We start from the raw sequence: 57671 nt of genomic DNA, 5'->3' as shown, positions 1-57671 counted from the left end.
TGTAGATAAACTTATTGATATGGGGGCAAAAATTATTCTGTGTGATCCTCACAGAGCAACGATTATCGGACATGACTTTAAATCTACTCTTAAAGCCACTACAATGGTATCACCCGATATTAGAGCAGGAATTTCGTTGTTAATTGCTGCTTTAAGCGCGAAAGGCACATCTACTATTCAAAATATTGAACAAATCGATCGAGGTTACGAAAATATTGATGAGCGTTTAAGAGCAATTGGTGCCAGGATCACAAGAACTGCGTAAGTTGAAAATAGGGTTTCTCGACTCGTAGCATTTCTCTCAGTACTATGTTCTGGTAGTACATGAAATACTTTCAAAACGTTTAGAACCATAAGCTATGAAAAAGGATTATGTAGCTTCTTAATTTGTTTTATATTCAGATGGCTATATCTAGGCGTAGCTTATTTGTTTGTTGTAAAGGGTATGGTGAAATAAAATGTAGAGCCTTTGTCTTTGATACTTTCTAACCAGATTTCACCGTTGAGCATTTCAACATAAGCTCTGGCTATTGATAACCCGATTCCTGCACCCTCTAGTGCATAACGATTCTCGATATCTGCTTGTACAAAGCGCTCAAATATTACTTTTTGTCTGTCTTCTTCTATCCCTAAACCAGTATCTTTTACATAAAATGTCAAGGTCTGATCGTTTCTATAATATCCAAATGCGATACTTCCATCTGTAGTATACTTAATCGCATTTTTTACCAGGTTGGTTAGTATAGCGTTAAATTTCTCTTTATCGGTAACAATATTCGCTTCTTCTTCAGGTAAACCATTCTCTACCGTTAAGCTCAATCCTTTTTTATCGGTTTCGGGTTTAAAAAAATGATATAAGTATGTTGTTTGTTCATTAATATTCAACTCGTTTAAAAATATAGTCACTTGATTGGCTTCGATTTTCGAGATATCGATGATGTCTTTAATGATATTCAACATTCTTGCCCCGCTTTCTTTAATTAAATCAAGGTATAGCTGTTGTTCATCACCTGTTAGTTTAGGTTCTTTCAATAGTTCTGCCAGTCCGAGTATCCCATTCATTGGTGTTCGAATCTCATGGCTCATATTCGTAAGAAAGGCAGATTTTAAACGATCGCTTTCTTCGGCTTTTTCCTTTAGCTTGTTTAATTCTATTTCATATAATTTGATGTCGGTAATATCGGTAATAGTGCCCACGTAGCCAATAACTCGATTTTTATCATCGTATTCTGGTATGGCCTGCCCCAGAACCCATGTAATAGAGCCGTCTGGTTTCATAAACCTATACTCGGCATCAGAATCTCTTTTTTGGGATGAATCTTCGTACCATCCTGCTTTCAGTTTATCTCTGTCTTCAGGATGCACAGCTTCTAGCCAACCATCGAGTAGTGCTTCTTCCTGGGTTAGTCCTGATATCGAGCACCATTTGGGGTTTACAAACGTTGTTTTACCATCGGCTCGAGTCATAAAAATTCCGACGGGTACAAGATTCGTAAGTGTATGATATCTACTTTCTGTAAGTTGTATTGCTTTTTCGGCTACTTCAAACTTTTGCCTGTAGGTTAAAGAATGGTAAACGTCTTTAAAAGTAAGATAATCGGTTTTAAATTCTTCTTTTTCAACAAATTTGAGATACAATGTAAAGAGTACACTATAAAATGCTGCCATAAAAATCTTTGAAACAAGCCCCGAGTACATGACTTTGACAATATCATTAAAAAACCAAAATGCCCCAAACGAAAAACAAATGGCATCAAAACTCAATATAATAATCATAGTAATGAGAATTTTAAAAAACAGCATTTTAATGTGTTTTGATATAAATTCAAAAACAAAAATTATTAGAATAGATTCAATGTAAAGCAAACCGGTACCTGCAAAAAGAACAAAGATATTGGTATAGAAAAATTCGGTAGAAACATCAAAGGGATTGTAACTATAAGCTCCTTCAATATTGATGCGAAACGAGTACAAAAGAAAACACAAAACCAGATTAGCAACAACTAGCGCATATATTAATTTTCTGGTAGTACTGGCATCTTCTTTAATATAGATTAGCAAAATGGTAAACATAGTTGCAGAAAACAAAATTGTAGAACCCGGAGATACAATTAAGGTTTCAGAAATTTCAAAATATATGGTGCTCGCCAAAAACACCTGTACAAATTGAAATAAACCAAGAGAGGCAAAAAGCAAACCATTTCCCATTACCGTACGAAGACGGAATAAAACTAGAATGAGTGATCCTACTATTAATCCTTGAAAAAGAAAAATCGATATTTGATGATAATTAATGCTATCCATATAACTTCAATAGGAAACAGGATCATTTGTTAGAAGTCTCGCCAAGCAGACTTTTACTATTAGTTTTTATTTTTTGCTTTCTAAAGCTACGAACAAAAGTTAACATTTGATCGTATTATTTATGAATTGATTAAAATTTGATGTTTATGGTTGAGTTCTTCTGAATAGTTTTTAGGGTATGACAAGCTTAAACTTGCTCTTTTGTTTTTATTAAACTATTCGTACATAAAAGGTAGTGATTGCAAATTTTGTAGTTTACAATAATATTTTGTTTTTTCGCTATGAACTGGTTTAAACATTCTTAGTACTTTGGAAGACTTAAAGAAAAAAATACGATCCTACACATATATTAGTGATGCTGATATGGAGTTTGGTCTTCAATTTTACAAGAAACAGGTCTTTAAGAAAGGTTCTTTTTTACTTCAGCCCGGTCAATATATCGATAGTTTCTATTTTATGAAAAAAGGCTGTGTATCATATTACACTATAGAACAAGGTAATATCCAAGTCATGGAATTTTTTACTGAAGGCTATTTTTTTACAGATTTATATGCTTACATCGAAGATATCCAGTCGCAAAGTTATTTAAAGGCGTTAGAAGATGTAGTGGTCTTTACCATTTCAAAGTCTGATGTGCAAAAGGCATTTGATCACTCTCATCAATTAGAACGTTTTGGTAGGTTGTCGATGCAACGAACTTTTGTTATTAATTTTCAGCGTATTAATCAATTAAAGCATCTTTCGAATCAAGAACGATATCTAGAATTATTAAAAAAACGACCTACACTTTTTCAGCGAGTACCTCAATATCTTATCGCTTCTTATTTAGGAGTTACACCGGTTGGACTTTCAAAAATCAGAAAACGGCTTAGTACGTCATAATCTACGCTATACATAGTACCCTGCCTCGTAGAGTCTCCTGATTTTGAGGGCTCCCGCTAGTGTTTCACTAGTGTGCTACGCAATGCTATGTCGATGCTATGATTGGTTGTACTTGGTATCCCATCCCTCATAATAAAGCTTCAATACATAATCTGCATTAAAAAGTTAAGAGTTTCTAAAAATTACTATTTATTAAACTCGTTTAATAAGAATTTGTCAAATTATCACGTAATTTATTAAAACATTATAAGTCAGTGCTATCACATCAATCCTAAAAAGCCTTCTATCATGGCAAATGAATATATAGATTTAGACACGCTTAAATATTTCCTTTACGATGTACACCAACTTGGTAACGTATTAAATGCAGACAGATTTAAAGATCATGATGTACAATCTTTAGATATGTTTTTGGATGCGGTTAAAGAATTTTCAGACAGAGAGTTGTTTCCTTACATAAAAGAAATGGATGAGCAGCCTGCATATCACAAAGACGGTAAAGTATATGTACACCCACAAGTAGCGGTAATGATGAGAAAAGGAGGTGAAATGGGGTTAATTGCGGGTACTTTTGATACCGATATTGGCGGGCTACAATTGCCTATGATGATGTACACCGCATCAGCATTTATTCAGGATGCTGCTAATAATCATTTGCCGGGTTATGTCGGGTTAACATTAGGATCGGCAGAGTTAATTGTACATTTTGCGAATACAACGTTACGAGATACTTACGTTCCTAAAATGCTTTCTGGAGAATGGGGGGGCACCATGTGTTTAACCGAACCGCAGGCAGGAAGTTCTTTGTCAGACATTGTAACTAAAGCAGTGCCTACAGATGACGAATATTATACAATTACCGGGCAAAAGATTTTTATTTCTGGCGGGGATCATGAATATGCAGATAACTTCGTACATCTGGTACTGGCCCGAATTGAAGGAGCACCAGCTGGAACCAAAGGTATTTCGCTCTTTGTAGTACCCAAAAAACGACCAGACACGATAGGGAATTTGACTACTAATGATGTTACCACGGTAGCCGATTTTCAGAAAGTCGGACAAAGGGGATATTGTACCACACATCTCGGTTTTGGCGACTCTGGTGATTGTAGAGGTTGGCTTGTGGGAGAAGCAAACCAAGGGCTCAAGTATATGTTCTTAATGATGAATGGTGCTCGAATTGCTGTAGGTAGAGGTGCGGCTGCGATTGCTACCGCAGCATATCATGCTTCGTTACAATATGCAAATGAGCGTCCGCAAGGTCGTAAGCTTGCCAGCGATGGTAAAAAAAACCTGGAACAAAATCAAACCTTGATTATAAAACATCCTGATGTTCGACGAATGCTATACCAGCAAAAAGTAGTTGCAGAGGGATCATTAAGCTTGGTTCTTTTGGCTTCTAAATATTATGATCTTAAAGAAACCTTAACCGATAAAGCCGAAAAAAATAAATACGCACTTTTATTAGAGTTAATCATCCCGATGGTTAAAACATATCCTTCAGAAATGGGCATACAATCTGTGTCAAATGGTTTGCAAGTGCTTGGTGGTTACGGATTTTGCTCAGACTTTATACTTCAACAATACTACAGGGATATCCGCATTTTTTCTATTTATGAAGGTACTACTGGTATTCAGTCTCAGGATCTCTTGGGTAGAAAATTACTATTAGAAAATGGAAAGGCTTTAGAACTCCTTACTTATGAAATAACACAAACTATTGAAGAAGCTTCGAAGTTTAGTGAACTGCAAAAATATGCTGTGGCCTTAGGCGAAAAACTAAAATTAGCGCAAAAAGTAATTAAATTTTTGTTGCAATATGCCAAAAAAGGAGATTTTGAGCGCTTTTTGGCAGATGCTACCCCTTTTATGGAGTTTTTGAGTACGATCACCATGGCTTGGATTTGGTTAGATATAGCTACGCACTCAAAAAATTGTACTGTAGGCGGACAAATGAAATATGCCGAAGATTTTTATGAAAGTAAAATTCACGCTATGAAATTTTTCTATACCTATGAATTACCTAAAACTGCAGGTCTAGCCGAAATTTTGATGAACGAAGAAGTGCTTACTATTGCAAGTGAGAAAGAAGTACGTCTATAGCAGTAGATACTAAGTATATCATCAATTTATAAATTAACGAATGAATAGTATAAAACAGGCATTTGATCTTAAAGGTAAGGTAGCTGTTATTACCGGCTCGAGTAAAGGAATCGGCAAGGCCATTGCGCAAGGTGTGGCAGAGCATGGCGCCAAAGTAGTGATTAGTAGTAGAAATCAGGAAGCTGTAGATAAGGTAGTAAGCGAGTTTAAGGGTGAAGGACTAGAGGCTATCGGAATTTCTTGCCATATCGGAAAACACGAACAACGTCAACATCTGGTAAATGAAACCATAGCAACTTATGGCGGAATTGATATTTTGATTAATAATGCCGCTATTAATCCGGTTTATGGTCCTATTGAAGATGCAGAAGAAACTGTTTTTGATAAAATTATGGATGTCAATGTTAAAGCACCCTGGATGTTATCCAATCTGGTATTGCCTTCAATGAAAAAAAGAAACGGAGGAAGTATCATTAATATTGCATCTGTAGAAGCGTTGCATCCGGGAGCTGGATTAGGATTGTACAGTACCAGTAAGGCCGCATTACTGATGTTAACAAAAAATCAGGCAAAAGAATGGGGGCAATACGGTATCAGAGCCAACGTTGTGTGCCCAGGTTTGATAAAAACAAAATTTAGTGCAGCTTTATGGAAGAATGAAAAACTGCTTCAGAAAATGGAAAAAACATTACCTAGTGCTCGTATGGGAATGCCTGATGAAATCGCTGGACTTGTTTGCCTTTTGTCGTCTGATGCCGGGGCGTATATGACAGGGAGTGTTTATAATGCTGACGGAGGGTATATGATTGCGGGGTAGCAATGCATATCAGGGTATTACAATTAATATGAATATCCGTAATCAATCATATCGCACTGTCTCCTCGAGAGCAGTCGAGTGGTTAGTAAATCCAACTAGCTCTACATTAGGTCTCGACTGCGCTCGACCAGACGTTAATGTTAATTTTATGATGTATAGCGGATATTCAATTAAATCAAAACGCTAAACACAAATACCAAATGTTTCACTAACCAATGAATTTTAGCTACTCAGACAAAACGAACTCACTTCGAGAAAAACTGAATATCTTTTTTGAAGAACACATCCTGCCCGTAGAAAAAGAAGTGAATGCTTTTCATTACCATTCAGAGAATAGATGGAAGCAATGGCCAGGATTCGAAGATCTAAAAGAAAAAGCCAAAACCGAAGGCTTATGGAATCTTTTTTTACCCAACAGTTATGGAAAGTTAAGTCCAGGGTTAACAAATCTTGAATACGCACCTTTAGCAGAAATTATGGGTCGGGTATTATGGTCTTCAGAAGTGTTTAATTGCAATGCTCCCGATACCGGAAACATGGAGGTTTTAGCCAAGTACGGCTCAAAGCACCAACAAAAACAATGGTTAGCTCCACTGATGCGCGGAGAAATACGTTCTGCTTTCTTGATGACAGAACCTCAAGTGGCCTCTTCAGACGCTACCAATATCGAAACATCTATAACCCCAGAAGGTGATCAATACATCATCAACGGTCGTAAATGGTGGTCTTCTGGTGGGATGAACCCGAATTGCAAAGTGGCAATAGTAATGGGTAAAACGAACCCGAAGGCGCATCGGCATCAACAGCAAAGTATGATTTTGGTACCCATGAGTACTCCCGGACTAAAAATTATAAGGCCACTCTCGGTTTTTGGTTTTTATGACTCTCCCGAGGGGCATGCAGAAATCGTGCTAGAAAATGTGCGAGTGCCCAAAGAAAATTTAATTCTTGGCGAAGGAAGAGGTTTTGAAATTGCTCAAGGTCGTTTAGGCCCCGGTCGTATTCATCATTGCATGCGTCTAATCGGAATGGCGCAAAGATCACTTGAGCTCATGTCTCAAAGAGCTTCAGAACGTATAGCTTTTGGTAAAACATTCAAAGATTTCAGTAGCATTCGGCAAGAAATAGCCAAATCCCAATGCGAAATCGAGCAAGCCAGATTATTAACACTTTCCGCAGCAGATAAAATGGATAAACAAGGAAACAAAATTTCAAAAGATGCAATTGCTATGATCAAAATTATAGCTCCTAATATGGCACTGCGCGTTATTGATAGAGCAATTCAAATTCATGGAGGAAAAGGAGTAGGACAGGATACGCCTTTGGCACATTTTTTTGTAGCGGCAAGAATGTTACGTCTGGCAGATGGACCCGACGAGGTGCACATGTATCAACTTGGAAAAAGTATTATAAAAAAGTATGATAAGAAAGAGTTTTAAAGAAATATACTACCATGCAAAAAGTACGCAAAGGCGAAGAGCTTAATGAAAAAGCATTAAAACAATTCTTGCAGGATGAACATCTAATACAAAGCGATCAAAGTAATTTAGAAATAGAACAATTTACCCACGGATATTCTAATCTTACGTATTTATTACGCATTGAAAATAAAGAATATGTCCTAAGAAGACCTCCTTTTGGAGCTATTAAAAGAGGACACGACATGGATAGAGAATTTAAAGTGCAGTCTACCATCTATAGTGCATTTCCTAAAGTGCCTAAAATGTATGCTTTTACAGAAGACAAAACTATCTTAGGATGTCCTTTTTATATTATGGAGAAGATAGAAGGCATTATTTTAAACACCAAAGAAGCACAAAAAAGAAATATTTCTACTCCTGAATTTAAGACTATTGCAGATTCGTGGTTAACGACTTTTGTTGAATTACACACTATAGACTATGCATCGATAGGATTATCTGATTTAGGAAAGCCTGATGGATATGTCGAACGCCAGGTTATGAATTGGGGAAAACAATATAGGAACGCAGCTACAGAAGATGTACCTGTAGCCACCAAAGTTATGCGATGGATGCAGGATAATTATCCGAAACAATATAGATATAGTCTTGTACATAATGATTTTAAATATGATAATATAGTTTTTAAAGATAATAACTGGAATGAAGTCGTTGCGGTATTAGATTGGGAGATGGCTACGCTAGGTGATCCTTTGATGGACTTGGGTACTTCTTTGGGGTATTGGACAATGCAAAACGATCATCCTTTGGTACAACAGGGAATTCCTTCACCCACGAGCATGCCCGGAAATCCGGGACGAAGCGATATTGTAGAATTATATGCACAAAAAAGTGGAAGAACCGTAGATCATCTGGTATTCTATTATGCTTTCGGACTATTTAAAATAGCTGTAATTGCACAACAGATTTATTACAGATTTAATAAAGGTTTGACGACTGATCCGCGATTTGCCAATTTGAATGCTGCATCAGCACTACTATGCAATTTAGCCTGGCAGGCCATACAAAATAAAAGAATTGATTAATACTAATTAGGTAATGAATTATTTAACTTCTTCATATTTTCTCGATTATGAGTCTGATGAAATTCAGCAGCTCATACAAGAATTCAATACTAATGAATTAGCGGTCACAGATAAGGCTGTGGGTCTATATTACAAGATAAGAGACCAATGGAAATATGATCCTTATACTATTTATTTAACTAAAGAAGGATATAAAGCCAGTAAAATTGTACAGAGACCCTATGGACATTGTGTGGATAAGGCAATTTTACTGGTAGCAAGTTTACGAGCATTACAAATACCGGCGAGAATACATCTGGCAAAAGTGAAAAACCATATTGCTGTCGAGAAATTGGTTGAAAAGTTCGGAACTAATGAATTGACTCCACACGGGATGGTCGATATTTATCTTCATGGAAAGTGGATTAAGGTGTCTCCGGCGTTTAATCGATCCTTATGTGATAAATGTAATGTAGCACCGTTAGAATTTGATGGTGAACATGATGCTACATTTCAGCAATTTGATAGCGCAGGAAACATTTTTATGGAATATTTAGAAGATTACGGGCATTTTGAAGATGTTCCGTTCGACTTTATGATTCAAAATATGAAAACACACTATCCTGATCTGGTTCATCTGTCTCAGCAATCAGGAATTGTTAAAATAGTGTAGCCACATAACTTTGGCGTAAGCATATGGAATTGGATACAGAATAATTTTATTTCAAGATAAACTCAACGTATGTAAATCTTGATAATCAAGTAAAAATAGGAAATGAAAAAATGATGGAAACATTTATTGAAATAACTTCAGATCAATTTCAGGAATTTAATAAGGTCGCAATTAATGGTCCTTTTCAAATGATTAATTTTTTGAAATTTAAAGATAAAGTCGAAGCAACCGGAAGTACAGGTGCTGATACTTATGATACGTATATGAAGGCCGTTCTTCCGTTTTTTAAGATGTCGAAGGCCAAGGTGATCTATCTGGGGACGCCTATGCTTACACTTATAGGCCCTAATGATCGACTAGAATGGGATAAAATTCTAATTGTTGAATACGCGAGTAAAGAAAATTTCATACAAATGATTACTTCAGAAGGATATCCGGCTAAGCTACGCAATGAAGCGCTGATCGATTCGAGATTAATTTTGAGTATAACCTAAAAAAATATAACGAGTATATGCAAGTAAAAAATAAAATAGTGGTAGTGACAGGCGCAGGCTCTGGAATTGGTGCAGCAACTGCAAAACATTTTGCAAAACTTCAAGCCAAAGTGGTAGTTTCAGATAGAAAAGAAGAGAAAGCTCAAAAAATAGCTAATGAGATTAAAGAAGCTAATGGAGAGGCTATGGTTATTACAGCCGATGTTACGCAGTTTAATGAAGTCGAAAATCTTATTCAAAAAACAGTTGCTCACTACGGTTGTCTTGATGTTATAGTGAATAATGCGGGGATAGGGCCCAAAACTATGGCAAGAACTGCTGATTATACACTGGAAGATTGGGATAGTGTAATAGCAGTAAATCAAACAGGAGTGTTTTATTGTATGAAGATAGCTATTAAGCAAATGCTAAAGCAAAAAGGAGGTACAGTTATTAATATTGCATCTTTGGCGGGTTTAAAAGCGTCTATGAATAACCTTTCGTATTGTGCCAGTAAATTTGCCGTAGTGGGGATGACAAAATCGGCAGCATTAGAGTATGCAACCAAAAATATACGAATTAATGCAGTTTGCCCAGGGTATACAGAATCTGCCCTGTTGGATAAATTACTTGCAGTTCGACCTGATATGGACGAGCTTTTAAAAAGTGTAATTCCTATGAAACGATACGGCTTAGCCGAAGAAATTGCCGAAGCCGTAGTCTGGCTAGCTTCTGATACTACAAAATTTATTACCGGTCAAACCATCACATTGGATGGAGGTACCTCATTATAACTATTCACTTAAGAAATAAAAGAACATAAAATGATAAATAAGCAACTTATATTTAAAAAGCGTCCGGTAGGACTTCCGTCTGCAGATACATGGGAACTACAATCAAATACAATTCCTGATCTTGCACAAGGCGAAGTATTAATTCAACAGCACTATATTTCTTTAGATCCGGCAATGCGTGGTTGGATGAACGAAGGAAAATCTTACATAGAACCCGTACAAATCGATGAGGTAATGAGAGCAGGCTCGGTAGGTAAAGTCATAAAAACCAATAATCATCCTAAATTTAAAGATGGAGATTATGTAACGGGCTGGGGTGGAGTACAGCAATATGTTATAACCAATGGTAGCAATTGGTATAAGGTTGATCCTAATTTGGCTTCTTTACCACAATATATTGGTACTTTGGGAATGCCCGGGATGACTGCCTATTTCGGTATTTTGGAGGTAGGGAAAATTAAGGAAGGGGATATTGTTTTGGTTTCTGGTGCTGCTGGTGCTGTGGGAAGTATAGTTGGGCAAATAGCTAAAATCAAGGGATGTAAAGTTATCGGTATAGCTGGGGGTAGCAAAAAATGTAACTATATAGTAGATGAGTTAGGCTTTGATGGAGCTATAGATTATAAATCTGAGAATATAGTAGAGGCGCTAAAACGAGAATGTCCAAAGGGTATCGACGTATATTTTGATAATGTGGGCGGAGAAATCCTGGATGCAGCCCTTGCAAGATTGCGTTTGCATGCTCGAATAGTAATTTGCGGAGCTATTTCACAATACAATAATAAAAAAGCTGTGAATGGGCCAAGTAATTATTTGTCACTTTTGGTTAATCGCGCCTCTATGCAAGGAATGGTAGTGTTAGATTACGCCAAAGATTATAGTAAAGCAGCCAAAGAAATGGGAGGTTGGATTGCGCAAGGAAAACTGAAGAGCAAAGAAGACATTTATGACGGGATAGAAAATTTTCACGAAACATTTTTAAGGTTATTTTCTGGTGATAAGATGGGGAAATTAGTTCTTAAAGTGATAGAAGAATAACAAGTCAATATAAGTTCATTGTTAAACCCGGTTTATGCAGTATATTCTTTGGGCTCAAAACGTAAATAAATAGCTGTAATCAATCATATAGCACTGCCTCCTCGAGTGCAGTCGATAGGTTAGTAAATCTAACAAGCTTAAAATCAGGTCTCGACCGCGATCGACCAGATATTAAAGGTAATTTTATGATGTATAGTAGATGTTCAATACACGTAATAACTCTAAAACTCATTAGCTAAAATATGAAAGCGATAATCTGTAAGCAATTTGGTCCTCCCTCATCATTAATGTTTGAAGATGTAAAAAGTCCGAAACCCAATGAAAAAGAAGTCCTGGTACAAGTAAAGGCCTGTGGAGTTAATTTTCCTGATACCTTAATCATACAGGGATTATATCAATTTAAACCCGAATTACCGTTTACTCCGGGTAGTGATATCGCCGGAGTTGTTAAAGAAGTAGGAAGCAAAATCAGTCATGTAAAACCTGGTGATGAGGTATTTGGCTTCGTAACGCATGGTGGTTATGCTGAAGAAGTAGCCATTCCCGGAAATTCGTGTTTTTTAATACCAAAAGGTATGAAATTTCCTGTTGCAGCGTCTTTTATGATGGCTTACGGTACTTCATACTACGCGCTCAAAGATAGAGGCCAGCTTAAAAAGGATGATACACTTGTAGTGTTGGGAGCTTCTGGCGGAGTAGGTTTGGCAGCCGTCGAACTTGGTAAGTTAATGGGAGCCAGAGTCATCGCTGTAGCCTCTTCTACAGAAAAATTAGAGCTCTGTAGAGCTTACGGTGCAGACGTAGTCATCAATTACGACACCGAGGATCTGAAATCCAGAATTAAAGAAGTAACCCACGGCAAAGGAGCAAACGTAGTTTTTGATCCCGTAGGAGGTCGATATGCAGAACCTGCTATTCGTGGATTGGCATGGGAAGGACGCTATCTCGTTGTTGGTTTTGCAGCAGGTACTATTCCTAAAATTCCTTTAAATTTAACATTGCTCAAAGGAAGTGCTATCGTAGGTGTTTTTTGGGGAAGTTTCGCCATGAAAACACCAGATAAAAACATGCAAAACACTCTAGAACTAATGAAATGGTATACAACAGGAAAGCTAAAACCACACATTCATCGAGTATATCCATTAGCTGAAGCTCATAACGCTTTAGAAGATATGATGAATAGAAAAGTTAAAGGGAAAGCTGTGATTGAATGTTCTTAACACTCATATCGTCGCAGGGTGCCATCATTTTATAAAGAAGGCAGTCTTAAATTTCCCTTTGAAGGAAGGTATAAATGTGTGTAATTTACCTTTTATCAGCAAAGAATGAGACATACACTCTGTCGCATCGACGGTAACGCTACCATATTATTTAAAAACAGAAGTGTATTTGTAGTATAATTAATAACATAGATAAATGAGACTAAAAGATAAAATTGCAATCGTAACAGGTGGTGCTCGTGGTATAGGAAAAGCAGTTGCCACCTTGTTTGCCAAAGAAGGAGCCAAAGTTATCATCTGGGATCTGCTGAATGAAGGAACTGAAACCAAAACATCAATACTCGATAACGGGGGTAAAGCAGAATTTACAAAGATCTCGGTTACCGATAAAGAAGCCATCAAAGCCGAAGCCCAACGAATTTATAAAACATATGGTAAAATTGATATTCTAATCAATAATGCAGGAATTACCAAAGATCGAACGTTACACAAGATGAGTGAAGAAGAGTGGGATGCTGTGATTGAGGTAAACCTGAAAGGTGTGTTTTTATGTACGCAGGAAATTTCTAAATACATGAAAGAAGCGCAATATGGACGAATTGTATCTGCCGCTTCAAATGTAGGATTACGTGGTAATTTCGGACAAACTAATTATTCGGCTACAAAGGCAGCGGTAATTGCAATGTCTAAAACATGGACTATGGAATTAGGGAAATACGGAATTACGGCAAACGCTCTAGCTCCGGGATTTACACTTACTGAAATGACCGAGCAAATTCCAGAAGAACACATTGCGGGTATCAAAGCACAAATACCACTTCAAAAAGCAGCGACACCTATGGATATAGCTTATGGATATTTGTATCTGGCTTCTGATGAAGCATCCTTCGTTTCCGGAATATGTTTAACCATAGACGGTGGGGTATCAAGGTAGATCGTCGCACAAAATTATCATCATATAGGAAATTGAATAGGACTAAAATTTTAACGTATGAAACGAACATTAACAAATTTTAAAAATTTCTTCATCAAAGGAATGTTTAAAATTTTTAATGTGAGAGCGTAGCGTTTACATAGGTTCTCAATTTTTTAATTATTTTGTTTTCAAACAATTACAAAGATTTAAACGTATGAATCAACTCACCTGTAAAAATTTTGAAGAGTTTAAGACTTATGAGGGAAAATCGCTCCCAACAGGAGCATGGATTACCGTAACACAAGAAATGATCAATGCTTTTGCCGAAGCCACGCTCGATCATCAATGGGTTCACGTAGATCTAGAACGGATCAAAAAAGAATCCCCATTCAAAAAACCTATCGCACACGGATTTTTATCGGTATCGCTATTATCAAAAATGTTGATGGATCTCTTAATCGTAAAAACTTCTGTAATGGGTGTTAACTATGGTCTTAATAAGGTTCGTTTTCCACATGCTGTAGTGGTAAACAGTCGACTACGTTTACATAGTCGCATTCAAAAAATTGAAAATTATAACAGTAACGGACTAAAAATCACCTGGGATTGCACTGTTGAAATTGAAAATATCGAAAAGCCAGCTTGTGTAGCAGAGTTTATATCGTTAATGTTTGAACGCTAAAGTTCTAATTTTTTTCAATATCGATTACTGCGACCAACATTTAAATTAGTGTCGTCCTGAATGTTGAAACGAGTTAAGAATAAGTTTATTAGAGGATTTCGTATACTTATGGCTATGCAATATTTTCATAGCTTCTTAGGAGTAAAAAGATATGCTCAGATTGACTGTGTAGCAATCACAGATCTTTTATGTCATTTTCATAATGAATTTGATATTATTTCTCTTTTAATTTCTCAATTTTTTGTTTTTGATTTTCTTTTTCTTCTTTTTTACTCTTTAAACATTCATTAAAACGTATTCCATTATCATGCATATCCGCCAAGATTACGTCATTATTTAGTTGTTTCTTTTTCATAGTGTGAGTTTTATTTCTAATATAAAAAACACAAAAACACTACTACGTTAAATGAACGTTAATTTGAGCACAGACTAGAGATTTAAATGATGTCTTAAGATAAATCGATTATAATGATTCCAATTCGATTTTAAAATCATATTGTAAATCTTCATGTAAGCCATTAAGTTTTTTGTAAATACTTTTTGTTTCCCTATCTAATATAGTTTGTAATACTGTACTTCTTTTGATGAAAGGTTGAAAACCAGATAGTTTTTGGCAAAAATAAAGTAGTAATTCTACCTCGGTCTCTTTATTTTTTGAATATCGAATGTATTTTTTGACCAGACGTAAAATTTTGCGCACACTCTTTTTTATATAATGATATGACGATGTATTGATGAGAGCGAATTGCTGATCAACTTCACTCTTTATGGATTCAACATATCCTGCTTCACTAGAAGACTCAAATAATATATAGGTAAGCAATTCTTTATTTTCTTTTTTGAACTTTGAAAGTTGAATGCATATATCAATAAGTTCTTTATCACATCGATGCGTCAATTCAGTCTTTAATTCTCTAACGGTCGCTGTTTTCATTGTTGCAATGTATAGAAAATCTCATAACTAATATATCTTTTTTGGAAGTGTTTTTGGGCTTCTCAAATAATCCAATCGAGATATGTATTCGCGCTTTATGAATTTTAGAATACCTGAAATAAGGCGTAAGCGGTATTTAGGATACTACTTAATTTAAAATGTAAACTGAATATCGGTTAATATACATAATCTTTTATCATTATTAACAATATAAGTAAGAATAATACTTCAAATAAAAAATAATAAATCATTAGTATGATTAATATAGCCACTATATATGTATTTAAACTATTTATTAACAAATAATAAACAAAATATTTTGAATATTGTTGATAACATGTTAACTTCGTAATCATTAATCCTAAAATCACACAATCATGAATAATTTAATTGCCATTTTCGGACTAAATGTTACAAGTGTTGTAAATTTTTTGAAAGAACTTCCTGAAGCCTCTAAGTATGCGATTCGTAAGTAATAAAGAAGTAACCGGTTTCGGTTTTGTGTTTTTTAAATCGATAAGAGGGATTATTTTCTGGTAATCCCTTTTTTATTACTTCTTAGTATTGAAGTTGTTTACGAATATCCGTAATTAAATCTAAACGGTTTGCGTCAAGCTGAACTCGTTTCAGCTTCTCATCTCAATGTACTATAAATAAACTTAATGAGATCCTGAAATGAATTCAGGATGACTTCTCAGTTAAATTTTAGGTATAATAACAGACAATCAATAAGTTATTTATAGTAATAGTGTACTTCCACTCACTATTATACTTGTAAGTTTGAAGATACTATTATGAAAGGCAAGAAAGTAAGTGGTATATTAGTCTAGCGGCTAATCGGGCAGTACAATTATCTATATCATACTTTGGATTTACTTCTACAACATCAGCACTTACTAGTTTATTAGATTTGCTAATTTGTTGTATAGTTTGCATCGCAATATCCGGTGTAAAACCAAGTGGGGAAGGAGCACTAACACCAGGTGCGTAGATCGAAGAAAAGCCATCCATATCAATTGTGAGATAGATAAGATCTACCTGATCAATAAAGTCGTTAACGGTCTTATAAATTTCTTTTTTATTTTTTGTAGTAAATTCTGTATTCAACACATACTGAACTTTTAATGCTTCAGCTCGGTTAAAAAGTTCCCTATGATTAGATTCTTTTTGTATACCCAAACATAAATAGTGAAATACATCATTTTCTTGAGCAATTTGATAGAATGGAGTTCCTGAAGTACCACGATCGGTTACTTCTCGTAAATCAAAATGTGCATCAAAATTAATAATTCCTATTTTTTTATTTGGATATATCTTTTTGATAGCCTTATAATGGGCGTGTGCAAGATCATGACTGCCGCCCAGAATTATAGGAAAAATATGATGTTGTAATAGCTTGGCAATACATAGTGTCGTTTCGTTGTGCGTATTTTCCATGTTGGCTTCAGTCCATAGTACATCGCCCGCATCTAGAATTGTCATAGATGTTTCAAAATGATTTGCAAGGGGGGCTAACATTTGGCGTATAGCCTCTGGGCCGTAACTAGCTCCGGTTCGTCCCTTGTTTCTTCTCACTCCTTCATCACAAGCAAAACCCAACATTGCAAACAACTTTTCTTGTTTTTTGGGCATTTCGTCGTGTTTTATATTCAGAAAATCTACTTTTTCATGAAAATAGAGTTGCTTCATTGAAGAACGACTTGTCTGCCAAGATTTAATGTTTGGTTTTCTATAATTTTTCATACGTTTAAATCTTTTTGATTGTTTGAAAACGAAATAATTAAAAAATTGAGAACGTATGTAAGCGCTACGCTCTCACATTAAAAATTTTAAACATTCCCTTTTGTGAAGTAATTTTTAAAATTTATTAATGCTCGTTTCATCTGTTTAAAATTTTTTAATTCAATGAAAAATAAGTAATTACAAAATTATAAACAGATGTAACCACTTCGTTTTCGCACAAACTTATTTTAATCATATCGGTAGGGTATGCTGAAAAAAGTTTATGCTCATTTCATATGTTCTCATATCAAAACGTTACCTAGTAGTATTAGATGCGTACTATCGTATAAAAATAGCTTTTACCGTATTATTTATAAAATTTGATCTAGAATACTATCTTCTACTTGGGATGGTAATGTTACTTTTAATTGTGGTGTACGTTCCATTTCTCTTTGTATTGCGAAAAGAGCTTCTTGATTTCTAGCCCAGCTTCTTCGGGAAATACCATTATTTACATCATAAAATAGCATATTCTTTAATTGTGCCGCAGCTTGTGCCGATCCGTCTATTACCAGACCAAAACCACCATTGATCACTTCACCCCAACCAACTCCGCCACCATTGTGAATTGAAACCCAAGTTGCTCCTCTAAAGCTGTCACCGATAACATTGTGAATAGCCATGTCTGCTGTAAATTTGCTTCCATCGTAAATATTACTAGTTTCGCGGTATGGAGAATCGGTTCCGCTAACATCGTGATGATCTCTGCCTAATACAATAGGAGCCGAAATATCTCCCTTTTTTATCGCGGCATTAAAAGCTTCAGCAATTTTGATACGACCTTCTGCATCGGCATATAAAATACGAGCCTGTGATCCTACGACTAGAGCATTTTTTTTCGCTTCTTGAATCCAGGTGATATTATCCTGCATTTGTTGCTGTATTTCTTTGGGAGCTTTTTCTTTAATGGATTTCAATACGTTTAAAGCGATTTGATCTGTAGTATCTAAATCTTCTGGTTTTCCGGAAGTACATACCCATCGAAAAGGACCAAACCCGTAATCAAAGCACATTGGCCCCAAAATATCCTGTATGTAAGAAGGATATTTAAAATCGGCACTGTTTTTCTTTAGGATATTTGCACCAGCGCGAGATGCTTCTAGAAGGAAAGCATTTCCATAATCGAAAAAATACGTGCCTCGAGCGGTATGTTTATTAATAGCATCGGCATGTCTTCGTAGCGAATCTTGAACTTTTAGCTTAAAACCATCAGGGTTATTACTAAGCATAGTATTGGCTTCGGTATACTTCAAACCAACAGGATAATACCCTCCTGACCACGGATTATGAAGAGATGTTTGATCTGAGCCGAGATCAACATGAATATTTTCTTCATAAAATCGTTCCCATACGTCTACCACATTACCTTGATATGCTATCGAAACAATTTCTTTTTGATCTACTGCCTTCTTCACACGAATGACCAGGTTATCGATATGGTCTATAATTTCATCAACCCAACCCTGTTCATATCGTTTTTGAGCAGCATTTGGGTTCACCTCTGCACAAACCGTAATACATCCTGCGATGTTTCCTGCTTTAGGTTGGGCACCGCTCATTCCACCTAAACCGGCAGTAAGAAAAATTTTACCTGCATATGAGGTGTCAGAGGGTCTTATTTTTCTGAAGGCATTCATGATAGTAATTGTGGTACCATGTACAATTCCCTGAGGACCAATATACATATAGCTACCTGCTGTCATTTGTCCGTATTGTGTTACACCTAAAGCGTTGAATTTTTCCCAATCATCTGGTTTGGAATAATTAGGGATCATCATACCATTGGTAACCACAACTCTGGGAGCATTTTTTGAAGACGGAAACAAGCCCATGGGGTGTCCCGAATATAGGTGCAGCGTTTGTTCTTCATTCATCATAGCTAGATACTGCATGGTAAGAATGTACTGCGCCCAGTTTTGAAAAACAGCTCCGTTACCTCCATAGGTTATTAATTCGTAAGGATGCTGTGCTACAGCAGGATCCAAATTATTTTGAATCATAAGCATGATAGCTGCGGCCGACTTTGTTTTAGAAGGATATTCATCGATAGGTCGGGCATACATTTTGTAGGTCGGTTTGAAGCGGTACATATAAATACGTCCAAAATCGTGAAGCTCGTCCAGAAATTCCTGAGCCAGGGTTTGATGCCAGTCTTTCGGAAAATAGCGAAGCGCATTTTGCAGCGCCAGTTTTTTTTCTTCGCTGGATAATATTTGTTTACGCTTAGGAGCTCGACTGATAGTTGGCTCTATCTCGTATTTTTCAGGCAGTGTTGTGGGTATGCCCTGGCGTATTTGTTCTTTGAATGTCATATGCAATTTTTATATGAAACCAGGCAACCACGTTTCCAGACCTGTGCCGGAGTTAGTTTTCCCTGGTGATAGAAAATCTCGTTAAAATGATCTGTTTGAAACAAATTGAAATCTGCAAGTTTTCCTTTAGCGAGGCGTCCACGATCATTTAATTTAAGTGCTGCGGCAGCCCGATAGGTTATCCCGGCTAATATTTCGGCATTAGATAATTTTTCAAATGTTCCTAAAATACAAGCTTGTGTAAGTAGATCACCCATAGGTGCCGATCCGGGATTCCAATCGCTGGCTATGGCAAGAGCTCCTTTAGTGTTTAAAATTTTTCTTGCAGGTGCAAAATCACAACCCAAACCAATAGAAGCACCGGGTAAAGCTACAGCGACAACGTTGCTATGAGCTATTAGGTTTACTTCGTTTTTTGTACTAGCTTCCAGATGATCTGCACTAACAGCACCTATATCTACAGCAATTTGACTACCTCCTACAGTAAATTGATCAGCATGAACCGTAATATCAAATCCCATAGCTTTTGCTTTTTTAAAGTATGGATATATATCGGTTGGCGAAAAGGCGCCCTGTTCTATAAACGCATCAATTCTATTACAAAGTTGTTCTTGCGTTAGAATAGGAAACAATATATTGCTAATGGCGTCTAAATAGGATTGGTGATTATCATCAAAATCTTTGGGCAACACATGTGCTGCTAAGCATGTAGCAATAAGATCGGCTTTGGTGTTAATTTGAGCTGATTGAATGGCACGAAGCATTTTTAATTCCTCTTCGATCGAAAGTCCGTATCCACTTTTCACCTCAATCGTAGTGATACCTTGGTTGAGAAGTGTATGAGCTCTTTTTTGTACACCCTCTGCAAGTTCTTGTTGATCTGCTTTTCTTGTATGGGTTACCGTGTCCCAAATTCCTCCGCCGGCTTTTGCAATATTTAAATACGATTGACCTGCATTGCGCATTGCGTAGTCCTTTGCTCTGGAGCCCGCAAAGCAGATGTGAGTATGAGCATCTATAAACCCGGGAACGCATACAAAATCTTCGTGTAGTTTAATGAGTTCAGCTTTAACATTTTTGGCTTCTTCTGTTAATTCAGAAAATGTTCCAATACGATGTATTTGTTCATTATGTGTAATAATTCCGCCATTAACAATACTAGTTAATGCTTCATCGCGAAGAGGACCATGAACAGGAAGGTGCTCTAGACCTATCAGTTGTTTGATTGGACCAATTAATTTATATGTACTTTTCGAATTCATCTACTAGTTCTCTTTTTAATATACTTCAAAATCCTGCGAGTAAGGGGTCTCTAGTGATAATTTTTCTCTAGAAGCTATTTGATGAACCAGAGAAGTTATCGTTTCATTTTTGATCATTTTAATACCTTCTTCAATATCATCGGCAAATACCCGGTCTTGTTGTGCAAATGAAACTTTTGTTCGAATCTTTTGATGAATTTCATCAAGTATGATTCCGGATTTTAAGGGTTTTCTAAATTCAAAAGCCTGTGCTGCCGTAAGTAATTCTATCGCCAGTATTTTTTCTACGTTTTCGATAACATTTAAGGCTTTTCGACCTGCAATAGATCCCATACTTACATGATCTTCTTGACCCAGTGATGTAGGAATACTATCTGCGCTCGAAGGGAAACACAAACCTTTGTTTTCACTAGCTAATGCTGCTGTAGTGTATTGTAAAATCATGTACCCAGAGTTGATTCCTGTGTTTTTCATCAATAATTTAGGTACACCAGGCGAATTTCCTTCTAAAGCCAGATAAATACGACGATCTGAAATATTACCGATTTCTGAAGCTGCCAGGCAGGCATAATCTATGGCCATTGCTAGGGGTTGTCCATGAAAACTTCCTCCACTAATTGTCAAGTTTTCATGAATAACTATAGGATTATCTGTGACAGCATTAAGCTCTATTTCTAGTAATTCTTTAAGATGAAGCCAGGCATTTCTAGAGGCACCATGAACTTGTGGCATACACCGTAAGGAGTAGGGGTCTTGTACACGATCACAATATTGATGATCTTGCATAATTTCTGACCCTTGTAATAGCGATTTTATTCTTGATGCTACATGAATATTTCCTTTAAAAGGTCTAAGTTGATGTAGTTCTTTAAAAAACGGCTTTATCGAACCTTGCAATCCTTCAATCATCATAGCACCTATAATATCTGCATGAGCGAGGCAATTATGCAGTCGTTCTATCACCTTTATTGCATGGGCAGCAATAAATTGAGTGCCATTAATTAGCGCTAACCCTTCTTTTGGACCCAAATGAAGCGGTTTAAGCTGCACTTTTGATAGTAGTTCTGACGTAGTCAAGACTTCACCCTTATAAGATACATTTCCTAAACCTAAAAGGGGTAAAAACAAATGGGATAGTGGTGCCAAATCGCCAGAAGCTCCTACTGATCCTTGGCTCGGTACCTGCGGAATAGCATCATTATCGATATGCCATAAAATTCGATCCAATGTCTCTTCAGCTATGCCAGAATACCCTTTTGCAAGCGATTGTACCTTGAGCACCATCATAAGCTTTGCAATATCTGAAGCTATAGGAGAACCCACCCCCACACTGTGGCTCTGTAATATGTTACCCTGTAAGATTTTTGTTTCTTCTTTAGATATGCTGGTCGTGCATAGTGGACCAAAACCTGTATTGATACCGTATACCGGATCTCCTTTTTCGACAATGTTATGTACAACTTGTCGGTTTTGATTAATTTTTTCTCTTGACAATGATGAAATAATACCTTTCTGTTTCCCGCGAACGATGTTTAAGGCAATACTGGCGGTTAAATAGTGCTCACCATATAAAAAGGGTGGTGTTTGTTTTTGCATCATGTTGTTTAATTAGTCGTCTAAATATCAAATATTTGAGTTATTCAGTGCCATAAATAAATCTTCTATCTCTAGTGAAAATATGATTACAAGATATGCTCATGACGACCCATTATAAATTTAGGTCTAAAAGCATCTATTCATATATTTAGTTTAATTACATAGCAGATATATAAGGGTTAATTTTATTACTAAAATAATGCTTACTTTTAATAATTAGAAATACTTATTAAATCAATAATTAATAACTATGAGTTATCAATTGGAACTTCGCCATTTTACCTATTTTTTGGCCGTTGCCGAGGAATTGCATTTTAGAAAGGCCGCAGATCGGTTATTTATTTCTCAACCTGGCTTGAGTAGACAAATCAAACAGATGGAAGAGATTATCGATGCAAAATTATTTATAAGAGATAAAAGAAATGTAAGGCTAACAGTTGCAGGAGCGTATCTTAAAAAAGAATTGAACTATATCTTTAATCACATCCATTTAACTATTAGGCAAACACACTTAATTGCCACGGGTATAGAAGGAGAAATTCGTATTGGGTTTTTAGGGTCGGCTATGCAAACGGTTATCCCAAAATTACTAGTTGATGTAAACAATAGATTTCCAGATATTCGTTTTAATCTTGAAGAAATGTCTAATCATTTACAGGTAGAAGCTATAGAACACGATCAATTAGATCTGGGATTTGTAAGATTGGCTAGAGTTCCTAAGGGAATTCAAATAAAAACCATACATACCGATACATTTTCACTGGTTTTGCCTAAATCACATGTTCTTGATGCAAATTCATTTAAACACGTAGGGCAAGTGTCTACTGAAAATTTTATACTTTTTTCTTCAGATTATAGTTCACTTTACTATGACAAAATCATGAGTATTTGTGAAGACAGGGGGTTTAGTCCAAAAGTCTCTCATAGGTCGGTACATGCACAAACTATTTTTAAGCTCGTAGCACATGGATTGGGAGTTGCTATTGTACCTACTTCTTTACAATATGGTTTTGATCTTGATGTCAAATTCCTTAAAATTCCTAAAATTAAACAAACAGCTGTATTATCGGTTATCTGGAAAGAAAATAACCGTAATCCTGCTTTACAAAAAATAAAAGATTTGTTAGGTTTATAAAGATTTAAAAGTGCATGGTTAGCGTATTAAAACAAGTTTTTTTTTATTTCTGGATCCTGTTGTTTACTTTTGATTGCATAATTTAATTACATTTTTTAAGTTTTTAGCTTAGAATACGTAATGCGATTAGCTTTTAATAGTAATGCTCCAAATATTTAAAACTATGACTAAAAAGCTGTTTTTTGTTGTTTTGTGTATGGGTTTATTTTCTCATATTGCTAAAGCACAAGTTGAAGACTTCGAAATTGGAATTAAACTGGGTTTAAATATTGCCGATGTTCGAGGTGATGAAGTAGACGATTTGGATCCTAGAACAAGTATTCATATAGGTTTAGCAGCCGAAATACCTATCAATGAATACATAGGATTACAACCCGAATTGTTATATTCTTTTCAGGGATTTAGTGCAGAGAGTTTTGAGCCTAATTTTGAAGAAGAAAATTTGAAATTGGATTATATTTACCTTCCAATTATGGTGAAGTATTATCCATTTTACGTAGTACCTGGTTTTAGTATTGAAGCCGGACCACAGGTTGGGATTTTAACTTCAGCAGTTCTGGAACGAAAAAATACATTTGAAGGAGGAGTTACAGAAACCTCAGATGTAGATTTTGATGATTTTGTATCAGACGTAGACGTTGCTATTAATATTGGGTTGGGATATCAATTTGAAATGGGCGCCTTTTTTCAAGCACGTTATAATCTGGGAGTTACGAATATCATAGAAATTGGTGGTGTAGAGCTATCCAGACAATTTTCTGTTTTTCAATTTTCTACAGGAATAAAATTTTAGTTCGATAAAATAGGATGCATAACCTATAATCTACTTTGCACTATGTGTAATACTAAAAATCATAGTTTATAGTGGTAAGACGCGCTAGAAATAGCTATTTCACTAAGCCGTTAAGATACGGCCTCTTTATATACTTTTAAACAACGTTCTCTAGCTTCTTTGTGATCTACCATTTTCTCGGGATACGCATCGGTACCGTATTCATCTATCCAGTTTTTGATATATTCTTTATTTTTATCGTATTTGTCTATTTGAGATGTTGGGTTAAAAATCCTAAAATAAGGAGCTGCATCTACACCAGATCCTGCTGCCCATTGCCAGTTGCCTACGTTTGAGGACATTTCGTAATCTAATAATTTTTCAGCAAAATAGGCTTCACCCCAACGCCAGTCGATAAGAAGATGTTTACATAAAAAACTAGCAACCACCATGCGTACACGATTGTGCATATATCCCGTTTTGTTTAACTGCCGCATCCCTGCATCGACTAGGGGATATCCAGTTTTTCCTTCTTTCCATTTCTCAAATTCATTTTCATTATTGCGCCATTCGATACGATCGTACTTAGACCGAAAAGCTTCATCTTTGGTTTTAGGGTAATGCCACAAAATTTGCATAAAGAACTCTCTCCATATCAATTCAGACCAGAAGATTTCATTTTCTTCAGCGATCGCTTTTTTCATCATTTTTCGTACACTTACGGTCCCAAAGCGTAGATGTGGCCCTAATCTTGAGGTTCCGTCTTCCTTAGCCGGATAATTTCTGGTATCTTCATAATTATCTATCAGTGTAGGGGTTACCGTATAATCAGGAACATCAATCGAAGATTTTTTAAAATTCATGTCGCTAAGCGATAGGTTAGGAAGTCTAGTGTTTTCAATAAGATTATCTAGATACTGAGAAGTATAATGAATCTTCAATTTAGATTCATCAAATATTTCTTTCCACTTGTTTTTATAAGGTGTATACACAACATAAGGATCCCCATCTGACTTTACAACTTCGTCTTTTTCAAAAATGACTTGATCTTTGAAGGTATTAAAATTAATGTCTTTCTTATCTAGTAGCTTTTTAATTTCTTTATCGCGATCAAGTGCGTAAGGTTCATAATCTTGATTGGTAAATACATTTTTTATAGTGTATTGAGCTATCAACTCCTTAAAAATAGATAAAGGTTCTCCGTAATACAGCGCGATCGAACTGTTGTATTTCTGTTGAAGCTCATCGCGCATGGATTGCAATTGATCATAAATAAAAGAAACCCTTGCATCATCTTCGGGGAGCTCATCTAAAATATGTTTATCAAAGATGAAAATAGGCAACACTTGATACTCTTCTTTAAGCGCTTCTAAAAATCCTATATTGTCATCTAACCTTAAATCCCTTCTAAACCAGAATATAGAGACTTCTTGTGCCATTTTAATTGATATTTAGGGTAGACATTCCTCCATCAACTCCAAGTACTTGACCGGTAATCCAGCTACTCTCTTCACTTAATAGAAAAGCAGCAATATTTGCGATATCTTCGGCTTGACCAACACGTTTTAAAGGATGACGATTATCCATCATTTCTTTCTTTTTCTCGTTTGCCAACAGTCTTTCTGCTAAGGGAGTATCTGTTAGCGACGGTGCGATAACATTTACTCTGAACTGTGGCGCATATTCTGCCGCCAGTGCCTTAGCAAAACCTTCAATGGCTCCTTTTGCTGCTGCAATACTTGTATGAAAGGGCATTCCGACTTTTACAGCTACTGTACTGAAAAACACAAGGCTGGCCTGATCGGCATTTTTTAGTTTGGGAAGTAAACTATGCACAATTTTTACCAAAAACATGAAATTGATCTGCATATCTTCTTCAAAGGCTTTCGGACTTAACATTTTAAAAGGCTTTAAATTAATACTTCCAGGGCAATACACAAATCCGTCAATTGTATCGGGTAGGGTAGACATATCGATCTCATCTTTAGATGCATCGTAGGGAATGTGGGTAACCTCTAAATTTCCCAAATTTTCTGAAGTCCTAGACGCGATAAATATGTTATGATTTTTATATAATTTTAAGGCTATTTCAAAACCGATACCATGACTTCCGCCTATTAATAAAATATTCTTTTTCATACTCTTATAGTAATTGATTGGTAATAAGTTAATTATAAAATTGAGAACGTGTGTAATCGCTACGCTCCCACATTAAAAATTTTAAACATTCTCTTTGATGAAGAAATTTTTAAAATTTTACTACTGTTCGATTTATGTGTTTTATTTTATTTATGTAAATATGATCTTAGATTTTGATGTTTTAGAAGCTTCGTCTTTGATTTGATATGCTCCAAACAATTCAATTAGTTTTTCCTCGCGATACCCAAAAATCTCTTTAAGTTTAGGTTTTACAAGGATAGGATGTACGAGTTGTCCCAAAAATCCTAAAGGAATCTTATAATCGATGATGTCTAACATCTCAACTCCGCCAGGGATTTCTTTTAAAAAATGTTTATGATGCCACAATGAATACGGACCATAACGTTGCTCATCTACAAAGTACTCTTGATCTTTTACATGCGTAATTTCAGTAACCCATTTACTTTTAATACCTGCGAGGGGTGTTACTATATATTGTATGATTTGACCTGCATACATTTCACGATCGGCACCCGATAAAATTTGAAACCCCATGTAATCGGGAGTAATTGTCTTTAAATTTTTAGGGTCGGATAAGAATTTCCAGGCCTCTGACAACGATATAGGAAGATTTTGCTTTGCTTCTAATCGGTAGATCTTCATATTTATGAATTTGGAGTAAAAATACAATCAATTTGTTTAACTTTAATAATAAAAATGTTAAACAAAAAATAATATTTTAACTTTATTAAATAGTAGTTGAGTAGTTGAGTAGTTGAGTATTTAGTTTTTAGTTTGATGTTGATAGAATACATCATTAGATTCCCTCCTTGAGGAGGGCTAGGGAGGTGTTTTTTGATTTAGAATGTTGAATTCAGAATTATAAAATGTAAAATTTTAAATGAAAAATGTAAAAGTTTAAAGGTGATATAATAGTTGAGTGATTGAGTAATTAGTGTGTTATTAATGACGTAAATCACAAGATTTCCTCTCTGAGGAGGGCAAGGGAGGTGTTTTTTAATTCAGAATTCAGAATTATGAAATAAAAAATGTAAAAAAATACTAACCCTAACCTAATACCTAATACCTAACACCTAAACCCTAAACCCTAACACCTAAACCTTAAAATCTGAATCTGACCTAACCAATCGATATGAAAGTACAGCGAGTATAGCGCCTATAACGGGAGCAGTAAAGTATAACCATTGATGTTCCCAATTTCCTGAAAGTACGGCAGGGCCCAATGATCTTGCAGGGTTCATAGAGGCTTTCGTAATAGGACCGGCAAACATAGCTTCAAGAAGAACTACACCTCCTACAGCAATACCCGCCATAGTTCCTATTTCTTTAGAACCAGTAGAAACGTGAATGATAACAACCATTAAAAAATAGGTGAGTAGAACTTCTAAAATAAATGCTTTATGGTCATCTATAGATGGTATAGTTCCTCCTAAAAACTCACTGGTAGGAAATAAATATACCAAAATAGCGCTAGCAATAATTGCACCAAGGGATTGAGCGAGAATATAACTGGGGACCTCTTTCCATTTAAATTTTTTAGCAAAAGCAAAGGCAATAGTCACCGCAGGATTAAAATGAGCTCCTGAGATTGCACCAAATGCATATATCATCGCCATTACAATTAAACCCCATGTTATAGCGATACCAACATGTGTCACTTCACCTTTGGTAATTTCATTTATGGTCATAGCACCAGTACCGCAAAATACCATACTAAATGTTCCTATACCTTCTGAAATGTATTTCTTCATTGTAGTCATTAAATTCCCGGTAAATATACTATTACTTAATTTAAGTTTTTGTTAACTTTTTATGTGGGTGTATTCCTTAATTTCGTTATCACTAATTAAACTTATTAAATCACACAAACACTATGAAAAAAATCATATTATTTCTTTCTGTTGCGTTATTTTCATTTAGTATTGAAGCTCAGGTAAAAACCCCGCAACCTAGTCCGACCTCAAAAATTGAGCAAGTTATCGGATTGACAGATGTGACTGTAGCATATGCTCGACCTAGTATGAGAGGACGAACTATATTTGGAGATTTGGTACCCTATGATAAACTCTGGAGAACGGGTGCTAACAAAAATACGACGATAACGTTTAGCGATGATGTAAAGATAGAAGGGAAAGAAGTAAAAAAAGGTACTTATGCTATTTTTACCAAACCAGGCAAAGAAAACTGGGAAGTACTTTTTTATACAGATGCCAACAATTGGGGAACTCCCCAAAAATGGGATGATTCTAAAGTAGCTGCTAAAGTAACAGTAAAAGCTACTACGATCCCGATTAATGTTGAAACGTTTACTATTATGTTTAGTGATTTCACTATGGATTCTGCTATTCTGAGTTTACTCTGGTCTAATGTTGAAGCCGCGGTGAAGATTGAAGTACCTGCAAAAAAGATGGCTATGGCAAGTATCGAAAAAGCCATGGCAGGTCCATCGGCTCAGGATCATTATCAAGCCGCTGTTTTCTATAAAGATATTGAAGACTATGCCAAAGCAAAAGAACATATAGATAAAGCTATTTCTTTAAGAAAAGAACCTGCTTTCTGGTATCACAGACAACAATCTCTTATTTATGCCAAGTCAGGAGATAAGGATGGGGCAATAAAAGCAGCCAAAACCTCGTTATCATTAGCAGAAAAAGCAGGTAATACCGACTATGTAAAATTAAATAAAGACTCCCTTGCAGAGTGGGGAGCCAAATAAGCACTCTTTCTCACACACAAATCATTTGAAAAAGCGTTCCTGAGTAGGGCGCTTTTTTTTATACGACGCTTATTTACATTCGTTTCATACATCATTCGTATTCCCTCTTGAGACTACTGTAATCCCGAAATGAATATAAAAAATACGAATATCTGTAATTTAACTTAAACGGTTTGCGTCAAGCTGAATACTGAAACGAGTTCAGCACAGGCTTGTTTCAGCTTCTCATCTTAATTTACAGAAAATAAACTTCATGAGATCCTGAAATGAATTCAGGATGACTTCTCAGTTAAATTTTAGATATAATAACGGACAATCAATTAAAAAATCGTGGATTTTAGTACATTTTCAATTTTCGTGACGAAGTTCTAAAGCATAATCTGCATTAAAAAAACCATCAGTCAACGTATCGCTACCTCAATTGCTTTTTAAGGTTAATAAAAAACTCAAATCAGTCCTTCGATCTATAATGGTATAGATACATTCGAGAAACGAAATACACTAAAAAACCACTACGATGACACAAAACAAAGACATCCAACGCTATCTTCAGGAATTTATTGATAATTATAATGCCAATCTTGGCATAGTTACACTAGCTACTCACTCTTCTATGATACAACTTTTAAAAGCTTTTAGTGGCATAGATGCTTTTTCTTCGGAAGTACATGATATTGAATTGAACCAGAACTCGTTGAAGTCCAGACCACTTTTAAGAAAGCTCAAAGGTGCGTTCGCAATGCCGATAAAACAATTATTTACAACGCTACTCGAACTTGCTGAATTATCAGATCAATCTTATATACCTAAGTGGAAAGAGTTAGCAGCACGGGCAGAAGCATCTGAAGAAGCTGATAAAAGTGTCATTCAATTACTACGAAAAAATAAAAATAATTCAGAAACCGAAAAACTCCTTGAACATTTAGAGCAAGAGCATCCTCATGCTATATATCCTACTTCTGCGTATCGATCATCAACAGGTGAGGTCAATAGTACAAAAGACGGAACGTTCATCGAAGCTGTAATGACGCAATCGACAATGACTCAGATCCATATTGAAGAAGGCATACTCGATATTGAAAATCTAACACTTGCGAGACTCTATAGACCTTTGGGTCGTGTGGTTGCAGTTATAGATAGTACTATTAATGAGCATTATCGTACGCAACTTGAAACCTATTTTGAGTATCATACGATTAAATTCGAACCTTTGGTTTACCGTGCTATGGAGATTGATAAAGGCATACACATGGTAGAGGTACTATTAGCAGATTTCAAAAACGTTGGGGTAGCACGTCAAGAACCTGTACTTGTTGTAGGAGGAGGGGTAATTGCAGATATTGGAGGTTTAGCATGCGCTTTGTACCATCGTAATACACCTTATGTCATGTTGGCAACCTCTATTGTTTCGGGGATAGATGCCGGTCCTTCTCCACGTACGTGTTGTGATGGTTTTGGGTTTAAAAATCTTTTTGGCGCTTATCATGCACCGGTAATGACACTTACCGATCGTTCTTTTTTTAAAACACTTCGTACCGGATGGATTCGTCATGGCATCGCCGAAATTATAAAAATGGCTGTTGTTAAGGATATTGAACTTTTCGAACTATTAGAAAAAACAGGTATTGCGTTACTTCATTCTCAATTTGGAACACAAACAAATGATGATCAGCTATCTGAAGATGGTCAAAAAATACTTGCGCTAGCCATGCGTAGTTATGTAGAAGCCGAATATGGAAACCTTTATGAAACTCACCAATGCCGACCCCATGCCTACGGTCATACGTGGTCTCCTGGATTTGAAATTCCTTCGGGAATGCTACATGGTCATGCCATATCCTGTGGTATGGGCTTTGGTGCTTTTTTAAGCTTTAGAAAAGGATGGATTGCAAAAGAAGATTGCGACCGCATTATGCAACTTTTAAGCGATTTCGAGCTAAGCCTCTGGCATGATATTTTAAATGATAGTGATTTGATTTACAAGGCTCAGGTTAAAGTTATTGAAAAACGAGGAGGCAATCTTGTAGCACCGCTTCCAAAACATACGATCGGACAATGTGGTTATTTAAATGATTTGTCTCATGAAGAACTTACGAATTATCTTTCAGAATATAAAATCCTATGCCATTCATACGAAAGAAACGGTATTGGCATCGAGCCACTTTGCTCTGATGTAGGATTAGAAGACCCTTCTACTGTAGCTGAGACGACCAGGCAACAACTTCAACTAGAAAAAGTAAACATATAAATCTTAACATATAAAAAATTATGAAACCTAAAGCATTATTTATTGGTTCTATCGGAACCGTAGCCGAAACATCAGAATATCAGCGACAAGCCTACAATGAAGCTTTTAAAGAAAACAATATCAATTGGCATTGGGATGTTGATACGTATAAAGAATTATTAAAAAGTAATGGTGGAATGCTGCGTTTAGAAACGTTAAGCAAAGCTACAGGCAAAGAACTTACAGCACAACAAATTAAAAGTATTCATAAAAGTAAAACTGCCATAGCAGGTGAGCTTATCAAGAAGAATAATGTTGAACCCAGACCGGGATTAAAGCAGCTGATTGATGAGGCTAAAGAACAGGATGTAAAAGTAGCATGGGTTACAACGACATATCCCGACAATACTGAAGCTATTTTAGAAGCCTTTGATGGCACTATTTCTAAGGAAGATTTTGATCATATTTTTCACAAAACTGATGTAGAGAATGGTAAACCTTCGCCAGAGTGTTACAAAAATGCATGCAAACATTTTGATATCAAGGCAGAAGAATGTATTGCCATAGAAGATGGTCTTATTAGCCTTTTAGCTGCAAAAAATGCCGGTATTTTTACAGTGGCAACTCTTGGTAATTATCATGATGAAAATGTAGAGCGTATTGCCGACCTTCATTTTGATGAATTAACAGAGACGAATTGGGAGACATTATCTGAAAAGTTGATGAATAAACAAAAAGATCGTGTATCTGAAGCAGCAGTATGAAAACAAAGAGTAGTAAAAAGTTAAAACCAATTACACCTCTTTCTATTGCCAGTAAAAAACTAAAGGATCTAGAACTTGCAGTGTTACATCAAAGCACTAGAATTGTACCTGATTTGTTGAAAGACCTTAAAGCGCTTTTGCTTCCACTAGATGATTATCTTATAGCACATAGTAATAGGCCTTCAAAATCATTACAAAAACTTGAAAAAGCTACAAATGAAATAGATTGGGAAGATGCTTTTACAAATGGCCAAACGCAGCTACAGTTAGAGCCTGAAATGCTATCGGGAGTACTAGAAGGACAATTTTTAAAAATGCTTATTGCCATTGCGCAGGCAAAAAATGTTCTTGAAATTGGTTCGTTTACAGGATATGCTTCTCTAGCGATGGCTGAAGCTTTACCCAAAGATGGACAATTATTAGCTTGCGAATTTGATCCTTATACAGCACAGAAAGCTCGTGAATTTTTAGATGAATCTCCTGTAGGTCATAAAATTGAACTAAAAGTTGGCGATGCGCGTAAAACTCTAGAAGAATTACATCAAAGTAACAAGATTTTTGATTTCGTTTTTCTAGACGCTGATAAGCAGGGGTATTTATACTATTTTAAATACATTCTGGACAATGAAATGCTGAATATAGGGGGGATAATGATTGTCGACAATACGTTTCTTAAAGGACAGGCATACCAGTCGGTTCCTGATAATGAAGATGCAAAAGCTATTCAAAATTTTAATAAAAAAGTATGCGATGATCCAAGGGTTGAACAGGTCATGTTGCCTTTGAGAGATGGTATAACCTTAATTAGAAGAATTGAGTAGTTTGATGACCATAGGCAAGACTATAATTACCATAGCCGTGCTTTGGGTATTAGCCATTCCGTCTTTTTTAATAGCGCTGTATTACTCGGTACTACAACTCTTAAAATCTAAAAAAAGAACGAGTAAAAGTACTGTTTTACTAACTGGCGGAAAAATGACGAAGTGTTTACAATTGGCGCGCTTGTTTTATTCTAACGGATTCAAGGTCGTAGTGGTAGAAACACCTTTATATAAATATTGTGGCACCAGGTATTCTAGCAGTGTATCAGATTTTGAAATTATTCCTGAAATACATTCAGACGGAGAAGACTATCAAAATGAACTGGCCAGGGTTGCTCAAAAGTATAATGCCGATTTATTTGTACCAGTATCTAGTCCTAAATCGGCATATTACTCGGCTTTAGCACGGGATAAATTTCAGAAGAAAACCATGTTTTTTCATTTGGATGCTAAAACGGTTAAGCTGTTAGACCATAAGCATGACTTTATTGAGCTGGCCAAAAGCATTGGACTTTCTGTTCCTGAATCGTATACTATTACTTCACCTCAACAGCTACTAAATTTCGAATTTACCAAAGAAAAATCTTATGTACTTAAAAAATTAGATTATGATCCTATTCATAGATTAGATTTGCGTACAATTCCGCATCAAGGATGGGAAGATCGTGTAAAAAATCTAGAGATAAGAGAAGATTCTTCTTGGGTATTACAAGAATTTATTGAGGGTAGAGAAGTGTGCGTGCATACCACAAGTAGTAAAGGTAAAATGACGTTGTACATCTGTTGTCCCAGTTCACCTTTTCAGGTAAATTATCAACCAATAGACGTGCCAGAAGTGAGAATTTGGGTTACCACTTTTTTACAAAAATTAAATGCAACGGGACAGCTTTCTTTTGATTTCATTATACGCAAGAATGGTGAAGTTATCCCGATCGAATGTAATCCCAGAACACATTCGGCGATTACATTAATGCACGGTCAACCAGAAACCGTAGACGCATATACGAATGTATCAAAGATTAATGATCCAATTGTTCCTAATGCAAAAGCTAATTCGACATATTGGCTATATCATGAGCTGTATCGCATAATCACTGCATTCTCGTTTTCTAAAATTAAAAAACTTATGCAACGTATTTCTTCTGAAAAGGAAGCGGTTTTTAGAAAAGAAGATCCATGGCCGTTTTTCTTTACGAATCACATTAGTATTCCGTATCAATTATGGATGCTACTATTTCAAGGAAAAGAGTGGTTAAAAATAGATTTTAATATAGGTAAAATAGTAGTAAGTGGAGGGGATTAAAAATAGGTATACGGCACTTCAAATTGTAGGTTCGCCTACATCTCAGTTCTTTTTTGATTTGTCGATATTATATGCGAAAGATGTAGTTGCACCTCAAGAATTCAAATTGTTGTTTGCAGTTATTTATCCCGATGGAAATTGGTCAATTAGTCCCTCTATTGATGAAAAAAGTGAAAAAATTGGGTTGTCTGAATTTATTTCCAAACTTTCTGATGTTGATGTGGTCGTTCCTCACCTGTTTTGTGATAAAGGATTAACTACAATTAGGATTTTGTTTGAAGATACCCTGGGTATCCCTTTGGTCGGTTCTTCGGGCTATACTCTAAAAATAGCACAGGATAAACAAATGACGAAACGTATCGGACAGGAAGAAAATGTAGGTCTGCCAAAAAGTTTTGTAGTGCGATCTGTGGAAGAGGCAATAGTAAAAGTCGATATGATGAATTTTCCTGTAATTGTAAAACCAAATACATCCGATAATTCAGAAGGTCTTACCTTGGTTCGCGAATCTCGAGATTTAGAAAAAGCAATTTATGAAGCTTTGCAGTTTTGTACTAAGATTATCGTTGAAGAGTTTATTGATGGTCGAGAGATTCGAGCCGCTATTTTAGAAATCGACAACGAATTTGAACTATTACCTGCTATTGAATATCATGTAAACCATTCAAATCCGATTCGTAAGAAATCAGATAAACTTTTATTCGATGTCGAAGGTAAATTAGTAGCACAATCTGATAAAATTGAGATTCCTGCGACTTGTCCTGCTATTTTGAATACTACACTAGAGACACAACTTAAAAAAACCATGATAACAATGCACCGCGCTATGGGATGTCGCGATTTTTCGATGTATGATTTTCGCATCTGCAAAGATACAGAACAATCCTTCTTGCTAGAGGCCGGTTTGTTTTGGTCTTTTAGTGAAACCAGTATGATTTCAAAAATGATAAAAACCACAACATTTGATTTGAATAGCATCACCTCAAAGATTTGGCAGCAAGCTCTAAAAAGAAAATCTTAGTATATATAGATGACAGTACATAAAAAAAAGCCTATTGGGGCAGAGGTATCGCATATTGATCTTCAGTATTTATCAGCAAAACAAGTAGATACGATCAAAATGCTTTTGGCAGAATGCGGAGTGTTGATTTTTCGAAATCAGGAACCATCAGATGAAACCTTTGTAAATTTTCTTAAAATGCTGGGACCCTTAACATTTACTGCCGGTGAAACACCGGTGCCCGGTTATCCAGATCTTAACGTGGTAACCAATGCCGGTAAAACCGGACCTTCGAAAAGTAGGTTTCATATCGATTCTAGTTATTTTAAAAAACCACCGGCATATTCTGCACTTCGAGCCGTAACTATTCCATCAAAAGGAGGAGATACTTTATTTACGAATCAATACTGGGCTTATCAAACACTAGATGATCATATGAAACAACAATTAGAAGGGAAAACCTTAAAACATGTAATATCTGGTGTAGATGTATCTGCAATTAAGGATGCCGAAACCGAAGCAGATCATCCTATTTTTCGAATTCATCCTATTTCGGGACAGGTTTCATTATATATGAGCACCCCGATACGTTGTATATCGCTATCGGGATTAGACGATGAGCGCGCAGCACCTCTTATAAAGGCGTGTTATATACATTCTATTCAAGAAAAGAATATATATCGCCATCATTGGAAAAACGGAGATATTGTGGTTTGGGATAATGGTAATACCTTGCATAAAGCAGATCATTCAGAAGTGAATGGTATTAGAACGCTTCATCGTGGGCTTTCGATAGGGTATAATGTATGATGTTGTAATACCACTTCCACTTTAAATTACTCATTAAAAATTGCCCTTTTTCGTTTATACTTCAAAATAAAAAACAACCATAACTACGGCTATGATTGAGTTTTCTTTCTTGCCTAAAAAAAATGACTGCTTTTTATTTGAGCAATTTCAAAGTAGAACTGGTATAAAATAACTTTCTATGGCGAACTTTAGTAGTTAATACGTCAATGGTAGTGCTTCGACTAAAGGAAGAAGTGTATCGGGTTGTATAAATTTTTAATTGAACGTACTTCCCAAGGTCATTCACTAAAACATAACTAGCAATTTGTGTTATTGTTTTGAATAAGACATAGACTGTATAAGTGTTGCAAAACTTATCACTAATACACATCCAAAAAGATTTAACCATAAGTACGGCATCCAGTTATAATACCATCCAAAAATGACAATAACCTGAGTGATTAATGCGGCAACAAAAACAGCATTGCTACGTACGAATTTAAAGAAGAAAGCTAATAGAAAAATACCTAGTACATTACCGTAAAAAACAGAGCCTATAATATTAACTAACTGAATGAGATTATCAAATAAATTTGCAAAACAAGCCACTAAAATCGCCAAAATCCCCCATAACAGCGTAAATAGTTTAGAAGCATTTACATAATGTTGTTCTGTTTTTTCTTCTTTTATGTTACGTTTGTATAGATCGACAGCGGTAGTAGAAGCTAGCGCATTGAGTTCTGAAGCTGTAGAAGACATGGCTGCAGATAAGATAACGGCAAGCAATAGCCCAATGAGACCGCGTGGCAGATTGTTCAAAATAAAATGTATGAATACGTAATCTTTATCATTGGTCTCGATGATAGGATTTGCCTTTACAATTAATTGTCTTGCAGCATTACGAATGTCTACTTCTGCAGTATTAAGGTTGTTCAGTTTTTTGGATAGTGTACTATTTATTTTATTTTGATTGTTGGCTATCAGGGTTTCTTGAATAAGGTCTTTTTTTTCGTTTTGTATTGCCAGCAATTGTGCTTCTAAATTCGAATATTCTTCAGTATACTTTGTATTTTGAATACCTTCTTTTGATTTGGGATTAAAATTTAATGGAGATGAATTGAATTGATAAAAAACAAAAACCATAACCCCGACTAAAAGAATGAAGAATTGCATCGGTACTTTAAGCAGACCGTTAAATAATAAACCTAATTGACTTTCTCTTATCGATTTTCCTGAGAGGTATCGCTGTACCTGACTTTGATCTGTGCCAAAATAGGATAATGCCAAAAACGTTCCGCCGATAATACCACTCCAAAAAGTATACCGATTATCCATATTGAATGAGAAATCCAGCACTTCCATTTTTCCGCTGGCTCCCGCAATTTCTAGCGCCTTAGAAAAGGTAATTCCTTCGGGTAAGTAATGGATTATTAAGAAAAAAGCAATAAACATACCTGTAAAAATGATAGCCATTTGCTGTTTTTGGGTAACACTTACTGCTTTGGTTCCACCAGAGACTGTATATATGATAACCAGTACTCCTATACTTATATTCAATTTTGTTAGATTCCAGCCTAATACTGCAGATAATATAATTGCCGGGGCGAAAATTGTAATACCTGCGGCTAGTCCTCTTTGTACAAGAAATAAAATGGCAGTAAGACTTCTTGTTTTTAGATCAAAACGACTCTCGAGATATTCGTAAGCTGTATACACATTCAATTTGTGGTATATCGGAATAAAAACCATGCAAATAATGATCATCGCAATGGGTAGTCCAAAGTAAAATTGTACAAACCCCATACCGCTATGAAACGCCTGTCCCGGTGTTGATAAAAATGTAATTGCACTTGCCTGAGTCGCCATAACAGATAACCCGACAGTCCACCATTTTGCCTCGTTACCACCTCGAATATAATCTTTAACACTTTTACTACCTTTGGTTTTATAGGTGCCATATAGGACGATAAATACTAATGTCCCAATGAGTACGATCCAATCTATGGTTTGCATATCTTACTGATAAAAGTTACTGTTTTTACTCATTTTTGTGAATGAACGGGATAGTTTAACATGTACTTATATTCAAGAAAAAGAAATGCTAATTAAATAAAATAATAAAATGTATAAGGCATTTGCGATTAACACTACCGAATACAATTTTTTCCATACTAACTTTTCTTCTGTCTCTTTCATACTTTTTGTATTATTTTCCTAGGGATAACATATTCGCAAAAAGTCGGTATGCCCCGGGAACTCCTGCAGGAAACTCTCTAAAAAAACTTAAGCCGGTATAGACATAAAATCCTTTTCCGTAGGGAGCGATGAGCAATGCTCCTTTTTTTAGCGATTCGTTTTTATCCTTAGCTGCTAATATAGGAGTATATTCATTTGACCATTGGTTCGGAAAATAAAGACCACGTTCTTGCACCCAATTTTTAAAATCATCTTCAGTAATTTTATTAGGCATATTAAGTACGGGATGATCGGGTGCGAGAAACGTAACTTTAGCATTTTCATCGGTGACTCGATCCCTTGATAATTCAAAAGGATAGGGGCCCAAATTATCCTTAACCTTTAGTCTTCGGTTTGTGTTATATTGAACAATTAAATTTCCTCCATTTTTTACATAATCCAATAAGTAGTCTTGTTTAAATTTAAGGGATGCTACGGTATTGTAAGCTCTAATCCCCACAACTATGGCGTCGTAACTTTCTAAAGAAGCACTCGAGATAGATGCTGGATCAATTGTGGTAACATCGTATCCAATCTGTGTTAAACTTTCTGGAACAACATCTCCCGCGCCTTCTATATATCCAATATGTTGTCCTTTCTTTTTGATATCTAGTCGTACAACTTTAGTTTTAGAGGGAAGTACTACGGTTTGAAAGGGAATATGATCATAATCCATGGTGATCACTTCATCAGAATAGGTAGTTCCATTTACCGTAACTATGGGCCTAATAAAACCTTCGCTTTGTATATCGGGAGCTATTACTGTAAACATAACCGTTTTCTCTTCTCCTTTTTGAGTAAGTTGAATTGGAATACGTTCAGGAGACACCTTCCAGTCTTTTGGGTGACTTAAACGAATATCGCCTTTTATATTCGCCTGACCGGCACGAACAATTACAGGAATTTGTTTTTTAGTAGTATTCGCAAAGATGATTACCTTATCTCTAATGCCTACAGCTACTGCGGGTGTTATTTCAAAGGGCATATATACCTCTCCTTTAACAGGATCATTTGTCTTATATATGACCTCTCTTGAAAAAGGAATGGTTACCCCTTCTATATTTACAGAAAAATTAGCTTTAATTACGCGATCCGTTTCTGGCTTGCCAATACGTTTTTGCTCTTTTACAGTATACATACCTAGCGTGCCCTCTTCAACAAGCCAATATGGATTTGTATATTCAAAGTCATCAGGAACTTTACCTTTTAACTCAAAGCTTTGTTTTATGTTATTTTGCAAAGTTTGTTCGACAATTTTTTGAATACCGATGGGCGCTATTGTTACGGCTTCCAGAATAGCTGTGGTAGCACTTCGATTAATTGCTTCTATTTTGAAAGAAACATTAACGCCTTTGGTTGCGGTAGGTTCTGTAGCGACTGCCTCTAGGTATAACCCTGCCGTAGCCGCTATTATTTTTTTAATTTCTTCAGATTTGATAGTTTTCCAGTGCTCATCTTCTAATTGTACGATGCCTTGGTAGGCTTTTACCAATTGCGGTAAGGAAGCTGCGGGATTGGTGAAATCAAAATCCTGTTCTACCTGATTTAGAATATTGCCAATGGCTTTTCCTCCTTTAATACGATTCCAAGACGTATCAATTCCTTCAAAAATGTTTGTTTTATTTTTTGGTAATTCGCCTCTGATTAATTCTACATATTCCTTTTGTTTACCTCTACTACCTGTGCTGCCAAATCCTTGTGATTTATGTTGGCTACGGCTTAACGAAGCGATTTCAGTATTTGATAGCCCGTAAGACGGATAATAAACACCGGTATCAAAGGCTAAAAGATTCGATTTATCTGCTTTTTCAAAATTTTCACGACTACCATAAAACCACCATGATGTATTAAAGAATAGCCGTTTGGGTTGCCAGATATCTACATATTGCAATTGCTTACTGTAGTTATTTTTGTTACCAGCCAAATCAAAGGCTTCTACACTTAGCATGGCAGAAGAGGTGTGGTGGCCATGTGTGGTTCCCGGAGTTCTATGATTAAAGCGGTTGATAATGATATCCGGTCTAAATTTTCGAATAGCCCAAACTACGTCGCTTAGCACTTCTTCTTTATTCCATATTGCAAGGGTTTCGTCGGGATGTTTTGAAAACCCAAAATCGTTGGCACGTGTAAACATTTGTTCGCCACCGTCTGTTCTACGAGCGGCTAGTAGTTCTTGTGTTCGTATGACTCCTAAAAGCTCGCGTATTTCGGGTCCGATAAGATTTTGTCCGCCATCGCCTCGTGTTAACGATAAATAGGCAGTTCTGGCTTTTAGGTGATTCGACATATACGAAATAAGTCTTGTATTTTCATCATCAGGATGCGCTGCTACATATAAAACCGACCCTAAGAAGTTTAATTTTTTAATGGCTTCATAAATTTCAGAAGCGTTAGGTTTACTTGGTTTTTGAGCCTTTGCTGTGAGAGGGATGAGTAGACTACAAACTACTACAAAAAGTAATTTTCGCATAATATTTGAAGCATATTTATGTACTGCGTCAAATATATAAAAGTAATACTCTCATAAAATTGGTTTAAGGATACTTTAACAAAGGTGTATTCTACTATTTTTAGCCAGAATACTTGCCTGGATTCTCAATTTTTCGTCTCCTATTTTTTTGAAGTCTTAGACGAAGTTTCAACAAATTCTAATTGTTCTATAGCAACATTTGTAGTAAAAACGCCGTAGTTAACAACCGCTTTTCCTTTTTCGATCGTATCGATTGTACCTACAGATTTGCCATCGATCATTCTTACCCGGTCACCAACTTTTAAGATGACTTTAGGTTTTTTTGCTTCTATACGCTCTTCTTTCTTTCTTTCTTCTTTCTTTTTTTTACGAATGACCTGTACTTGTTTTTCTACTTCTTCAACGATCTTTTTTTTCTTTACTTTTTGTATAGTTCTTTGTTTGACCGATTGTTTTTTTCTTTTAGAATTTTCGACTTGAACAATTTTCATGAATTCATCGATTAATTCTCGCTTCTTTTTATTGTTGAAATATTTTTCGTTGAGATCGTCAACTTTTTTTCCAAGATAAATCATGCGCTGGTTGCTATCATAGAGCTCTTGGTAGCTTTCTAATTTTTGTTGTACACGTTCATTAATTTTTTCTAATCGTTCTTTTTCCTCTTCGGCTTTTTGTTCTTTGGTTTTTAGGGTAGAAGTTGTTTTTTGAAGTTTAGATCGTTCTTTTTGCAGATTTGCTATACTTTTATCAAATCTAATTTTTCCACGTTCTACTTTTTTCTTGGCTTTATTAATGAGACTGAAGGGAATTCCATTTTTCTGTGCAACTTCAAAAGTAAATGAACTACCCGCTTCACCAAGATGCAATTTAAATAGTGGTTCTAGTGTTTTGGCATCAAATAGCATGTTAGCATTGGTCATATTTGGTAGTTCGTTGGCAAGCATTTTTAGATTGGCATAATGTGTAGTAATGATTCCGAAAGATTCACGTTCATAAAAAACTTCTAAAAAAGCTTCAGCCAGTGCACCACCTAATTCGGGATCACTACCTGTACCAAATTCGTCGATCAGAAATAGTGTGCTGTTATTACATTTCCGTAGAAAAGCATTCATATTTTTCAAACGATAACTATACGTACTTAAATGATTTTCAATAGATTGATTATCACCAATATCGGTAAGTATGACATCAAAAAAACAAACTCTACTATATTCGTGTACAGGAATAAGCATACCGCTTTGCAGCATTATTTGCAACAAGCCAATGGTTTTTAAGGTGATGCTTTTACCCCCCGCGTTTGGTCCAGAAATTACTATAATCCTATTGTTTTGATCCAAACTTATCGTCTGCGGATGAGTTTTTTCGCCTTTTGCTTGATTTGAAAGGTATAGTAGGGGATGGTATGCCTCTTTAAGTGTAAGTTCTCTACCTTTTGTAATTTTAGGAAGCACAGCGTTAAGTTGAGAGGCGTATTTTGATTTGGCAGCAATTACATCGATATGACTAAGATATTCTTGATACTGCTTTAATAATGAGATGAATGGTCTTAATTTATTCGTAAGTTCTTTTAAAATTTTGACTACTTCTTCGCGTTCTTCATAAAGTAAGTTACTCAACTCGCGGCTAAACTGTAGTGTCGCTTCTGGCTCGATATAAACAATACTTCCGGTTTTTGAGTTCCCCATGATGGCTCCCTTCACCTTACGTCTATACATGGCTTTTACAGCGAGTACTCTACGATTGTCTACGACACTTTCCTTAATATCATCTAGATATCCAAAGCTATTATAACGGGTTAGGTCTTTTCCGAAGCTTCCATTTAACTTTCCTTGAATAGTACTGATTCGTTTTCTCAAATGTAATAGGGCAGGAGATGCATTATCTTTTATTTCACCAAACTTATCTAATACAGCAGTGATCAAATTAACAATATCTTTGGTTAAAGTAACTTTTATAGATGTGTTGTATAATACAGGATACAACTCTCTTTTGGCTTTAAAAAAAGTTAATAACTCATTTACCGTAGTGCTAATAGCAATTACCTTTTTTAAATTCAGTGCTTCTAAAAAGGTGTTTTCTATAGCGAGGAGTTGAATTTCTTTCGTAATACTGTCAAATTCATGGTTAGGAATTCTGGCGTCATTTAAATGCGACGATTTATATTCAAAAACTTCTTGTAGTGCTACTTTAATGGCTTGCTCATTTGTAAAAGGCACAACCCGAAGTGCTTTTGATTTTCCCAGATCTGTATTACATAATTCTGAGACTTGCTCTAGAACGGTATCAAATTCAAGGTCTTTTAGTGTTTTTTCTGAAATGCGAATCATGCTTTTTTTACCCGTTTTTTTGGGTTATCTTCGGTTTGCATTTAAACCAGTTCATTGTATAAAAATTGGTTGTAGTTTGAAACTATGTATAGGCTTAGTAGTAAAACATTCTCAATTTTTTTATAATGTTATAATTTAGATTAAATCAGAGCAAAAGTACATAATTACAATAGTATTTGTTAATCATATGAATGTAAATATTGAAGAGGGTTGGAAAGAACAGCTCAATGAAGAATTCGAAAAACCGTATTTCGCAGCGTTGGCAAATTTTATAAAAGAAGAATATAGTAACCATCGTTGTTACCCCAAAGGATCTCATATTTTTGCTGCTTTTGATCATTGTAGTTTCGACGATGTACGAGTAGTTATTATTGGTCAGGATCCTTATCACGGTGCGGGGCAGGCAAATGGGTTATGTTTTTCGGTGAATCAGGGTGTTGCTATGCCTCCTTCTCTTATTAATATTTTCAAAGAAATTGAAACCGATCTGGGGAAACCATTTCCAACTCACGGTGATTTAGAAAGATGGGCGAAGCAAGGAGTATTGTTACTTAATGCCACTTTAACAGTAAGAGCAAATCAAGCGGGATCACATCAAAACAAAGGCTGGGAACGTTTTACAGATGCGGTGATCGAAGCTGTTTCTAAACACAAGGAAAATGTAGTCTTTTTATTATGGGGCGGTTTCGCAAAGAAAAAAGGGGCTAAAATAGATAGTGCAAAGCATTGCATACTTACTACAGGGCATCCTTCTCCATTAAGCGCAAACAGGGGGTATTGGTTTGGTAACAAACATTTTAGTCAAACTAACAAATACCTAAAAGACAAAGGTTATTCGACGATTGACTGGTAATGATCTATGCCGCAGATGAAATTTCTGTTTCTTTTGATTTAGAAGAATCCTGTACCGCTGCTTTATTAATCTGAACTTTCTTGGTATTAGATTTCTTTTTTGTATCAACTGATTGCATACTAAACTTTAGTAGAAGAAAATTGAAGGCTACCAGCCCAAGTGTTATTAGTAAAAATGTTATCATAATAGATTTGTTTATTTAATTATTAGATGCATTACTTTCAAAATGGTTGCTTATGCGTTAATAATTAGTTGTGGGGTAGGGTTTTGCAAATGTATTATTTTTTTTAAAATTTACTGGTAGTTGACCAATAAATTTTAAATTATTAATGATTTATCAGAATTTAGACTTCAAAAATTCCATATGTATCACGTCAATACTAAATTTTTGACAAATCATTACCGGCAAATACTGCTTTTTGATCCTTAATTAATTCTTAATACCACTTCCACTTTAAAGTTATTCATTAAAAATTGCCTTTTTCCGTTGATACTTCAACATAAAAAGCAACCGTAGTTACGGCTATAATTGAGCTTTCTTTTTTGTCTAAACAAAAACTGACTGCTTTTTATTTGAACAATTTTAAAGTAGAACTGGTATAACTAGCTTTTGAAGCGTTAAATAATACGTATGTTGATTACATTTTGTAGACTAAATCTTTATATGTGTATTTTTTGTCAATAATATTCAATGCATATAATTGTTCTTGAATTTCTGCAATTGTTTGTTCTTCTAATATGGATTGACTCCATTCTGTAATTGCTAACCATTTTTGAATATCAGTCAATTTTTGATGATATGTTTCAGACAAAGTTCTGTCAATCTCTGGTATGTTTTTAAAATTGAGAGAACAGTTATTAATAATGTCAAGTACGTTTTTGATTGTATCGCCGTCATGTTGCAATATTTCATCTCGTACTGCGATAACAAAGCAAGGCCATGGAGTAGGGCAGTCGTCTATTCTTCTAAACACACCTTGATCTACCAAGGGTTTGGTCGTAAAATGTTCCCACATAAAATAATCTGCTGTACCTTTGGTCAACGCATCGACTGCGCCGTCTAAGTTTTTTATCACTTCAAATTGTAGCGTATCTGTGTTCCATTCTTGATTTTTTGCATTTACATAAGCCATTAAATGAGAGCCAGAACCGTATCGACTTATAGCAGCTTTGGCATGTTCAAGATCTGAAATATATTTATAGGGAGATGCAGCACTAACATGTATACCCCAAATTAGTGGGGTTTCAATATAGATCTGTACGATTTTACTTGGATTACCAGCGATGATGTCTTTAATGATTCCTTCTGTTAGTATAATAGCTATGTCTATTTCTTCGTTTCTCAAAGCTTCACACATGGCACCTGTTCCTCCAGGAAAATCTGTCCATTCAAGTTTGATATTTTGATCTAGAAAGCTTTTATTTTCTATAGAAAGGTGCCACGGTAGGTTAAAATGCTCAGGAACACCTCCAATTTTTAAGGTTGTCATATACTAAAAAGTTAAAAGTATGTGTATTTCATCGATTATTTTGTAATTTTCATCGATAAAAAAATTATAATATATATATTCGCTTCATAAAATTTTAAGAGATAGTACATATTTAAATTTTTAACACATCGTAAAACATCATTGTTATGAAAAAGAATTTTCCCCAAAAAATGAATGCCTACGTAAAAGTGGCTAAACTGAAAAACAATTCTATAGAAAATGGAATTGTAATATTTATCGGTGTGTTGTTAGTAACAAATTTAGTAATAAGTCTCAAAATATTATTCGGATAATAGTTTTATACGAATATCCGTAATCTAACCTAAACAGTTTGCGTCAAGCTGAACTCGTTTCAGCTTCTCATCTCAATGTACTGAAAATAAACTTAATGAGATCCTGAAATGAATTCAGGATGACTTCTTAGTTAAATTTTTAGGTATAATAGCGTACAATCAATTAATTTTACAAACAGTTCTATCAAAATCGCTTTTATCAGCGATTTTTTTGTTCAATATGAGTTCATTCTATTTAAAGTATATTCTATTATATTTTCTATCGATTTTTTAGGATTTTTACTAAAACTACCAGTAGTTCTATTTGCCAGAATTACGCTTAAGGAAACTGCTCTATGACCCAATAGCTTTGATAAACCATAAATTCCCGCAGTTTCCATTTCTAAGTTTGTTATTCTCGATTCTTTATAAGAAAATGATACCAACTTATTCAAAAGGTTTTCATCTTGTAAAGGTAATCGTAATATTCTGCTTTGGGGACCGTAAAACCCTGGATTGGTTATTGTAATTCCGGTGGTTGTTGCGGCACTCTTCATATGCGCTATTAACATAGTATCTCCTGCAACTACGTATGGTATTGGTTTAAGTAGATTCCATTGTAGATGTTCGATTAAAGCGGATGCGATCTTCTGATGTAAAACATGTTGATTTTCATAAAAGTGAAGAAGGTTATCAAAACCAATGGCTATATTTGAGATCACAAAACTATCTACTTTAATATCTTTTTGCATAGCTCCAGAGGTTCCTATTCTAATGATATCGAGTGCGGTATGTTTCTTTTTAATAGTTCGTGTTTTTAGATCGATATTCACCAGTGCATCTAATTCATTTAAAACAATATCAATATTATCGGTACCAATACCTGTAGATATTACGGTGATTCTTTTGTTTTTATACGTTCCGGTTTGCGTATGAAATTCTCGTTTACGAATACTAAATTCTATATGATCAAAATATTGCGTTATTTGATCAACACGATCAGGATCACCTACAGTAATAACTGTTTTTGCAAGATGCTCGGGTTTAAGATGAAGGTGATAGATACTACCATCATTGTTCAAAATAAGTTCAGACGCTGCTATGGGCATATTATAGTTTTAGTAAACTGTGGGATTCATTATTATATAGGTAATCATATTTTTTTACACCACCATAATACCAGTCCAAAATTTGAGTATTGTAGAAGTTTTTCTTTTGTTGCAGTGCCAATTTTCCACGTTCAGATAGTTGTAGTCGATCTTTTGTCTGGTCTAGAAATTGAAAAAGTCTTGCTAATACCCGTTTCATTTGCATATCTCCGTATCCATAATATCCCTGATATTCTAGCGCATATCCCATCAATTGTTTTATATTTTTAATTTGATAGGTATTTACCATTTCCAGGATATTGTGTTCTAAGACATTAAGACCGGTTAACATATTAGGAAAACGTTGCAAATGTGCACGAAGACATATAGAAAGATATTCAAAAGATGAATGTTTTTTAATTTGGCCAGCAATTTTTTTCGGATTGGATTCACAATATAATGTCCAGATGTATTTGGCAAGCTCTAGGTCATCGATTGTTAGTAGTTTCTTATCTTGATAATGCTGCTTTAGCTGTTTGTCTGACAATTCGCCAAGTCCAAATAATTTTTTTTCATGGGCAATTCTACCACTACAAACAAGGTATACCGGAATATTACTAATACCTTTGCGCGATAATAGACTTATTGCCGCAATCATATTAATATGACAAAAGAGATCATATTCAAACCATAAAACAATTTCGTTATAACTCGTTGAATCATTAAGTATTTTTAATTGTGAAACGAATTTTTCATCGTAGTCATTAGGTTCGATTCTGTAATATTTTTTTAAGAATTCTTTTCTCTTTGCTATTGCAGTAGCGGTTTCAATATGAATTTCAGTAGGACCTTCACAAAACATTTCTCGCCAGGTTACAATAGCTCCTTGTACCAGTTGTAATTGTGTGATTCTTTGGGTAAGGCTGTCCCCGTTGGTAATATGTAACGTATGTATCCCCAAAATTAATCTGTTTTTTAATTATCCTCCTACGCGTTTTACAGTAAACCCTTTTTCTTTTAAGATTTCCATGATTTGATCTCTATAATCTCCCTGAATAATAATACTGTCATTTTTAAAACTACCACCTACACTTAGTTTTGTCTTTAGTTCTTTTGCTAACATCTTAAAATCTTTGTCTGCCCCGGTGTAACCTTCTAATATAGTTATTGGTTTGCCTTTTCGTTTTTCATATTTGCAAATGATAGGGTGATCTTGCATCCATATGCTGTCTTTATCATTTTGGGTATCTTGTGACTCTTCAAAAGAATGATCAGGGAATAGGTTTTTTAATTGATCCTGTAAATCCATCACTTTGCTATTTTTTGATTAAACCAATTTCAACTAGTCTTTGGTGCAAAAATTCACCAGCGGTTATATCTTCATATTGCTTAGGGTTATCTGGTGTAATACATTCTTCTAAACAATTAAGTTTCATATCACTTCGGGGATGCATAAAGAACGGAATGGAGTATCGAGGCTTGTTCCATTGTTCTTTAGGAGGGTTAGTTACTCTGTGAATGGTTGATTTTAATTTATTATTGGTATGGCGCTCTAACATATCTCCGACATTGATGACAAGTTCGTCTTCTTGCGGTATGGCATCAATCCATTCTCCATCTTTTCTTTGTACTTGCAAACCTCCTGTAGAGGCTCCCATGAGTAAAGTGATCAAATTGATATCTCCATGTGCACCTGCGCGTACCGCTCCTTTTGGTTCTTCCATAATTGGAGGGTAATGGATAGGTCTTAATATACTATTTCCGTTGCTAGCCCAATGATCAAAGTAGTGCTCATCTATACCTATATAAAGTGCCAAAGCCCTAAGTACATAAATTCCGGTTTTTTCGAGCATTTTGTAAGCTTCCATCCCTGTTTCGTTAAAATGCTCAAGCTCACTTACTATAACATTTTCAGGGTAATCTTCTTCTAAATTAGCGTCATCGTCGGCTTCTTGACCAAAATGCCAGAATTCTTTTAAGTCTCCTTCTTTCTTACCTTTGGCATGTTCTTTTCCGAAAGAAGTATAGCCTCGCTGCCCCCCAAGACCTTCTATTTCATATTTTTCTTTAACGTGTAATGGTAAATCAAAAAATGCTTTTATTTCTTTGTAAAGATCATGAACGAGTTGATCACTTAAAAAATGATTTTTCAAAGCAACAAAACCAATTTCTTCGTATGCTTTGCCTATTTCATTTACAAACTTTTGTTTTTTAGAAGGGTCGTCAGATAAAAATTCTGATAAGTCTACGCTGGGTATATTGTTCATTGCGATTATCTTAAAATTGAAAAACTAAATTAGGCGTATTTTTCAAAAAAATCACGTTGTTTTTAAAAATAATTGATATTTATTTTGTGAAATGGTTTACACTTTCTTGAATTTGCTAAAAAAACGGTGTTTTTCGCTTAAATTAAAAAGTTTAAATTAGTATTGTTTATCGTATGTCTTAAAAGCTTTGCCTGTTCTGTAGAATATAATCGAGAGATACTTGATTTTGAAGTGAATATAAGTTAATACATTTTTTGAATGCATTATTTTTAAACGCATATACTAGATAGTTTTATAACAAACCTTCTCTTATGGAGCATATTTCAAAAAAACAGTCACCCATACAATTTGACCGCAAACACTACACAAACGAAGAGCTGATTCTATTGTATTCGCGTATACTTAAACCAAGAATGATCGAAGAGAAAATGTTGGTGCTATTGCGCCAGGGCAAGATATCAAAATGGTTTAGTGGTATTGGTCAAGAAGCAATTTCGGTGGGAGTAACTGCTGTGTTAGAAGAAGATGAATATATATTGCCCATGCATCGAAACCTGGGAGTGTTTATTACCAGAAACATCCCTTTACACAGGCTTTTTGCACAATGGCAAGGAAAAAAAAGTGGGTTTACCAATGGTAGGGATCGTTCTTTTCATTTTGGAACACAAGAGTACAAGATTATAGGTATGATTTCTCATTTAGGTCCTCAAATGGGCATTGCCAGTGGCATTGCATTGGCGAATCTTTTAAAAAAGAATAACAAGATAACGGCTGTATTTACAGGAGAGGGTGGAACTAGTGAAGGAGATTTTCACGAAGCTTTGAATATCGCTTCTGTATGGAGTTTACCTGTTCTTTTTTGTATTGAAAATAATGGGTATGGCCTTTCTACCCCCACAACAGAACAATATAATTGTGAGCACTTGGCACATCGAGGATTGGGCTACGGCATAGAAGCTCATATTATAGATGGAAATAATATCATAGAAGTATATCACAATGTTGCCACTATTGCACAAAGTGTTAGAAAAAACCCAAGACCCGTACTGATAGAGTTTAAAACCTTTAGGATGCGGGGTCATGAGGAGGCGAGTGGTACCAAATATGTTCCGCAGGATCTGCTACGACATTGGGAAACTAAAGACCCTATACATACCTATCAAAATTTTTTGATGAAAAACTATATCTTATCAAAAGAAAGAGATGTAGCATTACAAGCCGCTATCAAGCTTGAAATTGAAGAACAATGGGAGCTCGCTAATACTGAAAAAACTATTGATGTTGATCAGTCTAAAGAATTAGCTGATGTGTATGCAAGCCATTCATATTCTGAAATTAATCAGGTTCAAGAACGTAAAGAACTGCGATTGATTGATGCCATCTCTGAAGGACTCGAAGAATCTATGAATAGATTCGATAATTTAATACTAATGGGACAAGATATCGCTGAGTATGGAGGTGTTTTTAAAATTACAACAGGTTTTGTAGATACATTTGGTAAAGATCGGGTTCGAAATACGCCTATTTGCGAATCTGCTATTCTCGCCACAGCTTACGGACTCTCGATACAGGGATATAAGGCTATAGTTGAAATGCAATTTGCTGATTTTGTATCTTCAGGGTTTAATCCTATTGTCAATTTACTGGCAAAGTCAAATTATAGGTGGAAACAGCCAGCGAATGTTGTAGTGCGCATGCCTTGCGGAGCAGGTGTAGGTGCGGGACCTTTTCATAGTCAGACCAACGAGGCTTGGTTTACCAAAACTCCCGGGTTAAAAGTAATCTACCCGGCATTTCCTTATGATGCCAAGGGGTTATTACTTACTGCTATTGAAGATCCTAATCCGGTGCTGTTTTTTGAACATAAAGCATTATATAGGAGTATACGACAAGAAGTTCCTGATGGATACTATACACTACCTTTAGGTAAAGCAGCTACGCTTAGAGATGGCAATGATATTACTATAATTAGCTACGGGGCTGGTGTACACTGGGTTTTAGAGGTATTGGAGAATCATCAAGACATTTCAGCCGAAGTTATTGATTTAAGAACTTTGCAGCCATTGGATACCCAAACTTTGTATACTTCAGTACAAAAAACGGGTAAAGCATTAATTGTACAAGAAGATTCTATGTTTGGAGGAATAGCTTCAGATATTTCTGCCTTGATAATGGAAAATTGCTTTGAATTTTTGGATGCTCCGGTAAAAAGAGTGGCTAGCCTCGAAACACCAATTCCTTTCGATACGAATCTTGAAAATCAATATCTAGGTAAATGTCGTCTAGAAAAAACCTTATTAGAAGTATTGCAATATTAAAGGATGGTAAATATGGTTTTTGAATATCTGCTATACATCATAAAATTAACTTTAATGTCTGGTCTAGCGCAGTCGAGACCTGATTTTAAGCTTGTTGGATTTACTAACCTCTCAACTGCGCTCGAGGAGACAGTGCGATATGATTGATTACGGATATTCATTATATTATTTGTAAAAACCTGTTATTCAGTAATATATATTTAAATTATTTTCTTTTTAATCAAAATAGTTCAATAAAATTCAAATAGGGTTAAAATCCTCTTGAACTAATGTTGTATGTTCTATTAGTAAATATTAATTTCGCGCAGTCTATGCAATTTATTCTAAACCGAAAGGTCAGAAAACAGGGAACTAAAATAAATTTATGAACACTAATCAATTAGAGAAGCTTCGTAGCTCGAAGATTCTCGTCACGGGAGCTGCCGGTTTTATAGGGTCCAATTTATGTGAAACACTTATTGAGGCTGGAAGCAAAGTGGTTGCTCTTGATAATTTTGCTACCGGGCACAAAAAAAATCTTTCCAAAATCATAGATCACCCTAATTTTAATTTTATTGAAGGAGATATTAGGAGTCTAAACGATTGCCACGATGCATGTAAAGGAGTGGATTATGTTTTACATCAAGCTGCTTTAGGTTCTGTACCCCGATCAATCAACGACCCTATTACCAGTAATGAAGTAAATGTAACTGGTTTTTTGAATATGTTGGTTGCTTCTAGAGATGCAGGTATAAAACGATTTATCTATGCCGCTAGCTCTTCGACCTATGGGGATTCAAAAGCATTACCTAAAGTTGAAGAAAAAATAGGAAAACCTCTTTCTCCCTACGCTATAACCAAATTCGTAAATGAACTATACGCTGATAACTTTAAAAAAACCTATGATTTAGATACTATAGGTTTACGTTATTTTAATGTATTTGGTCGCAAACAAGATCCTAATGGAGCATATGCTGCGGTTATTCCTAAGTTTGTCATGCAATTTATGAAACATGAATCACCTGTTGTTAACGGTGATGGCTCATTTTCAAGGGATTTCACATATATAGACAATGTTATTCAGATGAATTTAAAAGCTATATTAGCAGACAACCAGGAAGCTCTAAACACAGTATACAATACTGCATACGGAGAGAGAACCACACTAAATGAATTAACCGCGTTGCTAAAAGAATATTTATCTGAATATGATAAAGATATTGCTGATGTACATATTAAATTTGGTCCCGAGCGAAAAGGCGACGTTCCTCATTCGTTGGCATCTGTTGATAAAGCTAAGAAATTGCTGGATTATGATCCAGAATATAATATCAAATCAGGACTAAAAGAAGCTGTTCGTTGGTATTGGAACAACCTATAAAGTAACAACTATAACGTGTAGAATATATTATTGTAATGTAATAGTAGGCTTAGTATTCAAATTTCGATTATCGAATAAAATAAATAAACATCATGCAACAAAGTAAAATTGCCGTTATTGGTTTGGGATATGTAGGCCTGCCATTAGCAAGGTTATTTGCCACAAAATATACAGTAGTAGGATTTGATATTAATCAAAAAAGAATCAAAGAACTACGTTCGGGAACAGATACAACATTAGAAGTAGAAGACGAGGTTTTACAAAGTGTATTGAAAAACTCACCCAATTCAGAAAATGGATTGTACTGCTCATCTGATTTGGCCGATATAGCTGATTGTAATTATTACATTATTACAGTACCAACACCTGTTGATAAAAATAATAGACCCGACTTAACACCTTTGTACAAATCTAGTGAAACCGTTGGAAAAGTTTTAAAACAAGGAGATATCGTTATTTATGAATCTACAGTATATCCTGGTGTTACTGAGGAAGAATGTATCCCTGTTCTTGAAAAAGTAAGCGGCTTACTTTTTAATATAGATTTTTATGCAGGATATTCTCCAGAGCGTATTAATCCTGGAGATAAAAAGCATACGGTAGATAAAATACTAAAAGTGACCGCCGGCTCTACCCCTGAAATAGGAAAAAAAGTAGATGCACTTTATGATTCTGTCATTACTGCAGGAACACATCTGGCTCCTACCATAAAAGTGGCTGAAGCTGCAAAAGTTATAGAGAACTCTCAAAGAGATATCAATATAGCGTTTGTAAATGAACTTGCAAAGATCTTCAATTTGATGGATATCAACACCAATGATGTGTTAGAGGCAGCAGGAACCAAATGGAACTTTTTACCTTTTAAGCCAGGTCTTGTCGGAGGGCATTGTATTGGAGTAGATCCTTACTATCTGGCACAAAGAGCACAAGAATTTGGATACCATCCCGAAATTATTTTGGCAGGAAGACGATTAAACGATAGTATGGGGCAATATGTAGCATCAGAGGTTATTAAATTAATGGTAAAACACGATATTCATATCAAAGGTGCCAAAGTATTAGTACTGGGGATTACATTTAAAGAGAATTGTCCAGACGTGCGTAATACGAAAGTAGTAGATGTCATCAGGCATCTTAAAGATTTTGGCACCGACGTTACGATCTATGATCCATGGGCTAATCCAAGTGAGGTGAAACATGAATATGGGTTAGAAACAATTACCGAATTGCCAGATGGAACTTTTGACGCAATTGTGCTCGCAGTAGCTCACAAAAAGTATCTCGAATCAAATCTTGAATCTTTGTTGTCATCCAATGGTATTCTATATGATGTTAAAGGAATAGTAGAAAACGGAGTTCATGGAAGATTATAGCTTTTGTAATTCTAAGCTTTTAATTATACGCAATATTTAAACATCTAGACAATAATTTTTAACAATACCATGGCCAAAAATATTATTATGCTTATTGGAGGAGATCATTCATCTTTTGCAATTTATAATGCATTAAAAAACGACTATAATATTTCCAAAGTAATAATAGATAGACATTCAAACAAAAAAGCTTTTTTAAAAAGACGAATAAAAAGGCTGGGCTGGTTTAGGGTATTGGGACAAGTTATTTTTCAAGTATTAGTACCTAGATACTGGAAAGCAATGTCTAAGAACCGAATCGAAGATATTTCACAGAAGTATTCCTTAAATTACAAAAGTATTGAAGAGGATAAGATGATTGAAGTGAATTCTGTAAATTCTGATGAATGTTTGCATACATTGCAACAGTTGTCTGCTGATATCATAATAGTAAATGGTACAAAAATAATTTCCAAAAAAATTCTTAACGGTGTAGATTCGGTTTTTATCAATACACATACCGGAATAACTCCAAGATACAGAGGGGTTCATGGGGGATATTGGGCTTTGGCCAATAATGATCCTGAGCATTGTGGAGTCTCGGTACATTTAGTAGATCCCGGAATTGATACCGGCGGAATTTTGTACCAAGGAGTCATTCATCCTACAAAGAAAGATAATTTTGTTACCTATACTTATTTACAATTAGGCGTAGGTATAGCACTGATGAAAAAAGCATTGAATGATGCTCACAACGACTCGCTAAATACAATCACCAACGGTTTGGATAGTAAATTATGGTATCATCCTACTATTTGGTTTTATTTAAAAACTCTAATAGTAAAAGGAGTTAAATAAAGACTTAACGATCTATTATGATTGTGACTAAGAGGTTTTAAGATGAAAATAAACCAACTAAAGGGGGGGGCTGCCTTATCATATGTTAATATACTTATTACCAATGTTATTGGACTCTTACTAACACCTTTTATTATTCGTTCTTTAGGACAAACCGAATATGGTTTATACACTATGATAGGTGCTTTAGTAGGATATTTAACCGTTTTTGATTTTGGTTTGAATAATACTATTATACGTTTTGTAGCCAATTTTAGAGCAGAAAACGATAAAAAAGGAGAAGAAAATTTTTTAGCGCATAGCTATATCATTTACGGATTTATTTCTTTATTCATTTTGAGTGTTGGATTCCTTTTTTATTCGAACTTGTCAAGTCTTTATGAACAAACATTATCTGCCCAACAGATCCAGAAGGCCGAAATTATGTTTGCAATTTTAATTTTTAATCTTGCCATTAGCTTACCCGGTGGGGCATTAACAGGAATATGTAGTGGTTATGAAGAGTTTATTTTCCCAAAGATTGTTACTATTCTAAAATATTTGATTAGGAGTATCCTGGTGGTTGGTATATTACTTTATCAAGGCGATTCTGTAAGTTTGGTCATCTTAGACACCTGTATGAATCTTCTTATAATTTTAATTAACGGTTTAATAGTATTTAAGAAATTAAAAGTCAAAATTAGATTACACAAGTTTGAAGTTACCTTACTAAAAACGATTTTAGGATTTTCTAGCTGGATTTTTATTTTTGCATTGGTTCATCAACTACGATGGCAATTTGGTCAGTTAGTGTTGGGATTGTATTATGGAACAGCTATTGTTGCCGTGTATGCCGTAGGAAGTACACTAGGGAATTATTATGGTGCTTTTTCTAGTGCTATTTCAAATATTTTTCTGCCAAGGGCGATACAAATGATTGTTAAAAAGTCTTCTAAAGAAGAGTTGACCAATATGTTTATCAAAATCTCAAGAATAATCTTAATTGTTCTCCTATTTATTTTCGGCGGATTTATTTTGGTAGGTAGAGATTTTATTTACTATTGGGTTGGAGAAGAATATAACGAAGCTTATTATTATACTATTTTTATTATGATAGGATTAACTCCCATTTTGAGTCAAGGTTTCGCGAATAACTTATTAGAAGCAAAAAAATTATTGTCGTACAGAGGTATTCTTTTACTCACCTTAACTATAATGGGAACTATTTTGGGAATATATATGGCCAAGAATTATGGAGTTTTAGAAATGATAGCATCCATTGTGGCATTTATGTTGTTAGAAAGACTCATAATGATTCCATATTACTCAAAGCATCTATTCCTGGAAATGGGACGATACTATAAAGAAATATCTCCATTATTTATTGGATTAGGTATAGTTTTGGGAATTTCACTTACAGTAAATGTATTTTTACCCGAACAAAATTTATATGTATTTATATCAAGTGTAATCTATTACAGTATTCTATATTTTGCAGTAACGCTTTTGTTTATGACGTCATATGAGAAATCTATATTAAAAAGTTTTACAAATAGAATTCCTTTAATCAGAAAATTATTTTGAAAATAATGTTAGTACATTCTTCAAATAGACAAACATCGCTAAACCTAAGGCAACTCAAAAACCAATACAGTTTATTAAATCTGACCCAATATGATAAAGAAATACATCCCATTTAGTTTTAAAGCAAAGCTGTTAACGCTATATTATAAAACCAAATCGTTTAAAAGTCTTAATGAAACGTTTAAGATTACTTCTACAGATAAGAAAAAAGTTTTTATATTCTTGGCAGCCGATTACGGAAACCTCGGTGATGTAGCTATCACCTACGCACAGCACAAATTTTTAAAACAATCCTTTCCTGATTATACGGTAATCGAAATACCCTTAAGCTGGACTTTTTCAGGAATTGCACTAGTTCAAAAAATTATAACTCCTTCTGATATTATAACCACCGTAGGAGGAGGTAATATGGGCGATTTGTATCATCAGATTGAATGCCAGCGACAATTAGTTTTTAGTGAGTTTAAGAACAATCAGGTGATTTCATTTCCTCAGACCATAGATTTTACAGATACAAAGTCTGGTAAGCAAAAGTTAAAAACAGCTATTCGCGTCTATTCAAGTCATCCTAATTTAATATTGCTGGCTAGAGAGCAAAAAACATTCGATTTTTTTAAGAAACACTTTAAAAAGAATAAAATATTCCTAGTACCTGATATCGTATTGACTCTAGATAGATCTCAGGATAGTAAAAAAAGAGAAGGTGTAATTATTTGTTTAAGAAATGATAAAGAGAAAAAATTATCATCAACAGAAGAAAAGTCATTACTAGAAATGGTAAAAGGAAATTTTGGCTCTTTTAAAGAAAGAGACACCCATATCGGGGGCTCTGGTTTATCGATGAGAGCTAGAGTACAGTCATTATTTGCAATTTGGGATGATTTTAAATCTGCCAGGTTAGTCATTACCGATCGATTACACGGTATGATTTTTTGTTATATAACGAAAACACCTGCATTGGTTTTTCTAAATAATAATCATAAAATCAAATCTTCATATTCCTGGATTAAAGAAACCAATAATATCCACCTAATTGAAAATTTTGATAAAGAAAAAATAGAAAAACTGATCTTTGAGGTAAAAAATGATACAGATAAAAGTTCAAAAGTTGATTTACTTCATTTTTACAGCGACCTGAAAAAAGAGATAATTTCTAACTGACCTCTAATGAAACCAATACTTTCTATAGTTATACCTGTTTATAATGTTTCGCAATATGTAGAGAAATGTATTAGGAGCATCTGTAATCAAAATTTTG

49 protein-coding genes (2 of these 49 running past the window's edge) are annotated in these 57671 nt (G+C 35.1%); 30 read left to right on the top strand and 19 right to left on the bottom strand.

Annotated elements, in window-relative coordinates; all coding sequences use genetic code 11:
• A protein-coding gene (gene murA / locus J8281_RS07675) for a UDP-N-acetylglucosamine 1-carboxyvinyltransferase (protein WP_210197032.1) crosses the window boundary here: on the top strand, window positions 1–265 show its 3' end. Its footprint begins 1049 nt before the window's first position; only the last 265 of its 1314 coding nucleotides appear in the window; its start codon lies beyond the left edge, outside the window; the stop codon is at window positions 263–265.
• 158 nt (window positions 266–423) lie between these two features.
• Here murA and J8281_RS07670 read toward each other — a convergent pair whose 3' ends face one another.
• On the bottom strand, window positions 424–2304 hold the full coding sequence (locus J8281_RS07670; RefSeq protein ID WP_210197031.1) for an ATP-binding protein: 1881 nt from the start codon (window positions 2302–2304) through the stop codon (window positions 424–426).
• Window positions 2305–2613: 309 nt separating this feature from the next.
• On the opposite strand from J8281_RS07670, the gene J8281_RS07665 reads away from it, so the two are divergent.
• The 12 genes from J8281_RS07665 to J8281_RS07610 all read left to right on the top strand — a co-directional run bounded on the left by J8281_RS07665 (window position 2614) and on the right by J8281_RS07610 (window position 14387).
• Window positions 2614–3186, top strand: coding sequence for a Crp/Fnr family transcriptional regulator (locus J8281_RS07665; protein ID WP_210197030.1), 573 nt, complete (start codon window positions 2614–2616; stop codon window positions 3184–3186).
• Window positions 3187–3474: 288 nt separating this feature from the next.
• Window positions 3475–5289 (top strand): acyl-CoA dehydrogenase, encoded by a 1815-nt coding sequence (locus tag J8281_RS07660; protein ID WP_210197029.1) that lies wholly within the window; start codon window positions 3475–3477, stop codon window positions 5287–5289.
• A 40-nt stretch (window positions 5290–5329) separates the two neighbouring features.
• Window positions 5330–6106, top strand: coding sequence for an SDR family NAD(P)-dependent oxidoreductase (locus J8281_RS07655; RefSeq protein WP_210197028.1), 777 nt, complete (start codon window positions 5330–5332; stop codon window positions 6104–6106).
• A gap of 215 nt (window positions 6107–6321) precedes the next feature.
• On the top strand, window positions 6322–7545 hold the full coding sequence (locus tag J8281_RS07650) for an acyl-CoA dehydrogenase family protein (RefSeq protein WP_210197027.1): 1224 nt from the start codon (window positions 6322–6324) through the stop codon (window positions 7543–7545).
• Between the two features lie 14 nt (window positions 7546–7559).
• The gene (locus J8281_RS07645) at window positions 7560–8612 is read left to right on the top strand and encodes a phosphotransferase family protein (protein ID WP_210197026.1); all 1053 of its coding nucleotides are present in this window, start codon (window positions 7560–7562) and stop codon (window positions 8610–8612) included.
• A gap of 13 nt (window positions 8613–8625) precedes the next feature.
• Entirely contained in the window at window positions 8626–9264 is a 639-nt protein-coding gene (locus J8281_RS07640; protein ID WP_210197025.1) for a transglutaminase family protein, read from the top strand.
• 110 nt (window positions 9265–9374) lie between these two features.
• Window positions 9375–9758 carry a hypothetical protein gene (locus J8281_RS07635; protein ID WP_210197024.1) on the top strand — a complete coding sequence of 128 codons (384 nt, stop codon included), beginning with the start codon at window positions 9375–9377 and terminating at the stop codon, window positions 9756–9758.
• 17 nt (window positions 9759–9775) lie between these two features.
• Complete coding sequence (locus J8281_RS07630) at window positions 9776–10531, top strand: SDR family NAD(P)-dependent oxidoreductase (RefSeq protein ID WP_210197023.1); 756 nt, start codon at window positions 9776–9778, stop codon at window positions 10529–10531.
• 30 nt (window positions 10532–10561) lie between these two features.
• The gene (locus J8281_RS07625; RefSeq protein ID WP_210197022.1) at window positions 10562–11569 is read left to right on the top strand and encodes an NADP-dependent oxidoreductase; all 1008 of its coding nucleotides are present in this window, start codon (window positions 10562–10564) and stop codon (window positions 11567–11569) included.
• Window positions 11570–11811: 242 nt separating this feature from the next.
• Window positions 11812–12789 carry an NADPH:quinone oxidoreductase family protein gene (locus tag J8281_RS07620; RefSeq protein WP_210197021.1) on the top strand — a complete coding sequence of 326 codons (978 nt, stop codon included), beginning with the start codon at window positions 11812–11814 and terminating at the stop codon, window positions 12787–12789.
• Window positions 12790–12985: 196 nt separating this feature from the next.
• Window positions 12986–13723 (top strand): glucose 1-dehydrogenase, encoded by a 738-nt coding sequence (locus tag J8281_RS07615; protein WP_210197020.1) that lies wholly within the window; start codon window positions 12986–12988, stop codon window positions 13721–13723.
• A 196-nt stretch (window positions 13724–13919) separates the two neighbouring features.
• Window positions 13920–14387, top strand: coding sequence for a MaoC family dehydratase (locus tag J8281_RS07610; RefSeq protein ID WP_210197019.1), 468 nt, complete (start codon window positions 13920–13922; stop codon window positions 14385–14387).
• Between the two features lie 214 nt (window positions 14388–14601).
• Here the strand turns inward: J8281_RS07610 and J8281_RS07605 are convergent, their stop codons facing one another.
• The 6 genes from J8281_RS07605 to hutH form a co-directional block, all read right to left on the bottom strand.
• Window positions 14602–14742: a hypothetical protein gene (locus tag J8281_RS07605; protein WP_210197018.1), complete on the bottom strand. Its 141-nt coding sequence runs from the start codon at window positions 14740–14742 to the stop codon at window positions 14602–14604.
• Between the two features lie 108 nt (window positions 14743–14850).
• Window positions 14851–15321 carry a hypothetical protein gene (locus J8281_RS07600; protein WP_210197017.1) on the bottom strand — a complete coding sequence of 157 codons (471 nt, stop codon included), beginning with the start codon at window positions 15319–15321 and terminating at the stop codon, window positions 14851–14853.
• Between the two features lie 792 nt (window positions 15322–16113).
• Window positions 16114–17064, bottom strand: a complete 951-nt coding sequence (gene hutG, locus J8281_RS07595) for a formimidoylglutamase (protein WP_210197016.1) — start codon at window positions 17062–17064, stop codon at window positions 16114–16116.
• 350 nt (window positions 17065–17414) lie between these two features.
• Window positions 17415–19415, bottom strand: a complete 2001-nt coding sequence (locus J8281_RS07590; protein WP_210197015.1) for a urocanate hydratase — start codon at window positions 19413–19415, stop codon at window positions 17415–17417.
• The gene (hutI, locus tag J8281_RS07585) at window positions 19412–20677 is read right to left on the bottom strand and encodes an imidazolonepropionase (RefSeq protein ID WP_210197014.1); all 1266 of its coding nucleotides are present in this window, start codon (window positions 20675–20677) and stop codon (window positions 19412–19414) included. Before hutI ends, J8281_RS07590 begins: the two co-directional genes overlap by 4 nt.
• Window positions 20678–20692: 15 nt before the next feature.
• Window positions 20693–22273, bottom strand: a complete 1581-nt coding sequence (hutH, locus tag J8281_RS07580) for a histidine ammonia-lyase (RefSeq protein WP_371812596.1) — start codon at window positions 22271–22273, stop codon at window positions 20693–20695.
• A 250-nt stretch (window positions 22274–22523) separates the two neighbouring features.
• Here hutH and J8281_RS07575 point away from each other — a divergent pair, with 250 nt between their 5' ends.
• Both J8281_RS07575 and J8281_RS07570 read left to right on the top strand, forming a co-directional pair.
• The gene (locus J8281_RS07575) at window positions 22524–23408 is read left to right on the top strand and encodes a LysR family transcriptional regulator (RefSeq protein ID WP_210197012.1); all 885 of its coding nucleotides are present in this window, start codon (window positions 22524–22526) and stop codon (window positions 23406–23408) included.
• 163 nt (window positions 23409–23571) lie between these two features.
• On the top strand, window positions 23572–24201 hold the full coding sequence (locus J8281_RS07570; RefSeq protein ID WP_210197011.1) for a porin family protein: 630 nt from the start codon (window positions 23572–23574) through the stop codon (window positions 24199–24201).
• 110 nt (window positions 24202–24311) lie between these two features.
• Here the strand turns inward: J8281_RS07570 and J8281_RS07565 are convergent, their stop codons facing one another.
• From J8281_RS07565 to J8281_RS07550, 4 genes are all read right to left on the bottom strand, one after another.
• A complete protein-coding gene (locus J8281_RS07565; RefSeq protein ID WP_210197010.1) occupies window positions 24312–25619 on the bottom strand; it encodes a deoxyribodipyrimidine photo-lyase in 1308 nt (435 codons plus the stop codon).
• A gap of 1 nt (window position 25620) precedes the next feature.
• A complete protein-coding gene (locus J8281_RS07560; RefSeq protein WP_210197009.1) occupies window positions 25621–26319 on the bottom strand; it encodes an SDR family NAD(P)-dependent oxidoreductase in 699 nt (232 codons plus the stop codon).
• A 150-nt stretch (window positions 26320–26469) separates the two neighbouring features.
• The gene (locus J8281_RS07555) at window positions 26470–26982 is read right to left on the bottom strand and encodes an SRPBCC family protein (protein WP_210197008.1); all 513 of its coding nucleotides are present in this window, start codon (window positions 26980–26982) and stop codon (window positions 26470–26472) included.
• A gap of 452 nt (window positions 26983–27434) precedes the next feature.
• A complete protein-coding gene (locus J8281_RS07550) occupies window positions 27435–28091 on the bottom strand; it encodes an MIP/aquaporin family protein (RefSeq protein WP_246849023.1) in 657 nt (218 codons plus the stop codon).
• A gap of 122 nt (window positions 28092–28213) precedes the next feature.
• Between J8281_RS07550 and J8281_RS07545 the strand changes: the two genes are divergently transcribed.
• The 7 genes from J8281_RS07545 (at window position 28214) to J8281_RS07515 (ending at window position 35981) form a co-directional block, all read left to right on the top strand.
• On the top strand, window positions 28214–29056 hold the full coding sequence (locus tag J8281_RS07545) for a DUF2911 domain-containing protein (protein WP_210197006.1): 843 nt from the start codon (window positions 28214–28216) through the stop codon (window positions 29054–29056).
• 517 nt (window positions 29057–29573) lie between these two features.
• A complete protein-coding gene (locus J8281_RS07540; protein ID WP_210197005.1) occupies window positions 29574–31304 on the top strand; it encodes a sedoheptulose 7-phosphate cyclase in 1731 nt (576 codons plus the stop codon).
• Window positions 31305–31324: 20 nt separating this feature from the next.
• On the top strand, window positions 31325–32047 hold the full coding sequence (locus J8281_RS07535) for an HAD-IA family hydrolase (RefSeq protein WP_210197004.1): 723 nt from the start codon (window positions 31325–31327) through the stop codon (window positions 32045–32047).
• Window positions 32044–32868, top strand: a complete 825-nt coding sequence (locus J8281_RS07530; RefSeq protein WP_210197003.1) for an O-methyltransferase — start codon at window positions 32044–32046, stop codon at window positions 32866–32868. Before J8281_RS07535 ends, J8281_RS07530 begins: the two co-directional genes overlap by 4 nt.
• Complete coding sequence (locus tag J8281_RS07525; RefSeq protein WP_210197002.1) at window positions 32861–34171, top strand: hypothetical protein; 1311 nt, start codon at window positions 32861–32863, stop codon at window positions 34169–34171. The genes J8281_RS07530 and J8281_RS07525 overlap by 8 nt, the downstream gene beginning before the upstream one ends.
• Window positions 34158–35192: an ATP-grasp domain-containing protein gene (locus tag J8281_RS07520; protein WP_210197001.1), complete on the top strand. Its 1035-nt coding sequence runs from the start codon at window positions 34158–34160 to the stop codon at window positions 35190–35192. Before J8281_RS07525 ends, J8281_RS07520 begins: the two co-directional genes overlap by 14 nt.
• Window positions 35193–35201: 9 nt before the next feature.
• On the top strand, window positions 35202–35981 hold the full coding sequence (locus J8281_RS07515; RefSeq protein ID WP_210197000.1) for a TauD/TfdA family dioxygenase: 780 nt from the start codon (window positions 35202–35204) through the stop codon (window positions 35979–35981).
• A 309-nt stretch (window positions 35982–36290) separates the two neighbouring features.
• Here the strand turns inward: J8281_RS07515 and J8281_RS07510 are convergent, their stop codons facing one another.
• From J8281_RS07510 to J8281_RS07500, 3 genes are all read right to left on the bottom strand, one after another.
• Window positions 36291–37973, bottom strand: coding sequence for a sodium:solute symporter (locus J8281_RS07510; RefSeq protein WP_210196999.1), 1683 nt, complete (start codon window positions 37971–37973; stop codon window positions 36291–36293).
• A gap of 193 nt (window positions 37974–38166) precedes the next feature.
• Window positions 38167–40665 (bottom strand): PIG-L family deacetylase, encoded by a 2499-nt coding sequence (locus J8281_RS07505; protein WP_210196998.1) that lies wholly within the window; start codon window positions 40663–40665, stop codon window positions 38167–38169.
• A gap of 140 nt (window positions 40666–40805) precedes the next feature.
• Window positions 40806–42992: a DNA mismatch repair protein MutS gene (locus J8281_RS07500; RefSeq protein WP_210196997.1), complete on the bottom strand. Its 2187-nt coding sequence runs from the start codon at window positions 42990–42992 to the stop codon at window positions 40806–40808.
• Window positions 42993–43179: 187 nt separating this feature from the next.
• Here J8281_RS07500 and ung point away from each other — a divergent pair, with 187 nt between their 5' ends.
• Complete coding sequence (gene ung, locus J8281_RS07495) at window positions 43180–43845, top strand: uracil-DNA glycosylase (RefSeq protein WP_210196996.1); 666 nt, start codon at window positions 43180–43182, stop codon at window positions 43843–43845.
• 638 nt (window positions 43846–44483) lie between these two features.
• Here ung and J8281_RS07490 read toward each other — a convergent pair.
• The 5 genes from J8281_RS07490 to J8281_RS07470 form a co-directional block, all read right to left on the bottom strand.
• Window positions 44484–45335 carry a substrate-binding domain-containing protein gene (locus tag J8281_RS07490; RefSeq protein WP_210196995.1) on the bottom strand — a complete coding sequence of 284 codons (852 nt, stop codon included), beginning with the start codon at window positions 45333–45335 and terminating at the stop codon, window positions 44484–44486.
• A 508-nt stretch (window positions 45336–45843) separates the two neighbouring features.
• Window positions 45844–46716, bottom strand: a complete 873-nt coding sequence (locus tag J8281_RS07485) for a nucleoside phosphorylase (protein WP_210196994.1) — start codon at window positions 46714–46716, stop codon at window positions 45844–45846.
• Between the two features lies 1 nt (window position 46717).
• Window positions 46718–47656, bottom strand: a complete 939-nt coding sequence (locus tag J8281_RS07480) for a DUF1835 domain-containing protein (protein ID WP_210196993.1) — start codon at window positions 47654–47656, stop codon at window positions 46718–46720.
• A gap of 18 nt (window positions 47657–47674) precedes the next feature.
• A complete protein-coding gene (locus J8281_RS07475) occupies window positions 47675–48004 on the bottom strand; it encodes a translation initiation factor (RefSeq protein ID WP_210197110.1) in 330 nt (109 codons plus the stop codon).
• Window positions 48005–48011: 7 nt separating this feature from the next.
• Entirely contained in the window at window positions 48012–48962 is a 951-nt protein-coding gene (locus J8281_RS07470) for an isopenicillin N synthase family oxygenase (RefSeq protein WP_210196992.1), read from the bottom strand.
• 311 nt (window positions 48963–49273) lie between these two features.
• Here J8281_RS07470 and J8281_RS07465 point away from each other — a divergent pair, with 311 nt between their 5' ends.
• From J8281_RS07465 to J8281_RS07435, 7 genes are all read left to right on the top strand, one after another.
• Entirely contained in the window at window positions 49274–51280 is a 2007-nt protein-coding gene (locus tag J8281_RS07465) for a thiamine pyrophosphate-dependent enzyme (protein ID WP_210196991.1), read from the top strand.
• Window positions 51281–51644: 364 nt separating this feature from the next.
• Window positions 51645–52640, top strand: a complete 996-nt coding sequence (locus J8281_RS07460; RefSeq protein WP_210196990.1) for an SDR family oxidoreductase — start codon at window positions 51645–51647, stop codon at window positions 52638–52640.
• Between the two features lie 92 nt (window positions 52641–52732).
• The gene (locus tag J8281_RS07455; protein WP_210196989.1) at window positions 52733–54013 is read left to right on the top strand and encodes a nucleotide sugar dehydrogenase; all 1281 of its coding nucleotides are present in this window, start codon (window positions 52733–52735) and stop codon (window positions 54011–54013) included.
• Between the two features lie 69 nt (window positions 54014–54082).
• Window positions 54083–54850 carry a formyl transferase gene (locus J8281_RS07450; RefSeq protein ID WP_210196988.1) on the top strand — a complete coding sequence of 256 codons (768 nt, stop codon included), beginning with the start codon at window positions 54083–54085 and terminating at the stop codon, window positions 54848–54850.
• A 42-nt stretch (window positions 54851–54892) separates the two neighbouring features.
• Complete coding sequence (locus tag J8281_RS07445; protein WP_210196987.1) at window positions 54893–56413, top strand: lipopolysaccharide biosynthesis protein; 1521 nt, start codon at window positions 54893–54895, stop codon at window positions 56411–56413.
• A 90-nt stretch (window positions 56414–56503) separates the two neighbouring features.
• Window positions 56504–57574 (top strand): polysaccharide pyruvyl transferase family protein, encoded by a 1071-nt coding sequence (locus tag J8281_RS07440; protein ID WP_210196986.1) that lies wholly within the window; start codon window positions 56504–56506, stop codon window positions 57572–57574.
• 6 nt (window positions 57575–57580) lie between these two features.
• Window positions 57581–57671, top strand: the 5' end (the start) of a protein-coding gene (locus tag J8281_RS07435; protein ID WP_210196985.1) for a glycosyltransferase. Its footprint extends 875 nt past the window's final position; 91 of the gene's 966 nt are visible here — the first part of the coding sequence; the start codon lies at window positions 57581–57583; its stop codon lies off the right edge, out of view.

Source organism: Aquimarina sp. U1-2 (genome assembly GCF_017897595.1).
In the GTDB taxonomy this organism is placed as follows: Bacteria; Bacteroidota; Bacteroidia; order Flavobacteriales; family Flavobacteriaceae; genus Aquimarina.
This window is presented reverse-complemented; position numbering and strand designations above follow the sequence as displayed.

Excerpts from the sequence above, each read along its gene's own strand:
- J8281_RS07615 (WP_210197020.1), top strand. The coding sequence starts at position 12,986 with ATGAGACTAAAAGATAAAATTGCAATCGTAACAGGTGGTGCTCGTGGT.
- J8281_RS07540 (WP_210197005.1), top strand. The coding sequence starts at position 29,574 with ATGACACAAAACAAAGACATCCAACGCTATCTTCAGGAATTTATTGAT.
- hutI (WP_210197014.1), bottom strand. The coding sequence starts at position 20,677 with ATGAATTCGAAAAGTACATATAAATTAATTGGTCCAATCAAACAACTG.
- J8281_RS07640 (WP_210197025.1), top strand. The coding sequence starts at position 8,626 with ATGAATTATTTAACTTCTTCATATTTTCTCGATTATGAGTCTGATGAA.
- J8281_RS07490 (WP_210196995.1), bottom strand. The coding sequence starts at position 45,335 with ATGACAACCTTAAAAATTGGAGGTGTTCCTGAGCATTTTAACCTACCG.
- J8281_RS07645 (WP_210197026.1), top strand. The coding sequence starts at position 7,560 with ATGCAAAAAGTACGCAAAGGCGAAGAGCTTAATGAAAAAGCATTAAAA.
- J8281_RS07545 (WP_210197006.1), top strand. The coding sequence starts at position 28,214 with ATGAAAAAAATCATATTATTTCTTTCTGTTGCGTTATTTTCATTTAGT.
- J8281_RS07445 (WP_210196987.1), top strand. The coding sequence starts at position 54,893 with ATGAAAATAAACCAACTAAAGGGGGGGGCTGCCTTATCATATGTTAAT.
- J8281_RS07575 (WP_210197012.1), top strand. The coding sequence starts at position 22,524 with ATGAGTTATCAATTGGAACTTCGCCATTTTACCTATTTTTTGGCCGTT.
- J8281_RS07620 (WP_210197021.1), top strand. The coding sequence starts at position 11,812 with ATGAAAGCGATAATCTGTAAGCAATTTGGTCCTCCCTCATCATTAATG.
- J8281_RS07550 (WP_246849023.1), bottom strand. The coding sequence starts at position 28,091 with ATGAAGAAATACATTTCAGAAGGTATAGGAACATTTAGTATGGTATTT.
- J8281_RS07485 (WP_210196994.1), bottom strand. The coding sequence starts at position 46,716 with ATGCCCATAGCAGCGTCTGAACTTATTTTGAACAATGATGGTAGTATC.
- J8281_RS07605 (WP_210197018.1), bottom strand. The coding sequence starts at position 14,742 with ATGAAAAAGAAACAACTAAATAATGACGTAATCTTGGCGGATATGCAT.
- J8281_RS07635 (WP_210197024.1), top strand. The coding sequence starts at position 9,375 with ATGATGGAAACATTTATTGAAATAACTTCAGATCAATTTCAGGAATTT.
- J8281_RS07475 (WP_210197110.1), bottom strand. The coding sequence starts at position 48,004 with ATGGATTTACAGGATCAATTAAAAAACCTATTCCCTGATCATTCTTTT.
- hutG (WP_210197016.1), bottom strand. The coding sequence starts at position 17,064 with ATGAAAAATTATAGAAAACCAAACATTAAATCTTGGCAGACAAGTCGT.
- J8281_RS07570 (WP_210197011.1), top strand. The coding sequence starts at position 23,572 with ATGACTAAAAAGCTGTTTTTTGTTGTTTTGTGTATGGGTTTATTTTCT.
- J8281_RS07470 (WP_210196992.1), bottom strand. The coding sequence starts at position 48,962 with ATGAACAATATACCCAGCGTAGACTTATCAGAATTTTTATCTGACGAC.
- J8281_RS07650 (WP_210197027.1), top strand. The coding sequence starts at position 6,322 with ATGAATTTTAGCTACTCAGACAAAACGAACTCACTTCGAGAAAAACTG.
- J8281_RS07510 (WP_210196999.1), bottom strand. The coding sequence starts at position 37,973 with ATGCAAACCATAGATTGGATCGTACTCATTGGGACATTAGTATTTATC.
- J8281_RS07515 (WP_210197000.1), top strand. The coding sequence starts at position 35,202 with ATGACAGTACATAAAAAAAAGCCTATTGGGGCAGAGGTATCGCATATT.
- J8281_RS07660 (WP_210197029.1), top strand. The coding sequence starts at position 3,475 with ATGGCAAATGAATATATAGATTTAGACACGCTTAAATATTTCCTTTAC.
- J8281_RS07450 (WP_210196988.1), top strand. The coding sequence starts at position 54,083 with ATGGCCAAAAATATTATTATGCTTATTGGAGGAGATCATTCATCTTTT.
- J8281_RS07500 (WP_210196997.1), bottom strand. The coding sequence starts at position 42,992 with ATGATTCGCATTTCAGAAAAAACACTAAAAGACCTTGAATTTGATACC.
- J8281_RS07600 (WP_210197017.1), bottom strand. The coding sequence starts at position 15,321 with ATGAAAACAGCGACCGTTAGAGAATTAAAGACTGAATTGACGCATCGA.
- J8281_RS07465 (WP_210196991.1), top strand. The coding sequence starts at position 49,274 with ATGGAGCATATTTCAAAAAAACAGTCACCCATACAATTTGACCGCAAA.
- J8281_RS07530 (WP_210197003.1), top strand. The coding sequence starts at position 32,044 with ATGAAAACAAAGAGTAGTAAAAAGTTAAAACCAATTACACCTCTTTCT.
- J8281_RS07555 (WP_210197008.1), bottom strand. The coding sequence starts at position 26,982 with ATGAAGATCTACCGATTAGAAGCAAAGCAAAATCTTCCTATATCGTTG.
- J8281_RS07560 (WP_210197009.1), bottom strand. The coding sequence starts at position 26,319 with ATGAAAAAGAATATTTTATTAATAGGCGGAAGTCATGGTATCGGTTTT.
- hutH (WP_371812596.1), bottom strand. The coding sequence starts at position 22,273 with ATGCAAAAACAAACACCACCCTTTTTATATGGTGAGCACTATTTAACC.
- J8281_RS07655 (WP_210197028.1), top strand. The coding sequence starts at position 5,330 with ATGAATAGTATAAAACAGGCATTTGATCTTAAAGGTAAGGTAGCTGTT.
- J8281_RS07625 (WP_210197022.1), top strand. The coding sequence starts at position 10,562 with ATGATAAATAAGCAACTTATATTTAAAAAGCGTCCGGTAGGACTTCCG.
- J8281_RS07590 (WP_210197015.1), bottom strand. The coding sequence starts at position 19,415 with ATGACATTCAAAGAACAAATACGCCAGGGCATACCCACAACACTGCCT.
- J8281_RS07670 (WP_210197031.1), bottom strand. The coding sequence starts at position 2,304 with ATGGATAGCATTAATTATCATCAAATATCGATTTTTCTTTTTCAAGGA.
- J8281_RS07565 (WP_210197010.1), bottom strand. The coding sequence starts at position 25,619 with ATGGCACAAGAAGTCTCTATATTCTGGTTTAGAAGGGATTTAAGGTTA.
- ung (WP_210196996.1), top strand. The coding sequence starts at position 43,180 with ATGAATGTAAATATTGAAGAGGGTTGGAAAGAACAGCTCAATGAAGAA.
- J8281_RS07630 (WP_210197023.1), top strand. The coding sequence starts at position 9,776 with ATGCAAGTAAAAAATAAAATAGTGGTAGTGACAGGCGCAGGCTCTGGA.
- J8281_RS07505 (WP_210196998.1), bottom strand. The coding sequence starts at position 40,665 with ATGCGAAAATTACTTTTTGTAGTAGTTTGTAGTCTACTCATCCCTCTC.
- J8281_RS07455 (WP_210196989.1), top strand. The coding sequence starts at position 52,733 with ATGCAACAAAGTAAAATTGCCGTTATTGGTTTGGGATATGTAGGCCTG.
- J8281_RS07535 (WP_210197004.1), top strand. The coding sequence starts at position 31,325 with ATGAAACCTAAAGCATTATTTATTGGTTCTATCGGAACCGTAGCCGAA.
- J8281_RS07440 (WP_210196986.1), top strand. The coding sequence starts at position 56,504 with ATGATAAAGAAATACATCCCATTTAGTTTTAAAGCAAAGCTGTTAACG.
- J8281_RS07610 (WP_210197019.1), top strand. The coding sequence starts at position 13,920 with ATGAATCAACTCACCTGTAAAAATTTTGAAGAGTTTAAGACTTATGAG.
- J8281_RS07460 (WP_210196990.1), top strand. The coding sequence starts at position 51,645 with ATGAACACTAATCAATTAGAGAAGCTTCGTAGCTCGAAGATTCTCGTC.